Consider the following 55,717-nt stretch of genomic DNA (forward strand, 5'->3'; position numbering starts at 1 on the left):
CTTATGTTCAGCCCAAAATACATTGAAAGGCTGGTAAGCCTTAAACCCCTTGTAACAGTAAAGAGCTTCAGCCTTAAGCGTTTCAATTAAAGTGGCATCCATATCCAAAGTGGCTATTTTTTTCTCGCACTGCTTTTGAATAAAGGCAATGATATCTTTGTTTATCAGGATCAGGTCTCTCAAATTAGAGCTTGTTTCCGGTATTTTCGATTCCCCCATACGAGACTTATAAGTATTTGCAAATTCAGATAAATATCTGTGTATACTTGCTGGAGATGGCGTTACTCTTTTCCGTTCTTTACGCCAGCGAGTCTTTAAACGTCGGCGTTCTGAGCGGGGCACCCCGTGATTCTGCATTTTTTCTAAAATACACCGAAATCCCTCATCCTCTTCCAGGATTCTCATATCTTCGACGCTTTCACCACCAGCAAGATTCAGCATCATAAGTGAAATAATCACTTCGCTGTCTGTAAAACCCTGCTTTTTATTGGCTCCGATCTTCATATGTTTTTCAATAGAATCCCGCAGACCCATGGCATGTATCAGATCCAGATAAAGCGGAAGACCTCCCAGTGCTGTTAATCCTACGCCTCTTTTTTCTTCTTCGTACTTGAATGGAAGGATGCCTTGTGTCATAATTTTTAAAATCCCCGTTGGTGATAGTTTTTGTTCGCAACAAATACTCTATCATACTGTTTTTACAGTAACAACGGGGATTTTTATTTTTTTGATGAAAGATCGGGGTTTACAGGTCTGAACAAATGTTTTTTTAATGAACTTGTATTTTTTTAGCAGGGAAAAAAATGGTGATAAAATCATCTGACCAGTCAGGGAATGGAAGGAGGGCAGACCGGAGAAAGGGAGATCCTTTCTCCGGTGTGAAGATTTTTTGTTTTGTCAGCTTTTAAATATCTCAGGACTTAAGGATCTTCTGCTTATGTGCTCTTCTATGGTTTCAAGAAAAAGGCTGCGTTCCATACCCATGATAACTTTGCCATCCAGAGTCCTTACAGCAAAGGTTTTAGTTTCGATTTCCTTTGCACCTATGGTTACCATGATGGGAATCTGAAGCAGCTGGGCATCCCGGACTTTTTTCTTGAGGCTTTCGGATCTTGTATCCACCTCCACCCGGAGACCTGCGGCAGTCAGCTCTTTTTTAAGCTCTTCTGTCGCAGGGATCAGGTCATCGTTCATGGGCAGCAGCATGATCTGTACCGGAGCCAGCCAGAGGGGGAATTTACCGGCAAAGTGTTCGGTGAGTATACCGAAAAATCGTTCAATGGAACCGTAGATTACCCTGTGGATCATTATGGGACGGTGTTTTTCATTGTCTTTGCCAATATAATTCAGGTCAAAACGTTCCGGCAGGGCCATGTCCAGCTGGATGGTTCCGCACTGCCAGGTGCGGCCGATGGCGTCTTTAATATGGATGTCGATTTTAGGACCGTAAAAGGCACCGTCCCCTTCATTGACCTGATAGCCCTTGCCATAGGCATCCAGGGCGGATCGCAGTCCTTCGGTAGCCTGTTCCCACTGGGCGTCAGAGCCGATGGATTTTTCAGGACGTGTGGAAAGCTCCAGATGAAAATCCAGACCAAAGGTGGCATAGATGCGGTCCACCAGCTGGAGAACCCCTAGAATTTCCTGCTGGATCTGATCCGGGGTCATGAAAATGTGGGCATCGTCCTGGTGGAAGGCCCTGACCCGGAAAAGACCTGAGAGGGCACCGGACATTTCATGGCGGTGAACAAGGCCGATTTCTCCGGCACGGTGGGGCAGATCTTTGTAGGAATGCGGCCTCATGCCAAAAAGCAGCATCCCACCGGGGCAGTTCATGGGTTTGATGGCATATTCCATTTCGTCCACCCGGGAAGTATACATGTTTTCCCTGTAGTTTTCCCAGTGACCGCTTTTTTCCCAGAGAACCCGGTTGAGCATGATGGGGGTTTTTGTTTCTACATAGCCCGCATCCCTGTGGGCTTCCCGCCAGTATTGCAGAAGGGCGTTCCATACGTCCATACCCTTTGCATGGAAAAAGGGCATGCCCGGAGCCTCATCGTGGAAACTGAAGAGATCCAATTGTACGCCAAGCTTCCTGTGATCCCGTTTCTTTGCTTCTTCCAGCAGGGTTAGGTAAGCTTTCAGGTCTTTTTTATCGAAAAAGGCTGTTCCGTAAATCCGCTGAAGCTGCTGGCGGCTCTGGTCTGCCCGCCAGTAGGCACCGGAAACCCGCATTAGCTTGATGGCTTTGATGTGGCCGGTGTGGGGCAGGTGTGGTCCCCGGCAGAGGTCAATAAAATCACCCTGTTCATAAAGACTGAATACTTCCCCTTCAAGGGAGTCGATGATTTCCAGCTTGTAGGGTTCATCCTTAAAAAAATCCGTTGCCTCACTCCGGGTCATTTCTTTTCGGACAAAGCTTTTCTTTTCTTTGATGATGGCTTCAATTTCCGCTTCAATCTTTGGGAAATCTTCTTCTGAGATGCTCTGCATGTCAATGTCATAGTAAAAGCCGTTTTCCACCACAGGGCCTATGGTCAGGCGGGCTTCGGGGTATAGTTTGAGAACGGCTTCGGCCATGACATGGGCTGCGGAGTGCCTTAATATTTCCATAGATTCAGCATCTTTGGGGGTCAGCAGGCGTACGCTGGCATCTTTTTCAACGGGTGCGGTCAGGTCTTTTAAAATGCCATCAATTTCCATGGCAATACAGTTGCGGGCAAAGCCTTCGGAGATGGAAAGAGCAATATCCATGCCTGAAGGAGGACTTTCAAATTCCCGGATGCTGTTATCCGGGAGAGTTATACATATCATGGCAACCATTCCTGAATGGGGTTTTGTCGGTTTTTAATGTCCATTGTCATAAGGCGGGCATATATAAAATTTATCATGGAAAAAAGCAGCTTATTCTGTTATATGCCGCATTTCCATGGGGTATTTTCCGGCACACCTGAAGTAACTAAGGGAAATGGTCTTGCGGGTCAAGGAAAATTATGGAACCATGGCAGGCTGCAAAAGAGGCAGGGATATCCCCATTGTCCAGAGGGAATCCTGTTTTCAAGGACGCTGAAATAACGGATAAGGATGGATTCTACGTATACGCTCATTGAAACCCAGGATGATCTGCAGGGTATTCTTCCCCTGCTTGAAAATGCAGACCGCATAGGCGTGGATCTGGAAGCGGACTCCATGTTTCATTTTAAAGAAAAGGTCTGTCTCATTCAGCTGACTGCTGCAAAACGTAATTTTGTGCTGGATCCTTTGTGCATACCGGATCTTTCTCCTTTGGGTCCGGTGTTTGCCGATCCCTCTGTACGCAAGATTTTTCATGGTGCAGATTATGATGTTCGGTCTCTTTTCAGGGATTTTGGTTTTGAGGTGCAGAATCTCTGGGATACGGAACTGGCCACACGCTTTCTGGGCTACCGTACATCCGGGCTGGATGCGGTGCTGAAGGCACGCTTTGGCGCAAGCCTTGATAAAAAATATCAGAAAAAGGACTGGTCACAAAGACCACTTTCTCCGGAAATGATTGCTTATGCATCGGAGGATACCCGCTATCTTATTCCCCTTTCGGAGCAGCTGGAAGCAGAGCTTGTGGCAAAGGGAAGGCTGGACTGGGTTGCGGAAGAATGCTGCATTCTACAGGAAGTGCGAGCAACGGAAGGAGAAGAAAGGCCTCTTTTTCTTCGTTTCAAGGGTGCTGGTCGTCTGGACGGTAGAAGCCTTGCTGTTCTGGAGGCTCTTCTGGAATTTCGCCTGGATATGGCAGAAAAAAAGGACAAGCCCCTTTTTAAGGTGCTGGGTGGAGAAGCACTTTTGCGTCTGGCTCAGCTTCGGCCCCGTACCATGGAGGCTGTGAAATCTTCTAAGGTTTTAAGTCCCCGTCAGTTGTCCATGCATGGCCCTGTGCTTCTGCAATGTATTCAGGGCGCGCTGGCTTTACCTGAGACAGAGCTTCCCGTATATCCCAAAACAAGGGCTGCAAGGATCAAACCACTGGTTTCCATGCGTATCAAGGCCATGAAGGACTGGCGGGATGCACTGGCGGAGAAGCTGGATATGGATCCGGCGCTTTTATGCAACAAAGCCCTCCTCACCAGGCTTGCCCAGCTCAATCCAGCATCCATGGATGTTCTGGAAACCATACCGGAGATGCGGAAGTGGCAGAGGGACGTTCTGGGCGAGGGGCTTTTACAGGTTCTTGCATCATTGTAGAATATGAAGGATTTATTCCGGTTTCTTTGAAACCGGTTTACCGTGGTTTATTGCCAGGTAACAATGATCTCCAGCTCCTGCTGAGTCAGCTTGCTGAATCTGGGCATTCTTTCTGTCTCCACGGCATCAATGATCAGGTCCTTTCTTTCACAGATATCCTGTATTGTTGCAAAATCACCCTTGTGGCAGAGCATGCATCTGTTCTCTATTGTGGCAAGGGTCTGCTGCCCCGGCAGGGTTTCGCAGTCCTGTTTTTCGTAGGACTTGAGACGGACACCGCCGCAGGAGGATAATAGCATGGAGCCGATGATTAAAGCCGTAAAAATAGCATGTTTCATTATGTTCTCTCCGTGGTTTGTCAGGTGTCCGGCCATTGGGCGTGAATCCGGGCCAGAGAATCTGTATCTTGAATAAAGCAGGAAACCAGCCGGGGGTCAAAAATACTTCCGGCTTTCTTTTTGAGAAATTCTAAAGCTTTGGGTAAGGGCCATGCTTTTTTATAGCTTCGGTCATGGGTCAGGGCATCAAAAACATCACCAATGGCTGTAATTCTTCCTAAAATGTTAATTTTTTCACCCGCAATACCCAAAGGATAACCAGCACCGTCCCATCTTTCGTGATGCTCCCTTGCAACAATGGCAGCGGTTTGCAGATCCGGGCGACTCTCATCGTGGAGAAGTTCAAAGCCGATATCAGGGTGTGTGCGGATGATGGCCTGCTCTTCTGCATTGAGGGGGCCTCTTTTGTTAAGGATGGCCTGGGGTATGGCCAGCTTTCCGATGTCGTGGAGGGGGGCTGCCCGTTTCAGTTCTTCGGCGGTTTTTTGTTCCAGCCCTGCTTTAAGGGCAAGATAGTGGCAGAAAGCCCCAACTCTGTGGAGGTGGCCCGCACTTTCTTTTCTGGGGCTGTTGGAAAGGGCATGGGTCAGCAGACGGGAAAAACGGGTTTCCATGAGAATGTCTGGCTGATGATCCAGCATCTTATCCAGAACATCGGCAATGTGCCCGATGAATATATCCAGCATGGTCTTTTCTTCCATGCTCAGTTCCGGCAGGGCGCAAACGGACAGCTCCAGACTTCTTTTTCCCATGGATTCTGTCCACAGGAGCAGGTTCGGAGAAAAAGAGGATGCTGATGGGGTCGTAAGTTTGTCTTTTGTACGGTGAGTTGTACATAGTAGCTGACCTGCCTTATCCTTTACGGAGAAGCTGACAGTCAGTTTTCTGGATTGAAAGGGCTGTGCCAGTAACAGTCTTTGAACCTGATCCCTCACTGTGCAGGCAAAGAAGGAAGGGTTGTATGGATCTGTTATTACAGGTGATGTGGTGCTGAGGATATGGCGAAGTGCATCTTTTTCCCTATGTGCGGACTGAAGTTCTCTGAAGTTTCTTAAACTTGTTGTGATGGCGCTTCGCAGCTTCTGGGCACTGAGTTCGGCTTTTTCCCTGTAGTCATTGATATCGTATTGATCAACCACAAGGCTTTCTGGCGCTTTGCCCGCCTGACCTGTACGGAAAATGATTCGTATATTCTGATTTTTCAGCTCTTTTCTTATGCGATTGGCTGCGATAAGACCAGCCTCATCATTTTCCATTACAGCGTCCAGAAGAAGAACGGCAATATCCGGATGGTGGCGCAGGAAGCGGATGGTTTCACTGCCTGAATATACGCTGTGAAGCAGCAGGGACCTGTTATCAAAATGAAAATCCCTGAGCACAAGGCGGGTGACCCGGTGGACTTCCGGGTCATCATCTGCAATCAGCACTTCCCATGGAGGTAAGGGATGGGGGTAAGAGACGGAAGCTGTTTTTTCCGGTTCAAAGGAAAGTGATATGTCCGCTGCTGTTTCAGGAAAATTCTGGCGCATCTTGCCTCTGGTATTTTGAGAAGGTCATTATCCGGTCATGCCGGATGTAATTCTGTAGTCAGAATAAAGGGTTTTGTGTATAAAAAAACAAAGCCTTGTGCCTTGATTTGAAAGCAGGTAATTTCTACGACTGCCGGGATCATAAGATAACCCGTTGACCTTAGTTTTTTTGAAGCGTATTGTCAATTTTGATTTTGCTTATATCCTTATGTTGACGGATCTTCGGATCTCTGGTGGAAAGAGAGGAGTTTTACATGCGTATTCTTCTGTTTACGGGTAAAGGCGGCGCAGGAAAAACTACCACAGCAGCAGCAACGGGCCTGCAGGCGGCAAGGGCCGGGAAAAAAACCCTTGTCATGTCCACGGACCCAGCCCACTCCCTGGCTGATGTCCTGAATCTTCCCCTGGGACCTGAGCCTGTGGAGGTAGAGGCCAATTTCTGGGCTCAGGAACTGGATATCTATTATTCCATGCGTAAACACTGGGGATCGCTTCGTAAGCTGATGCTGGAGGTTTTTCGCTGGCAGGGGGTGGATCGTAAGATAGCCGAAGAACTGGCAGCCATTCCGGGTATGGAGGAAGGTTCAGCATTTTTGTGGATAGAAGAATATGCCAGGGAAAAACGTTTTGATCTTATTATAATAGATTCCGCACCTACGGGAGAAACTCTGACCCTTCTTTCCCTTCCCCAGGTGACCCAGTGGTGGACAAACAAGCTGTTTCCCTTTCCCCGTATGGCTATGAAGGGGATGGGAAAACTTATGGGTGGGATGATGCCCCTGGCGGCAGGTCTGGAGGAGCTGGATTCTCTTCTGGAAAAGGTGGAGGGTGTGCAGAAACTTCTTTCTGATCCGGAAGTGACCAGTACCCGTATTCTTGTGAATCCTGAACGCATGGTTATAGCAGAGGCCCGCAGGGCCTATACCTATCTGCAGCTTTACGGATATCATGTGGATGCTGTGATCATGAACCGTATTTTACCGGATGTTGAAGCAACTGGCTTTTTTGCGGACTATGTGGCTTCTCAGGCTGGTTATATTGCTGAAATTGAAGAAAGCTTTTCTCCTCTGCCTGTTCTTCGTGTTCCCCATCTGGGCAAAGAGGTTTTCGGGTTGTCCCTTTTGGAAAAGGTGGGAGAGGTGCTCTACGGAGGAAGGGCTGTGGATGATTTCTGGTTTAAGGATAAGCCGCTGGACATTGCAGAAACGGATGATGGTTATGTCATGAACCTGCGCCTGCCTTTTCTGGAGGAAGGGGATGTGAAGGTTCATGGTTCCGGGGATACGGTGACTCTGCAGGTGGGTTCCCGGCGGCGGCATCTTTTTCTGCCACGGTTTCTGGCTTTTTATACCATAAAAGAAATTCTTCATGAGCCGCCTGATTTAAAACTATTTTTTGAAAAACGAGCTGGGTAGGATTGTTAATGGGGCCAGATTTTAATGATGCCGGAAAAATCCATGTCAGAGCCGCTGAAGGTGAGACTGCCAAAGCTTTTACCCTTTTCGGGGGCATCGCCAATGCTGGTTTTTTTCAGAATCATTCGGACGTGTTTAGCCTCAATCCGGATTTTTGAAACACTGGGCCCTTGGGGTTTCAGGAGGGTGGGACCTTAAAGGGCGCTGGTTTTCAGGATACCGTTATCCGGAAAAAAGTAATAATTGCTGTTGTTTTTATGGAAAGTCATCCTTATGAATCACGGGCAAACAGTCTGAATGCCTGTGTATCTGTCTGACAGATATGGTCCTTAGCCAGCGAGGAGGGCATTGAACAGTTATATTTGATTTGATAAACGATGTTTCTGGGCAAAAATCAATATGGTCTTTGGGAAAATATTTTTATTCCTTGTGTGTTTGGAAATGGGATGCTAGGGGAAAATTGGTTGAACCAATGTGGTGGCCGAGACTTCACATTATGTCAATAGGCATGGAAAGGAAGAAGTGATGGGCGTGTACGCCTATGAGCGGGTATTGATGCATATCCGTGAAATGATGGCAAAGGGTGAGATCCGGCAGGGGGAGCGTCTGCCCCCTGAGCGGGAGCTGGCAGAGCGTTTCGGAGTTTCACGCCACTCCCTCAGGCAGGCCCTGCAGTCTCTGGGGGAGCGGGGGCTTGTCATCCGGCGTCAGGGCTCAGGCACCCATCTGATGGCCGACTCCGAAGATATTCTTGCCAGGGAGTTGGCCTGTCTGCTCACCGGATCAGGCTCACGCATGGATGCGCTTCTGGAGTTTCGGCTGATGCTGGAGCCGGGGATAGCCGCTTTTGCTGCCCGGAGGATTAGCGGAGATCGCTTGGCACAGTTGGAGCAGCTTGTGGATATGCAGGCCACAGGGGAGAGGGGCTTCGGAGATCTGGATGCCCGCTTCCATGGTCTCCTGGCTGAAGCCACGGAGAATGTTATCGTCCGGGAGGTCATGGTTTCCCTTGCAGTCATTCTGGATGAAAGCCGGAGTCCTGTGTGGGAACATCCGGAAAGGGCTGCCTGTTCCCTTGAGGGTCACCGGGCCATACTTGATGCCCTGAAATCCAGAGATGAATACGCAGCCCAGAAGGCCATGCAGGATCACCTTGAAAGTATACGCAGAACGATGTTCTGTAATGCAAGACAGGAAGGTCAGGGACAGGTTTTGATTCAGGACGGCTTTAAATACTTGAATGGAGTGCAGAAGAAATGATTGAGACTTTTTTATTGTATATGGCTTTAGGAGCCGTAGCCGGGGTTCTGGCAGGGCTTCTTGGGATAGGGGGAGGGCTTGTGGTGGTGCCCATGCTGGTGTTTGCGCTTCCGGCACAGGGGGTGGAAGCCTCAGTTCTTATGCAGATTGCCCTGGGTACTTCCATGGCTGCAATTATTTTTACGGCCATGTCCAGTCTGAAGGCCCACCACCAGAGGGGGGCTGTACGATGGGATGTGGTTATCAGAATCTCTCCCGGTATTGTGGTGGGAACTTTTTTCGGTGCCATTGTGGCTTCGCGGATGCCGACCCATACCCTGAAGGTCATTTTTATAGTGTTTCTGTATTATGTTGCAGCCCAGATGTTTTTGAATAAAAAGCCAAAGCCCAGCCGGACTCTGCCGGGATCTGCCGGTATGTTCGGTGCAGGTTGTACCATTGGCGGCATGTCCAGTTTTGTGGGGATTGGCGGTGGAACTCTTTCTGTGCCTTTTATGACCTGGTGTAATATCCCCTTCCATACGGTTATTGGCACATCCGCTGCCATAGGGTTTCCCATTGCCTTGGCTGGTACAGCAGGATATGTGCTGGGAGGGCTTGGCAATGAAATGCTTCCACCCCTTTCCCTGGGCTTTGTCTATGGGCCAGCCCTTTTCGGTATTGTGGCTGCAAGTGTACTGACAGCTCCTCTGGGCGTAAAGCTGGCCCACAGCCTGCCTGTGGATCGTTTGAAAAGGTTTTTTGCTTTTCTGCTTATTTTTGTTGCTACCCGTATGTTATTGGGACTTTTTTAAGGCTTGTCCGCAAACCGCATTTGCTTGTGCCTTAAAGGTCAGAAGCTTTCTCCCGAAGTGGCCTTGTTACTGTTAAAGGTCAGAGTTGTCTTCGTCGGAGAACCGTTTTGCAATGTTGCGGAAGGTTTCAGCTTCCTTAACAAAGGCATTCATCACATCCGGATCAAAATGGCAGGGCAGGGTACGGCCATCTCCTTCGGTGATGATTTTTACGGCTGTTTCATGGGAAAAGGCTTCCTTGTAGCTGCGCTTTGATATGAGGGCGTCATAAACATCGGCAATGGCCATCAGTCTACCGGAAACTGGTATCTCATCCCCCTTTAAGCCTCTGGGATAGCCGGTTCCGTCCCATCTCTCATGGTGGGTATAGGCTATTTCAGCTGCTATGCTGAGGAAGGAGGGTTGTCCGGACATTCCTTTTTCAGCACGCTGCAGGGCTTCATATCCATAAATGGTGTGGCGCTTCATTTCCTCAAATTCTTCCTTTGTCAGGGGGCCTTCCTTGAGAAGAATCCGATCCGGTACACCTACCTTGCCGATGTCGTGGAGGGGGGCGGATTTAAACAGCTGATCGATATAGAGACTGTTGTCCAGCTGATGGCGGAACCTTGGGTGGCTTCTTAGATGGCGGGCCAGGGTGCGGACATAGTGCTGGGATCTGCGGATATGCTCACCGGTTTCCATGTCTCTGGTTTCCGCAAGGGATGCCATGCACTGAATGGTGACATCCTGGGTCTGTTCCAGTTCCTTTGTTCTTTCCCGGACCCGCTCTTCAAGGCTTGCATTCTGGTCTGCAAGGGCTTCCTTGGCAAGCTTCAGGGAAAGATGATTGTGGACCCGTACCCGTACAATGGCTGGATTAAAGGGCTTTGTTATGTAGTCCACAGCGCCTAATGCAAGCCCCTTGTGTTCATCCAGCACCTCGTTCATGGCCGTAATAAATACTATGGGAATATCTTTGGTTCTGGCATCCTGTTTCAGACGGCGGCAGACTTCAAAACCATCCATGCCTGGCATCATTATATCCAGAAGAATCAGGTCCGGAGGGCTGGCCTTGGCATGTTCCAGTGCCGTGGGACCGTCTATGGCAACCATGACCTCGTATTCCGGCCCCAGTGTATCCAGCAGAAGGTCGATGTTGGTTTCCGTGTCGTCCACCACCATCAGGGTGCAGTCTTCTGGTTTACGCATCATGACTCCCCTCAAGTTCCTGAATCAGCGTTTGAATCTTTATCAGCGCATCTTTCAGCTGGTAGGATCGGATGTTTTTCAGAATGTGATGAAGCTCAGGCTCCAGAGATTCCGGCCATTTTTTGTTTTCCAGCTCTGCCATGATGGGTGCGCAGCGTTTGGGTTTCAGGTTTGCCACTTCAGGTTGCAGTCTGTGCAGAAGGCTGAGGAGTTCATTTTCCTTTCCATCGGGAAGATACCTGTCTGTGTCTTCAGCCGCAGAGAGGGCCTGAAGGCCTTGCAGGGTTTCTTCCATGATATCACGGAAATCTTCCCATACCCTGTATATTTCGTCTTTTTCTGAAGGATGGCGGAGTAGCTGGTCCAGTCTCCCAGCGCTTTGAAAAATGGCATCCATGCTTAAGTTACCGGAAACGCCCTTGATGGTATGGGTTTCCATCTGGGCGGCTTCATAATTGCCGGAATCCAGATGAGCTTTGATGATTTCCGATGTGCGTGCATAATCTTCTTTGAATTTAAGGAGCAGCTCCATATACAGATCCATGTTTTCCCCGGCACGGGTGAGCCCCGATGCGGTGTTGATGCCCGGTATATCGGGAAGTATGCTTTGCATGTGTAAGGTTTTTTCTTCTGTCATGGGCTGAGTTCGTAAGCTTTCAGGCAACCATCGGATAATGGTCTCAAAAAGCTGGGGCGGGTTGACGGGTTTGGGGACATGGTCATTCATTCCGGCCATCATGGCTGTCTCACGGTCGCCCACCATGGCGTTGGCTGTCATGGCAATAATAGGCAGCCTGTCCTTGCCCACGGTACTCCGGATCTGCCGGGTTGCCTCGTAGCCGTCCATTTCAGGCATCTGTACGTCCATGAGAACCAGATCAAAATTGTATTCCATGGCTTTATGCATGGCTTCGCGGCCGTTCACCGCCGTGGTGACCCTGGCACCGGCACCCGTTAGCAGCTCCCTGGCTAGCTGGCGGTTGAGTTCATTGTCTTCGGCAAGGAGGATGTGGACCCCGTGAAGTGTCGGAGAATCATTTGTTTCCTCCTTCAATTGTTTGTTTTTCAATTGCTTTTCATTGGGAATACAAAGGGCCTCCAGGGTGCTGTCCATGAGGTCGGATATGGTGAAGGGTTTGAAAAGTACACCGTCCAGAATGGCTCTGTCATTTTCTTTTAAGTCTTTACCAAAGGCTGTGACCAGCAGTATTTTGGGTCTGTCCGTTGCATGATCCTCGATGATCCTGCGGGCCAGATCAATGCCGTCCATGCCGGGCAGTTTCCAGTCCAGAAAAATAAGATCATAACGGGTCGTGCCGGTTGTAATGTGTGCCAGAGCCTGTTCTGCGGTTTCAAAGGCCTTTGCATGCATGGAAAGGGCCTCCGTATATTCCGTAAGCACCTGGCGGCTGGCGGAATTGTCCTCCACCAGCAGCACGTTCAGGTTTTTCAGAAGCGATGGGTTTTTGTCCTGATCTCCCGGAATTCCTGTAGAAGGTTTCAGCCATACAGCAAAGGAGAAAGTACTGCCTTTGCCGGGCTGACTTTTAACGGATATGTGTCCCCCCATCATTTCCACAAGGCGCTGGGATATGCTTAGGCCAAGGCCCGAGCCCTCATACCTGCGGGTCATGGAAGCATCCACCTGATTAAAGGGCCGGAAAAGTTCTCCCTGCTGCTCCGGTGTCATGCCAATGCCAGTATCCTCAACGGAAAAGAGCAGTTGAATGGCATCCTTTTTCTGATGCCCAGGTGCTATGGTAAGGGTAATCTGACCCGTTTCCGTAAATTTGACTGCATTGCTGACAAGATTGAGCAGCACCTGCCCCAGGCGCAGGGGATCGCCTACGCATTGGGCCGGTGTGCCGGGGTCAGTAACAAAGATCAGTTCCAGATTTTTTTCGTGGGCCCTGAGGGCTGTCTGGTTGGCAAGGCGGCTTAAGATGTCATCCAGTCTGAAATCCACGACCTCCATTTCCATACGGCCTGCTTCTATTTTTGAGAAGTCAAGGATATCGTTGATAATTCTCAAAAGAGAGTTCGTGGCGGTATGGATTTTTTCCAGATAATCCCTTTGTTTCGGGGAAAGTTCGGTCTTAAGGGCCAGATAGGTCATTCCCATGATGGCATTCATGGGGGTGCGTATCTCGTGGCTCATGTTGGCAAGGAACTGGCTTTTGGCCTGGGTGGCTGCGTCTGCAATATCCTTGGCTTCGGCCAGCTCCCGGTTTTTGGCTTCCAGCTCCCGGGTGAAAAGATTTAAGGCTTCTGCGGTTTTTTCTGCCTTTTCTTTGGCAGCTTTCAGTTTGTCGTTGGCTTCCTGAAGGGCAGCGGTACGTTCCGTTACCCGGGTTTCCAGAAGACGGTTGGCGCTTTTCAGGGCAGCTTCCGCTTCTTTGCGCTCGGATATATCCTCCAGCATACCTTCCACAAAGGGGAGGCCTGTCTCTGGATTTCTTTCAAGTCTGGCCTGTATGGAGCCCCATATGAGCCTGCCATCTTTTCGCTTCAGCCGGGTTTCAAAGTTCTGAACAATTTTTTCCCTTTCAAGGATCTGGCGGATGGTTACGGGTACATCTGGATCCGTAAAAAGCTCCGTCTCAAAATTATCCACAAGCCCCATCATTTCCTGGATATCCTGATAACCGAAAATACGGGCCATGGAGGGGTTAATGCTGATTATTCTTCCGGAAAGGGTAATCTGAAAAATACCTTCCAGGGCATTTTCAAAGATTCCCCTGTATTTTTTTTCTGAGATGAGCAGCGCCTTTTCCGCCTGCCTGCGTTCTCCGATTTCATTTTTCAGCTGGTTGGTGTGGGCGGCAATGCGGGTGGCCATGACATTGATTTCGCTAATAATGGCATTGATATCTTCCTGGGGAACCGGCTCGATGGCACTGTCATAATTGCCTGCGGCAATGGACTGGATATTTTCAAGGAGCTTGCCCATGGGGCTCTCCAGCAGAGAAGCCATGAGAAGGCGTATGACCAGTACCACAAGGGCTGTGGACATGAGTACCATAATGCAGACCATGCGGATCAGGGTTTTTTGCATATCCCGTATACTTTCCTGTGAAAACCATATTTCTACGGAACCAATGGGAAGAGGGCTGCCGTCTTCACGTATGTGTTCCATGGTTCGGGTTTCACGGAATATGTGGGTATTTGCCGAATCCGGTAGCTGCTCAAAAATGATGGTGTCCGGACTGAAGACAACCCTGAGGCCTGCCATGTGCTCCGTATGGAGATAGGCCATGGCAATACGTTCTGTCAGGTCATGGTCCAGCTGCCATGCGGGTCCTGAAAGCACATGGGTGATTTCCTGACTGATGCTGTGGGCCTGTTCTTTCAGTTCCGTATTGGCCTGATAAGTAAGATATGTATAGTAAATACCACCCAGAATGGCGAACAGCAGGCATAGTGACAGGGAAAGGCCTGAGATCAGGTCTCTGGAAAGACTTCGTCTGGAGAATCGGGGAAGGGGCATAGGATCGGCTCTTGGAAGGAAGTAAATGCAAATTAATCTCGGACATTCTTTATCAATTAGATACCAATATAGACCATGAATGGCCTGTGGGTAAACAGCTATCTTTATTTTTTCATTAAGGTATCTTTCAGGCACTTTATTTGGGCTTTGTTTCTGTCTGGATCTGTTGGGAGAATTATATTTCTGATGAGACATGGGCGAAAGCGCCACATCTGCTGTTCAAGATGTGGCGCTGTTGTTTTGGTTTTTTATATCAAGCACTTGCATTCTTTTTGTGAGAAGGGTGCTTGTGGCGGTTTGGCCCCTTTTTATTGGGTGAAAAAAAGTCAGCAGGGTATATCAGAATGATTTTCATGGGAGAAGAAGCTTTTTTGGGGTTTTATTTCTTTTAATGTCAAATATTTATGTATTACTGTGGGTTCGTGCCCCATGTCTGGCATCCCCATTGCAATAACAGGGTTTCAGATAAGCAAGCATTGTTTTGGTGTCTCCTTTGGTGGTGCACACCGGTATCTTAACTCCTGAGGTGCCGGTGTGCATAAAAGGTAAACCATCAGATTATGAAACAGAACTAGGCGCAGTGTCTAGGGCTGAGGATGTTTTTAGAATAGGGTCGGTATTTTTGCCGGCAAAAACCATAATGCAGGCCGTCTCCTTGCCATAAGAGGGACGACCATTAAGGAAAAACGGGGAGTATAGCCATGAGAGAAGCGGTTATTGTGAGTGCATGTAGGACACCGCTGGGGGCGTTTAACGGATCCCTTGCCTCCCTGGGCGCTGTGGATCTGGGAGCTATTGCCATCCGTGAAGCTGTAAAAAGAGCCGGTATAGAAGATAAAGAAGTCAATGAAGTAATCATGGGTCAGGTTCTTCCCTGCGGTTGCGGTCAGAACCCGGCAAAGCAGGCGGCTGTCCGCGCCAATATGCCCTGGGAAGTTGAAGCCCTTACCATTAACAAGGTTTGCGGTTCTGCCCTGAAGGCTGTGATGCTGGCGGCTCAGGCTGTGGTGGCAGGAGATGCGGATGTGGTCATTGCAGGCGGTATGGAAAGCATGAGCAATGCCCCCTATTTTCTGGAAAAAGCCCGTTTTGGCCTGCGTATGGGCCATGGAGAAATCAAAGATGGCATGATCCATGACGGTCTCTGGGATCATGTGAACAATTTCCACATGGGCATGAGCAATGAGATTTGTTCTGAAAAATGGGGCGTTACCAAGGAAGATCAGGATCGTTATGCTGCGGAATCCTACCGCAGGGCCAATGAAGCCAAGGCTTCCGGCCGCTTTAAAGATGAAATTGTTCCAGTTGAAATCAAATCCCGTAAAGGTGTCACTGTCTTTGCTGATGATGAATCCGTTAAGGAAACACCGTATGAGATGCTGGCTGCCATGTCCGGTGCCTTTAAAAAAGGTGGAGTGGGAACGGCAGGCAATGCATCCATCATAGCCGATGGGGCTGCTGCCGTATGTGTTATGAGCCGGGAAAAGGCCGAAGCCTTAGGTTGTGAAATACTTGCAACCATCGGTGCCCAGGCTTCCTATGGTATTGAAATGCAGTATGTGCTCATGGCTCCCGTATGGTCCATTCCCAAGTGCTGTGCCAAAGAAGGCATTCAGATGGATGCCATTGATCTTTTTGAAATAAATGAGGCTTTCAGCGGCACATCCTTTGCCATAAACCGGGAGCTGAAGCTTGACCCTGCAAAGGTCAATGTGAACGGTGGAAGTGTTGCTATTGGCCATCCCATTGGTGCTTCCGGTGCCAGGGTGCTCACCACCCTGATTTATGAAATGAAGCGCAGGGATGCCAGAACCGGCCTTGCTTCCCTTTGCCTTGGTGGCGGTGAGGCTGTATCCCTGATAATAAAGAGATAAAATATATAAGTTTATGTTTTTATGGATGTTTCATTAAGAAATGTATCCTTAAGCCGGATTTAAAAAAAGGAGAAGAGAATATGGAAGTCAAAACCTTTGGTGTGATCGGTGCAGGACAGATGGGTGGTGGAATTGCACAGGTGGCAGCAGCCAGCGGGCTGAATGTCATTATAATGGATGTCAGTGACGCTGCGTTGGAAAAGGGTATTGGCCTCATTAACAAAAATCTTTCCCGGAATGTGGAAAAGGGAAAACTGGATGCCGGTGAAAAGGATGCTATTCTCGGTCGTCTTAAAACCGTAACAACCCTTGAGGGTCTGGCACCATGTGAGTATGTGGTGGAAGCGGCAACGGAAAATGAGGCTTTGAAATTTAAGATCTTTGAAGATCTGGACCGTATCTGTAAACCCGGCGTGATTCTCGGAACCAATACATCTTCCATTCCCATCGGTCGCATTGCCGCACGGACAAAACGTCCTGAAAAGGTCATTGGCATGCACTTCATGAACCCTGTGCCTGTCATGAAGCTTGTTGAAATCATCCGGGGCATCGCCACGGATACGGAAACCTTCAAGCTTACCTGGGATCTCTGCGTAAAGTTCGGCAAAACCCCGGCAGAAGCCAATGATTTCCCCGGCTTCATTGCCAACCGTATTCTCATGCCCATGATCAATGAGGCGGTTTTTGCTCTGTACCACAGCGTGGGCCGCAAGGAAGATATTGATACGGTCATGAAGCTGGGCATGAATCATCCCATGGGGCCTCTGGAGCTTGCCGACCTTATCGGTCTGGATACCTGTCTGGCCATTATGGAAACCCTCTATGATGGTTTCAGGGATTCCAAGTACAGGCCCTGCCCCCTGCTGCGTAAATATGTTGAGGCAGGATGGCTGGGTCGTAAAACCGGTAAAGGTTTTTACGAGTATAAATAGGAAAAAGATACCTGCGTCTGTCCCGGAGAGACGCAGGTATTCCGGTATTTTTCGGGTGGGAGGGCATCGTATGGGAGGATGCTCAGAAATAAATATTCAGTGAACGGGGGCAGTCATGGCGTTTGAAATCACAAAAGAGCAGAAGATGATTCAGAAGATGGCCCGGGAATTCGGTCGCAAGGAGTTGGCTGAAGCGGCCATGGAGCGTGACCATACCGGCGAGTATCCCAAGGAGATTCTTAAAAAAATGGGTGAACTGGGACTTCTTGGTATGCTGGTGCCCGAAGAATATGACGGTGAGAACATGGGAACCGTGGCCTATTCTTTGGCCCTGACGGAAATTGCATATTACGATGCATCCGTGGCTGTTATCATGAGTGTGCATAACTCCATTGGCTGCGGCAGCCTTGTGCGTTTCGGCAGTGATGCCCAGAAGGAAAAATATTTAAGGCCCATGGCCAAGGGCGAGATAATCGCAAGCTTTGCCCTTTCCGAGCCCGAGGCGGGCAGTGATCCTGCGGGTATGACGGCCACTGCGGAAAAGGACGGGGATTTTTATGTCTTAAACGGTACCAAACGCTGGATCACGGGTGGAGCCACCTCAGGCGTTTTCATTATTCTTGCTAAAACTGATCCTGCGGCAGGTCACAAAGGGATTTCCGCATTCCTCATTGAGCCGGGCATACCGGGCTTTATCGTAGGCCGCAAGGAAGACAAGATGGGTCTGAAGGGCTCCGACACCACGGACCTCATCTTTGAAAACTGCCGGGTTCCGGCAAGTGCTCTGCTGGGTAAGGAAGGGGAAGGTTTCATAGTTGCCATGAGCGGCCTTGATGATGGTCGAATCGGTATCGGTTCCCAGAGCCTTGGTGTGGGTATGAGGGCCCTTGATCTTGCCGTGGATTATTCCAAACAGCGGCATCAGTTCGGAAAACCCATTGCGGCCAATCAGGGTCTTCGCTGGATGATCGCAGATATGGCAACGGAAGTAGAGGCTGCAAGGCTTCTGGTATTGAATGCGGCAGCCATGAAGGACAGGGGAGAAAAATGTTCCAAGGAAGCATCCATGGCCAAGATGTATGCTTCTGAAATGGCCAATAATGTTGCGGGCCAGAGTCTTCAGATTCATGGTGGCTACGGCTATACCAAAGAATTTGAAATTGAGCGTCTGTATCGTGATGCCAGGGTTTTCACAATTTATGAAGGAACCACCCAGGTTCAGAAGATAGTTATAAGTGGTGAAGTGATTGGAGATAAGAAGCGTAAGAAGAAGTAGGGGGCGAAGCGGATGCCTTTGTGCATCCCTTTTTTATACGCACATGCTGAACAGTGTTTTTCTGTGCAGTCTGCGTAACTGTGACGGGATGATGGTTTTTTTCCTGTGGCAGGATGGCAAGCCAGCTTTCTTTAGAAGGAGGAGAAAATGGCAAAACCCGTAAGAATGAATCTTAAGGAGGCCGTTGCACAGATTCCCGACGGCGCAATGCTGACCTTCAGCGGCTTTACCATATGGCGGCGTCCCATGGCCGCTGTGTATGAAATGATACGGCAGGGCAAGAAGGATCTGCACCTTGTGGAAGTGAATGGCGGCACCCATTCCGATCTGCTCATCGGCGCAGGTTGTGTGAAGATCTGGGAGAGCTGCTGGATAGGCCATGAGCTTTTTGGAAAGATCGGTGCCAACCTGGCCCGTAAGGCAGAAGCCGGCGAGGTTATTATTGAGGATTACAGCCATGTGCAGATACTTTACCGCATGGCCGCAGGTTCCATGGGGCTTCCCTATCTGCCCACCTACGCCAGTATGGGTACGGACATGCTCAACCCTGCCTATGATAATCTTAAAACAGCCGGGTTGAGGGACGGCAGCAATCCTAAGATTCCTAAAAAGAAATATGAAATTGTATCCGATCCATTCTATGGCGGAGAACTGCTGCACATGCCTGCTGCAAACCCGGACTGGTGTATTGCCCATGTTCAGATGGTTGGGGAGGAAGGTACGGTAAGGGTTGAAGGACAGCTTTACTCCGACTCCGAAGCCATCAAGGCATCGGACAATGTCATCATCGTTGCAGAACAGGTGGTGAGCGAGGACTATATCCGTCGAGAACCCACCCGTAACCTGATTTCAGGACATCAGGTTTCCTGCATTGTGGAACAGCCCTGGGGTGCTCACCCCACGGGATGTTTCGGCTGTTACGAAACCGATGGCAGTTTTATCCAGAACTTCTTCAAAAGCACCCGTTCCCAGGAAGGTCTCGATGCCTGGGTGAAGGAATGGATCCACGATATACCGGATTATGAGACCTATCTTGAAAGAATCGGCATCACCCGACTGGAGCAGCTGCGGGCAAACCCGGCCTTTGGATATTCCACCACAATCAAGAGGGGGACACGCTGATGAGTCGAGATACTACCCTTGCAAAAATTGGAGAGTTCAAGCCCATAGATCTTCTGGCAGTGGCTGCGGCCCGTGAAGTTACCGACGGTGATGTGGTGTTTGCAGGCACAGGACTTCCCATGCTGGCTATCGGTCTGGCCCAGCTTACGACGGCACCTACGGCGGTCTGTATTTATGAGGCTGGCAGCGTGGATGGCAGGCCCATATCTCTTCCCACCTCCGTGGGTGATGCCCGGTGTATCTATCAGGCATCCGTGGCTTCAGGACTTTTTGATGTCTTTAACCAGCTCCAGAGGGGAGTTGTGGATCTGGCTTTCCTTGGTGGTGCGGAAGTGGACAAGTATGGAAATGTAAACACCACCGGTATGGGTAAATACGGCATTATTCCGGAGAAAAGACTCACCGGCTCCGGTGGTAACTCTGATATCAACGGTCTTGCCAGAAAAACCGTTTTCATCATGGTGCAGGAAAAAAGACGCTTCAGGGAGAAGGTTGATTTTGTGACTTCTCCGGGATGGCGGATTCCCAAATGGCCTTCCGGTGAAATGGTGCCCAAGAAAGAAGTTTACAACCGGGCTTTCCGGGGTGGCCCTGAGGCTGTGATTTCCAACATGGGTGTTTTCCGCTTCGATGAAAACGGAGAGATGTATCTGGATACCTATCATCCCGGATGCACACCCCAGCAGATACTTGAAAACTGCAGCTTTGATTTAAACATCAGTCGGGTGAGTGGTGAAACAAAGGCACCGACTTTGGGTGAGCTGGATCTGCTTTACAAAACGATCGACCCGGAAGGAATTTTCCTTCCGTAATCGGTATGCCGGTACGCCCCGTACCGGCACTCTCCCCCCTTGCCGGGGATGCCCTTTGATGGTCCCCGGCTTTCTTTCCACCCTTACTGGGGAAACAGGAGGTCACAATGCAGGATGCGATGTTTTCTACGCCCCGTTGCTGGCAGAGCTTCTGGGTCCGGGATACGGCCCTTCTCTTCAGGCTGGCCTCCCCCCTGGGACGATTTTGCCGCATGGGCGTGGTGGTGGTCTGGACTTTTGGAAAAAATCCACCCCGTCTTCCTGAATCCTTTGGTCTGGTAAGGGATGCGGAAGCCGTGGCCTCCATCCTTTCTCTGCCTCAGGATGCCAGGGTTCTTGGTTTCATTCCCCTTGCTGGTGCAGGCGAAAAGACCTGTTTTGATGAAAGGGTTTTTACATGAAAAGGGATATACACCTTTCATATATTCCTCTGGCTGGCGGCAAAAGGCTTCTTTGTATCCGCATTGAAGCAGAGGAGCGTCTCAATACCCTGCGTATGGAGACCACCTTAGCTATTGGGGATGCTGTACGCAGGGCAGATCAGGATGAAAGCGTGGTCTTTGTCTGGCTGGAAGGCAAGGGCGGAAAAGCCTTTTGTGCGGGTGGGGATGTCCGGCTGCTGTCCGGAAAGTATCTGGGGGGGGACAAGAAAAGCGCTCTTGATTTTTTTACCACGGAATACAGTACGGATTATTCCATCCACATGGCAAAAACACCGATTCTCTGTTTTGCCCACGGCATTGTCATGGGTGGAGGGATAGGTATTCTGGCCGCTTGCCGTCATAAGGTGCTGACACCGGACGTCGTTCTGGCCATGCCAGAGGTTAGCATCGGGCTTTTCCCCGATGTGGGTGCCACCTGGTTTCTCAACCGTATGCCCAGAGGCTGCGGAAGGCTTCTTGGTCTGTGTGGATATCGCATGGATGCTGCGGATGCCTGTTTTCTGGGTTTTGGAGACCGGGTGGTACAGGAAGATGACAGGGAAGCTCTTTTTGAAAGCCTTGTGGCACTGGACTGGACAGGCAATCCCGAAAGGGACGCTCAGGCTGTGGATGCTGTACTGGCCCATTTTGAACTGCCTCTGGAGTCGGGTTTTCTTGCGGAAAAACCCGAATGCCTGCGAAAGCTGGCTCTGGCACCGGATCCGGTGACTTTCGGAGAAATACTTGTGGAATCGGGAAAACGGGAGCCTAGGCTTATACAGGCTTCAAAAACCTTTGGTTCGGCAAGTCCTTTCAGTATCTGTCTTACTTGGAGACAGCTTGGTACAGGCAGACACCTTTCCCTGAAGCAGGCATTCTGTCTTGAGCTTATCCTTGCGGCCCGCTGCATGGAACATCCGGATTTCCATGAAGGGGTCCGGGCGCTTCTGGTCGATAAGGACCAGTCCCCTGCCTGGAAGGACGGCAGGCTTGAAAATGTTGATCCCGGAGAAATCCGTAACTGTTTTACTCCGCCCTGGTCTTCCCTGCATCCGCTGAAGGATCTGCCGGATCCGGCTCTGATTTCCGGCTGGTCGTAAATACTATGGAAAAAGGATGAAACATGGAATTCAAGAATCTTATTTATGAAAAAGAAGATGGGATTGTCCGCATTACCCTGAACCGCCCCAAAGCTCTGAATGCTCTGAATGGGGAACTCATTGCGGAGCTGAATACGCTGTTTGATGCTCTGGCGATGGATGATGGCGTGCGGGTTGTTCTGCTGACGGGAGCCGGAGACAAGGCCTTTGTGGCGGGTGCTGATATTTCCGAGCTCGCCCACATGGACAGTTTTTCCGCAAGGATCTTTGCCGATGCTGGGCAATCCATGATGGCAAAAATTGCCCTCCTTCCTATGCCTGTCATAGCCGTTGTTAACGGTTTTGCCCTGGGCGGCGGATGTGAATTGGCCCTGGCCTGTGATTTTATCTATGCCTCGGAAAAAGCCATGTTTGGTCTGCCCGAAGAAACGCTGGGGCTGATTCCCGGTTTCGGGGGAACCCAGCGCCTTGCAAGGCGGGTGGGTGCTGCCATGGCCATGGAGCTGATTTTTACGGCAAAGCGCATTAAAGCTGAAGAAGCAAAAGAGCTTGGTCTGGTTAACCGTGTGCTGCCCGCAGAGCAGCTGATGGAAGAAGCTCAGAAAACAGCAGCATCCATAGCAGCAATGGGGCCAGCAGCCATAGCCCTGGCCAAGGTTGCTGTTCATAAGGGGATCGAGGTGGATCTCATTTCCGGATCTTATATGGAAAGGGAGGCCTTTGGTCTTTGTTTTGCCAGTTCGGATGCAAAGGAAGGTACCTCAGCCTTCCTTGAAAAACGCAAAGCTGTGTTCAGCAAGACCCGTTGAAAAATGTTTTTCAGCGGTTTGGATCCTGTGATGTCTTATGCAGGCCTTCTTTCTGATCAATAAAGTTGCAAACCAAGGGGGAAACCATGCAGGAAAAGGTTTTGTTCAATCGTTGGCTGGTCGTTGCGGGTGCCTGTCTTATGCAGGCCATTCTCGGTGCAGTGTATACTTGGAGCCTTTTTAACTCAGCCCTTGTTGAAAAATTCGGGTGGGACAGGGGAGATGTGGTTTTCACCTTCTCGGTGACCATGGTTTCTTTTACCATTGCCGTACTGGTGGCAGGAAGGGTGCAGGATAAGCTCAAGCCCAGAAATGTTGCCATTGTGGGTGGTATTGTTGCGGGTATGGGGGTTTTCCTTGCGGGACAATCCACTTCCATCATGGGTATGTATCTGACCTACGGTTTCATCACAGGTTTTGCCATGGGTGCCGTGTATGTGGTTCCCGTAGCTACCTGCGCCAAGTGGTTCCCGGACAGACGCGGTTTTGTAACCGGTCTTAATCTGGCCTTTGTGGGTGTTGGTGGGATGGCATTGAAACCTGTGATCGTATCGCTCATTAATAATGTGGGTGTGTCGGAATCCTTTGCCTATCTTGGTATAGCCTATGCTATTCTTATCGTGATTGGTGCATTTTTCATGGTGCAGCCGCCTGCTGGCTATGTTCCTCCGGGATATACTCCTCCCAAGGAGGGTGTTGCCCAGACCGGTAAGGTGACTCAGTCTGCCAAACAATATACTCCTTCTGAAATGATGCGTACACCCCAGTTCTATTCCCTGACCCTGATATATTTCTTCGGTGCAGCTGCTGGCCTTATGGTTATTGCCATTGCCGCCAACATCGGCATGGACCTTGTTGGTCTTACTCTTGCCCAGGCGGGTAATGCTGTTGTCACCATTTCCCTTTTCAATGCACTGGGGCGTTTCAGTTGGGGCGCTATTTCCGACCGTATCGGTCGCATGCAGTCCCTGGCTCTCATGTCCGCAGGTTTTGTGGTGGTCATGATCTTCATGTCCCTTGTTCCCATGAATTATGGAACCTATCTGATTGCAACCTGTGTTGTTGGTTTTTGTTTCGGTGGGTATCTTTCCACAACACCTTCCGTTGTAACGGACTGGTTTGGAACCAAGAACGTGGGTAATAACTACGGCATAGTTTTCCTTTCCTATGGTGTGGCAGCCATGTTTGCTCCCCGTTTTTCCGTTCAGATGGGATACACAACGGCATTTATGGTGGCAGCGGTTCTTTGTGCCGTGGGTGCTGTTCTGGCCTTTACCACCAAGCCTCCCCGTCAGGAAGTTACTGCTGCGGAAAGGGTCCATGTATCCTCATAGGATATTTCCGGGTTCATACGGATGAAATGCATTTGATGCTGAAGCAGGCGTTATAAAAAGGGTTGCAGGCGGGAGTAATCCTCCTGCACCTCTTTTTGCCTCACTGGTGTGTTTGAATCTCAGGAAGAATGGCCTGAACAGCATGTTTAGCTAAAGATAAATTCCGTTGCTGCATTGTGTAACATGCCTTTAATTTTAAAAAGTGAGGCTGCCATGACTCTTCCCGATAAAAAAGACTCCCTGGAAAAGCGTTTTCGATATGATGCAGACAAAAATCGTTTTTATGTGAATTTTGAAAACTACAGCATTGAAAGCTTAAGGGATATTCAACGTATTGAGTTTATTGTTGCTGAACATCTTTCACACCTTGAAAAACGTGTGGATGCCATTGTGAATTATGAGAATTTTACCATTCAACAGGAACTGATGGATGAATATGCCAGTATGGTAAACCGTTTAATGGAACATTTTTATGCGGGTGTTACCCGTTATACTACTGATGAGTTTCTGCGTGAGGAATTGGGAAATACCCTTAAGAAAAAAAAGGTAAAACCAAATTTCTATGAAAGCATAGAAGATGCAGAGCATGCCTTGACCGTATATACATGGAGCTGGGGATGAAGGAAGATTTTGTACATCAGGTGTAGATGAACCTTGGTATTGTGTCTTTTCAGACAGGGCAGCAAACTAAAAAAACGCAAAAATTTCAGTCACAATCTAAAACTTTACCATTGCCATGGGCCGGGCATGGGGAAGTCTGGCAGATATGAATCCCTTCGGATCATTTATGATTCTGTCGGGATTCTTTTTTTTAGGGGCTTGCATTTTTGTTTGTCCTGAGGTTGGATGAATTAAAACCATGTTCTTTAATGTGGTGTGTGATCTGTTAAGGGTTTCAGATCAATTTTAGGTTTCCATGTATGGAAGGTGAAGTTCCAGCAGAGCCTGAATCAGATTTGTAGCCTGACAGAGCTGCACCTGCCTTATATCGAATACTGTAACCCTGAATCTGCGAAATGGATGTGAACCAAATGAACTGGGAAGAGTATACTGATATGATACCTGCGTCCGGAGAAGAAAAGCCTTTGGCTCTGAAGGACCTGGAGACCCTCGTTATTTTTTTGAGGCGTTGCAACCATGCCCTTCTGAAGGCCAGCGATGAGTCCTATCTTCTGCGGGAAATATGCATGGCTCTGGTGGCCATGGGAGGCTATGCCCTCTGCTGGGTTGGGTACAGGGAAGACAGCGAAGGTAAGCCTGTACGGAAGGTGGCCTGCTGGGGAGAGGGGAAGGCATATCTTGAGGAGATGAAGGTATCATGGGCAGAGTCGGGTCCAGGTTCCGATACGCCTACGGGAATTGCTATACGTACAAAAGAGGTTTTTCTGAGCCGGGATATGGAGATTTCTTCCAGTGATTATCCATCGGAGTGGGTCTCCGATGCTCTGGCCCATGGTTTCCGTTCTGTTTTGAGTCTTCCCCTGATGGTGGAGGGCCGCAGAAGACCCATTGGTGCCCTTACCCTGTATTCTTTTACCAAAGGGGGCTTTGGGGAAAAGGAATGCGTTCTTCTGTCCAGCCTTGCCGATGATGTGGCAAGCGGCATTGACCATCTCCATCAGAAGCTGGAGCGGGCAAGGGTGGAAGAGGCTCTGCTTATGGCAGAGGCCCGCTATGCCGGTGTTTTGGAAAACACAGGTACAGGAACCATACTTATTGAAAATAATGAATATATCCGTTTCTGCAATGCCACCTTTGCAAAGATGACAGGCTATACCCGAGAGGAAATCCTTGGCAAGAAAAAGTGGAAGGATTTTGTGGTACCGGAAGATGTCAAACGCATGGAAAATTATCATGTGTGGAGGCGTACGGAGCCGGGGCGGGCACCTTCGGTTTATGAATGTCAGTTTTTGAATCGGGCAGGAGAGGTTAAAGACGTTCTCATGAAGGTGGGCATGGTGGAGGGTACACAGGTAAGTGTGGCCTCTTTCATGGACATTACGGAAGCCAAGAGGGCAAGGCACCTTCTGCATGAGCGCGAAGCACAGCTGGCTGCCATCGTCAATCACCTTCCGGGTCCTGTTTTTGTCCGGGATATTAAGGGCAGGGTTATTTTTGCCAACCGTCGTCTTATTTCACAATCCGGATATAATCCTGAAGGTGAATATTGCTATTCAATTTTTTATAAACGTAAGAAACCCTGCAAAGATTGTCCCGTGGAAAGGGTTTTTGCCGGTGAGACCGTGCGCAAGGAAGTCTTTTTTTCCGAAGAAGGCCGCTGGTACGAGGTTATCTATGCCCCCCTTGCATCCTTTGACGGTACTGTGGGCCGGGTGCAGGCAGTTTTTATTGATATTACTGAACGAAAAGCTTCAGAATCCGCCCTGATGGTAAGGGAAGAAAGCCTGAGGGAAGAAAACAGGYGGCTTCGTTCAGCCATGCAGGAACGCTGGCATTTTGGTGGACTGGTGGGAAAAAGTCAGGTGATGCAGGATGTTTATGAGAGGATTCTTAAAGCAGCATCGGGTATCAGCAGTGTTATTATTTACGGGGAATCGGGTACGGGAAAGGAACTCACGGCCAGAGCCATCCATGATATGAGTGAAAGGGTGCGTGGGCCCTTTGTTGCCGTTAATTGCGGAGCCATTAGTGAGAATCTTGCGGAGAGTGCCTTTTTTGGTCATAAGAAGGGTGCTTTTACCGGGGCAGACCGGGATAAGCAGGGCTACCTTGCCGCTGCGGACGGAGGAACGCTTTTTCTTGATGAAATCGGAGAAATCCCCCTGGCCATGCAGATAAAGCTGCTCAGGGCGCTGGATGGTGCCGGATTTACGCCTGTGGGCGGCACTGAAACCCTGAAGCCGGATATCCGTGTCATTGCGGCAACCAATAGAAATCTTTACGATCTTCTGCGGGAAAACCGTATGCGGGAAGATTTTTTTTACAGAATTCATATTGTGCCCATACGTCTTCCTGCCCTCAGGGACCGCAAGGAAGATCTGCCACTTCTCATGGATCATTTTTTTAATAAATATGGTGCTGGCAGGGTGCTGCCGCCGGTGACGGGTAAGCTGCTGGAAGCCTTTTCCAGCCATGACTGGCCGGGTAATGTCCGGGAGCTGCAGAATGCCATTCAGCGTTATCTTTCATTGGGGAATCTTGATTTTCTGGGTGAAAGGGATGGACTTAAGGAAGATGAGGTTGAGTTTGAAAAAAGTACGACCCTTGTTCCGAGGGTGGATGCCTATGAGAAAAAGCTCATTGTGGAAGCACTTCACCGCCATCAGTGGCACAGGGAAAATGCTGCTGAAAGCCTTGGTATCCATAGGAAAACTCTCTTTACCAAAATGAAGAAATTCGGACTTTTGAATGAAAACTGAGGGGGATATCTGTAGTTTTCATTTCACAGGTCTTGCAGGCGCAAGGTCTGTCACTGCCAAATGATTTCACCACCCTGGGCTGCAGGGCACCCTTCACGGGGTGCCCGCTGGCAGACCCGGAGACCTGCCTTATCATTTTCCTGATTTCAGTTCGTATGGCTGAAGTACAGTGGTACTCAGTTTATTTATTGGGAAATACCGGACAAGGCTCTTTCAATAAGGGCAAGCTGCTCCGCGTCTGTGTAGATTTCGCAGGTTTTTTCTGATTTGAGGCCGGTTTCTTTTGTTTCCATGTCTTTTGCCTGTTCCGGACTGCCTGTTTCGGATCTGTACATGCGCTTCTTTCCTCTCATGAAGTTGTCTTTGTTTTAATGAATAACAATTCAGGCCCTGCGTATAATACGGCCCGAAAAGCCCTTTTCATCCGAAGCTTTAACGTCCCCTTCCTGTTTTTGCAAGATCCTTTCTTTACCCAACTTTACTTGACGCTTCTGGTATTTTTGATCAGATCGGGTAAAAGAAGGATGTATGTTTTTGGGACTGCTTTAAAAAAAATATGGAAAGTGGAGAAGGCTGTGCAGGAAAAATTCAATTCCCATGAAGGCATTTTAAGAAAATTAAAGAGTATGGGCCAAAATATGGGGGATGGTTTTGTTCTCCCACCCTGCTTTGAGACCCTGAACGGGATTTTTACGGAATATCTACCGGGTGCTTACCTTTCCTGCAGATTCATGCACGAAAAGGGATTGGCCAATCCCGCAGGGTCTCTGCAGGGAGGCTTTCTCATGGCTGCCTTTGATAATGTCTTCGGCCCTTTTTCCATTCTTGAGTCGGGCAGGGCTGCGGTGAGTCTTGAGTTGAACGGAACTTTTTTACGGCCGCTGATGGTGGAAGATCTGTCCTATGATATACGGGTTTCGCTTGTGGAAAAGTCTGCCCGTTTTCTTGTGATGGAAGCCGAAGCCAGAGACAGTCAGATGCGGCTTGCGGCAAAGGCACATTCGCGTATGTTTTTTCTTTAGGGGGCAGATGTGGCTAGACTGTTCTGTATTTTGCTGACAGTCCTGTTTCTTTGGGGCTGCGGGGTCAGGCAGCCGGATTTTCCGGAGATCCTGCCCCAGGGCCTGCCGGATGCCTACGGCGCAGAAGGGGGCCTCAGTGCTTTGCCCGCAGAAAAATGGTGGGAGGGTTTTGGGAGCCTTGAACTTAATATCCTTGTGGAAGAGGCTCTGGGTTCCAATCTGGATATCCGTGAAGCCCTGGCAAGACTGGATGCGGCAGCAGCTGGTTTTGAGGCAGGAAAATCGGGTTTCTGGCCGGAGCTGAATTTTAATGCGGAAGCCGGCCAGCAGAGGTCAAGGAACAGTGAAAGCGGTCAGGTCCGGACAACGGAACGCTATAATACTTTCTTTGCAGCCAGTTATGAAGTGGATATCTGGGGCCGTGTGGCAGCAGCATCCGCCGCAGAGGGTGAGCGTTTCCGGGCCAGCCGGGGGGATCTGGAAAGTGCCGCCATGACTGTGGCCGCAAGTGTGGCTGATACATGGAGTCTTTATGTGCATACCCTCTATCTGCTGGATCTTGCCCAAGGGCAGCTTGCAGAGGAAAAGACCCTTCTGGAGATAGAAAAGGCCCGTTTCAGCCGGGGCATGGCAGGTATTCTGGATATTCTGCGCCAGAAGGAAGTGGTGCTGGGTGTGGGTTCCCGCATTCCGGATCTTAAGGGAGAGCTGCGTCTGCAGGAGCATCGTATGGCTCTTCTTACGGGCAGGGCTGCATCGGAATTTTCCATGGGAGGGGCAGAAAAAAGGAGGGATATTTTTTTCCCTGCCCTGCCTGATCCGGGTCTGCCCCTTGAACTGATTGAAAAAAGACCTGATATACGTGCCGCCCAGGCCCGGCTTACGGCTGCGGGCTGGGATATGGAAGCCACCCGTGCCCTGCGTCTTCCGGGCCTCACCCTTTCGGGTCGGGGCGGGCTGACCGCAGCGGGCCTGGCCCTTTTGGGTGAGGGCTGGCTTCTGGATGCGGCTGCGGGTCTGGCCATTCCGGTTTTTGACGGAGGCAGGCGCAGGGCCAATGTGGCACGCAGTGAGGCTGTGGTCCGGGAAAGGGTGGCTGCCTATGAACGTAGTGTGCTGACCGCTGTCAGGGAGGTCGAGGATGCCCTTGTCCGGGAAGCACGTCAGGAAGCCCTTTTAGGGGAGACCCGTCTGCGTCTGGATGCGGCCCGGATGACACTGGAGGAAGCCCTGCGGCGTTACAGGCTGGGTGGAGACAATTTTGATCTGGTGCTCACGGCCCGCAGCCGGATACGGGATCTGGAAGAGCGCCTTGTGAATCAGCAGGTTGTCCGTATGCAGGCGCGTATAGCCCTGCACCGTGCTCTGGGGGGGCAGTGGTGGGAAGAAGGGGCGAGGGCAGGCCGGCCGGATGGCTCTGCAGGCACCTTACCGTAAAAATCTTTCGCAGGACGGACCTTTAAGCCTGCCTTTGACAAATTGAATACCTTCAATCAGGTGTATAGACAACCGAGCCATTTGTTCGTGACGCAATCTTATTCGGGAGCTTCTTGCCCTGTGCGGAAGCGGCAAAAACTCCCCGCCACAGGCAGGATAAGCTTTTTGATTACCATGGCAGGCCTTGGTACGCTGCCTTTGTGGCGGGTCAGACAGTTTGCCGCTTCTTTCGCACAGGTCTGCGACGCTCTGATCCGAAACGATTGCAATGTCACTCACAAACAGCCCGATTGTCTTTGTCTGGAGCCAAAATTCTGAAATTAATGAACAGTTTTTCAAGATAAAATGTTCTGAATAATTACTAAAAATGTTTTGCAGGAGCAGGTCTTCTTCTGATCAGAACAACCGTTTTCCGGGAGTATATTCTCATGACGCCATCCCTTTATGATCAACCACCAGTTTCCCGCAGATCCCTGTGGATCAGAATTCTTTTACCCCTTGTGATTATTGCCATGGGTGCGGGCCTTGGCCGGTATTTTCTTGAAACCAGGCCTTCGGCCCAGAGGAGACCGGCTGTGCAGGCTACCCCCCTTGTTACGGTTCTGTCATTGCAGAAAGAGCCGGCTGTGGAGCAGCTTTTCCTGATGGGTACCGTTGTGGCTGAAAAGGAGGTGGATATACGGAGTCCGCTGGCAGGCACACTGATTTTTATGTCAGAGGATTTTTTTCCGGGGGGGCATGTGGATGGGGGCGATCTTATGCTTAAGGTTGATCCTTCTGATTTCCGTATAGCTGTAGACAGGGCAGCGGCTGCCGTGAACAGGGCGGTTGCGGATCTGGACCTTGAAAAGGGCAGGGCAGCCATGGCAAAAGCCGAGGTGAAAACCCTGGAAGGCCTCACAGGGCAAAGCCTTGCCGCAACGGAGTTGACCCTGAGAAAACCGCAGATGCGTCAGATGGAGGCTGCCCTGGCTTCCGCCAGAGCGGATCTGGAAATGGCGGAGATTCAGCTGGAAAGAACCCGCATCAGAGCACCCTTTGACGGGGTGCTGACCCGCCGCAGTGTGGTGGCAGGCAGCCGGGTGTCTGCTGGCGAGGTTCTGGCAAGCCTTGCGGGAAGGGATGTTTTCTGGATAGAAGCAAGGATTCCGTTGGACCGGACCTCTGTTTTGCGTACCAGAAATTACGAAAAAGGACCTTCCCATGTTCGTATTCGTACCGCAGGTGGTGAGCGGCAGGGGAGGGTCTTTCAGATTCTTCCGGATATTACGGAAAATACCCGTATGGCCCGTATGCTTGTAAGTGTGGAAGATCCTTTAAGTTTGAAAACTCCACTGCCTTCGCTTTTTCTTGGGGATTTTCTTTCCATGGAGGTGGAGGGACGCCGCTTTGAAGAGGGCTTTTTCCTGCCCCATGGCAGCCTGAGGGAGGGGCGTCAGGTCTGGGTGGTGGACGGGGAAAATCGTCTGCGTTTTGTTGTTGTGAATCCTTTGTTTACCGATAAGAGAGGCGTATACATTGCCCCTGACCTTGAGGAAGGCAGTCTGCTGGTGATTTCCGATCTGGGCCTGGCTGTGGAAGGGATGACCGTGGAAACAGAGATACAGGGAAGTCCATCTTTCCCGGGTGAAGCCATGGAAAAAGGATCGGGAAAAGCTCCCCGAAGGTCTGAAAAGCCGGAAAAGGAATAGGATATGGAAAAGCAGACAGGGGGCCCCATTGCCTGGATGACCCGCAACAATGTTGCAGCCAATCTTCTCATGGTGGCCTGCCTTGTGGGTGGCCTCATCATGTTCTCGGGCATCAAACAGGAGGTTTTTCCTGATTTTGATCTTGGAGTGGTAACGGTTTCCGTGGCCTATCCCGGTGCAGGTCCTGAAGAAGTGGAACAGGGGATTGTGCTGGCCCTGGAAGAGGCAGTTCAGGGGCTGGAAGGGGTGGATAAGTTTGTATCTTTTGCTTTTGAAGGCATGGGAAGGGTGCAGATTGAAGTGCTTGAAGGCACGGATATTAACAGGTTTTCCCAGGATGTGCAGAGGGAGGTGGACAGGATCACCACCTTTCCCGAAGGGGCGGAAAGCCCCCGTGTTGTTGTGAATGCGAGAATGCGGGAGGTGCTTTCCATTGCTGTTTACGGGTCGGCGGAGGAAGCCGTACTGCGGGAAGCTGCGGAACTTTTGCGGGACCGGCTTCTGGAAGAGGAGGGCATCACCCAGACGGCTCTGGAAGGGGTGAGGGACCATGAGATTTCCGTCTGGATTTCTGAAGAAAAACTGAGACGCCATGGTATCACCCTGGATACCGTTGCCAGAAAGCTAGCGGAAATTTCTGTTGAGATGGGGGGAGGCCGTCTGGATACGGAAGGTGGTGAGATTCTTCTCCGTATGAAGGGCAGAATATACACCGCAGCCGGTTACAGGGATCTTGCCATTATGACCCACACAGACGGCTCCAGACTGCTTCTGGGGGACATTGCCCGTGTGGAGGAAGGTTTTGAAGACACCGATGTGAGGGCTTATTTCAATGGCTACCCTTCGGTCATGGTGAATGTCTACCGGGTTGGGGATGAAACACCCATTTCCGTTTCCAGGGCAAGTCAGTTTGCTCTCAAAGATTTTTCAGCAGGTCTGCCAGAAGGTATTGACGTTGATATAGTGAGGGATTTTTCAGAAGTCTTTGAACAGCGGGCAGATCTTCTTCTGCGTAATGCGGGCATAGGGCTTCTCATTGTTTTTATCCTTCTGGCCCTCTTTCTGGAGATCCGGCTGGCTTTCTGGGTGAGTCTTGGCATTCCCATCAGTTTTCTTGGAGCCTTTCTTTTTCTTCCCATGACAGATTTCACCATCAATATGATTACCCTCTTTGCCTTTATTGTAACACTTGGGATAGTGGTGGATGATGCCATTGTAGTGGGGGAACATGTGTATTCCCTTCGCCAGCGGGGTCTTTCCTTTATGGATGCTTCCATACAGGGTGCCCGTGAAATGGCCGTACCTGTCACCTTCAGTGTGCTGACTAACATAGTCGCTTTTTTACCCATGGCCTTTATTCCAGGAATGCTTGGTAAAATATTCGGTACACTGCCTGTGGTGGTGGTGGCTGTTTTTTTCATGTCTCTCATTGAAAGCCTTTTTATTCTGCCTGCCCATCTGGCCCATCAGCGGAAAATCAAACGGGGTGTTTTTGCAAAATTTTCGGATTTTCAGCATGCCTTCAGTCAGGGCTTCATCCGCTTTATAAACGGGTTTTACGGTCCCCTGCTGAGCCGCTGTCTGGCCCACCGTTATCTGGTGATTGCCGTGGGTATGGCTGTGCTGCTGGCCACCTTCGGGTATGTGAAAAGCGGTCGCATGGGAATGGAGCTTTTTCCCCGCATTGAGTCGGATTTTGCTTTTTGTGAGGCGGTTATTCCCTATGGATCTTCCAGTCAGCGGGCCACGGAGGTCCATGACCGGATTATTGCTTCGGCCAGAAAACTTGTGGCGGAAAACGGAGGAGAAGATCTTGCATTAGGGATTTTTTCCAGAATCCGGGAAAACACCATACAGGTACGGATTTACCTGACACCACCCGATGTCAGACCCGTGGGTACTACGGCACTGGTTCAGCAATGGCGGAAGGATGTGGGCAGGCTTTCGGGTATTGAAACCATCAGTTTTCAGGCGGATCGGGGCGGCCCCGGTTCAGGCAAGGCCCTGACCGTGGAGCTTTCCCACAGGGATATTGATACCCTGGAAGCAGCTGGCAGGTACCTGGCGGCACAGCTTATGGATTTTCCTCTGGTAAGTGACGTGGATGACGGCACTGCAAGGGGGAAAAAACAGCTTGATTTTGTCATGCTGCCTGAGGGAGAGCGCCTGGGACTGACGGCAAGGGAGGTGGCCCGGCAGGTGCGGGCTGCCTTCCAGGGTGTTGAGGCCCTGCGTTTTCAGAGGGGCAGAAATGAGATTACTGTCCGGGTACGTCTTCCTGCTGAGGAGCGTCTGCGCATGGAGCATCTTAAGGATCTGATTATCCGTACACCTGCGGGCGGGGAAGTTTTGCTGCGGGAGGTGGTGCGTCTGGAAGAGGGGCGGGCCTATACGGAGATAAGGAGGCGGGCTGGCCGCCGCATTCTCACCGTAACGGGGGATGTGACCCCGGCTTCACGGGCAGGTGAGGTGGTGGAAACCCTGCGGGCGGAGGTATTGCCGGATCTTAAAAACAGGTATCCGGGGCTGAATGCGGGTTTTGAAGGCAGGCAGGCAGACATGAAGGAGAGCACCCAGCGTCTTTTCATGGGGCTTTTGATGGCGCTGGTGGCCATATATGCCCTGCTGGCCGTGCCCTTTAAGAGCTACTTCCAGCCCCTTATCATCATGTGCTGCATTCCCTTCGGGCTGGTGGGGGCCGTTGCTGGTCACCTCATCATGGGTTATTCCCTTTCCATGATGAGTCTTTTTGGGGTTGTGGCCCTTTGTGGTGTGGTGGTGAATGCTTCCCTTGTGATGATTGACCGGGCCAACCGCAGCCGGAGGCAGGGGGTGGAGACCCTGCCGGCCATCTGGGAGGCAGGGGTTTCCCGCTTCCGTCCCATCATGCTGACCACCCTGACCACCTTCGGCGGGCTGGCGCCCATGATTTTTGAAACCTCAAGGCAGGCCCGTTTTCTCATTCCCATGGCCATCAGCCTTGGTTATGGTATTCTCTTCGCTTCTTTTATTACCCTGATTCTGGTGCCCTCTTTTTATATGGTGCTGGAAGACATAGCAGATCTTTTTAAAAAGAACAGGGAGCTTTAATGCCTGCGGGACTCATTCCTCCGTTTCCGTTACAACCTGATCCCTTCCCTTTTTTTTGGCCTGATAAAGCAGGGAATCCACACGGCAGAGAATAAATTCTGCCGTGTCTTCATTATTCATGGTGCAGACTCCTATGCTGGCGGAAACCTTCCATGGTACAGGTTTGGGCAGCTTCAGATTATCCTTGAAGCCAAGGCGCAGGGATTCCGCAAGATTTTCAGCTCCGGCAAGGTCAGTATCGGGAAGGATGACAAGAAACTCTTCGCCGCCTATGCGTGCGGCAAGATCCGAGGAACGCAGCCTTTTTTCTATGTTTTTTGCGGCAAGCTGGAGGATGGCATCTCCTTTTGGGTGGCCGAAGGTGTCATTGACGGCCTTGAAATGGTCCAGATCCAGCATGATGATGGAAAGGGGTTGTCCCGTGCGACGGGATCTTGCCATGGCCCGCTCCAGGCTTAAAAGGGCCTGTCTCCGGTTGGCAAGACCTGTGAGGGCATCGGTGCCTGCCAGGGTGATCAAGGCATGTTTTTCCTGCTCCTGCCGTTTGAGGGCTCTGGCCAGGGAATGGGTGAGAAAGATGAAAAAAAACAGAACCAGCAGGCTGATGGCGGCCGTTGTTCTGCCCTGCCGCCACCAGTTTTCGATCATCTGCTTTCTGGACAGGGAAACCCATGCTGCCATGGGATAAGGATCTATGGTCTGAAAGGCGATTATTCTCGGAGTCTTGTCAAGGCCCATGCCATGTATGACTCTGTTTTTGCCCAGATCCATATGATGGGGAATGATATGGGAGTATTTTCCAACAAAGTCTTCATGGTCGGGTATGCGGATGATGATCTGTCCGTTATTCATGAGCAGACCTGCTGTTCCATCCTCAGGTAGCAGAATTCCTTCGTAACTCTGAAGGAGAACTTCCAGATCAATTAGGGCGGCAAAGATATATTTCAGGTGACCGTCACTGGAGTAGTAGGCCTGTGATATGGCAAAAAACCATTTTTTGTCCTCCCGCATGGACTGTATGGGCGGGCTGATGACCAGTCCTTCGTGACGGCCGGTGTGGTGTATGCGTACATAGGGACGGTTTCTGATGTCCGGAACGGGAGGGTCGGCACTCCAGTGGAGGATGCCTCCTTCGGCATCAATGATGAGAAGATCCATGATATGGGGTTCATACAGGCTCAGTTCCTTTAGCTGGAGGCTTATATCCCTGCAGGTTGGTGCCTGGTTGTCACTCTGCAGACATCCGTCCATGGTCATGGACATACCCTTGAAAAGAATTCTTATTCCGGCCAGTTTCTGGGTGGAACTGAGGGCCAGCATGCGGGATAATTCCAGGGCTTTTTTTTCCCCTGCCCGAAAGGTATCCTGATAGTGGAAAAAGGCATTGCCCGCCATTAGCAGAACAATGACCAGCATGGCGGAAAGTCCCAGTCCGTAGGCCATGATTTTCGGATTGCTGCTTTTTTCGAAAATTGACATCATCGTTCTCTTTTTTTTGATAAGGATGGGCTTTGGGAGTTTATGGTGCAGATGAAATCCCTTTGCCGTGGGATCTTTTATTGTGGCAGAGCAGACCACTTTATGGAATAATACATATTTACGGTGGCAGCTTGCTAAAAAATATCCTATTATCATTTTATCTTAAAAAATCCCAATGTTTTTTGTATTGATGGCCCTGCTCTTTGTGTGGTCTGTATTTTGTTAAGATTCAAGCTGCCTGATGGGGATATGCTCTGGGCCGCAATGGGAGACTGTATGGGATTCTGGAAAAATAAAAAACTGGAAGAGATGAGTATGGAGGAATGGGAATCCCTCTGCGATGGCTGCGGCAGATGCTGCCTTGTTAAAATGGAGGAAGAGGAGACAAGCCTTATTTATTATACCCGGCTGGCCTGTGAGTTTCTGGACCTTGAATCTGGGGAATGCCGGATTTATAATGAACGATTCAGCAACAAAACAGAATGTCTTGCCATCCGGGATTGTCTGAAAAATAATCCGGACTGGCTGCCGGTTAGCTGTGCCTATCGCTGTCTTAATGAAGGTCGGGATCTGCCTTCATGGCATCCTCTTATGCAGGCCCCGGGAGTCAGGCTGCCCCGGGGCATAGGCGTTGGAGACTGGGCCTTTTCCGTCAGGGATATGGATTTATATTCCCTGGATCTGGAAGCCCATCTTATTTCTTTTGAGGGTGTGGATGGTTCGGAGGTCAGGCTTCTTGAGGAGGATGATGATGAGATCTGAAAGAAAAAATGGGTTCCGGACAGTTTTTTTTCTTCTCTCTGCTGTTCTGCTTACCCTGCCTTACCAGGGTAGGACCGATGAATTTTCTCCGCGGATTCATATTGTCACGCCGGAGTGGGAAGGTCAGACCCATAATGATGGTACTGGTTTTTTCTTTGAGATTTTAAAAAAAATTTATGAACCGGAAGGGGTTAGGGTGTCATGGGAGTTTGCCAACTGGAACCGTTCCCTGAATCTTTTGAGAAATGGCCATGCCGATGCCATGCCCAGTGTATGGAAAGAAGATGCCGATGCCGCAGGTCTCAAGGTTCCGGCTTTACCCCTTTACATTGAATATACTGTCGCTGTCTTTAAAAAGGAGCTTTTTCCGGACTGGGCGGGACAGAACTCCCTTAAGGGGCGTTCCGTTGTCTGGTACAGGGGTTATGATTATCATTTAAGAAATCCCCTCAAAGGTATTATCATGCACAGGATGGAGATTCCCGAAGAGGGCAATCTCTGGCGTCTGCTGGACGCAGACCGGGTGGATGCATTCATTGATTCCCGAATTGATGTGGATCGTTATGTTGATACGCATATGGTGGATACGGTGGTTTACCGGGTTGCTCCCCTCTGGGGTCAGAAGGCTTATCTGGCTTTTTCGGACAGGCCTTCTTCTATGAAGCTGATGCACATTTTTGATAAGGGCATGGCCCGTCTTCTGGCATCCGGGGAGCTGGAAAAACTGCACGAAAAGTGGCAGGTGGCTGGTTTCAATGCCTCAGCCTGGGAGCAGCCCGGAGAAATTGTGCTGGAAAGCCCGTAGTGCTTAACCTTTGTTAGGGGTGCAGTCTGTGGTTTTATGAAATATAAAGGGAAGAAGCATCTGTCCCTTTGTCTGTTCTGTTTCTGTTTCCGGGAACTGGGATATGGAAAGGCCAAGGAGGCGGACGGCTTTTTTCCCGGCTTCGGTACGGGCCAGAAGCTCAGGTATGTTTTCCATTATGTCTTCTGCACGCCACAGGGGGCGGACAAAGGTTGCTGATCTGGTTATGCTGCAGAAATTATCATATTTAACCTTCAGTGTAAGGGTATGACCGGCGTATTTTTTCCGGAGAAGACAGGCCTCAACATCTCTTGCCAGAGTTTTGAGAATGGCAAGCATGGTATCTGTATCCCGGATATCACTTTCCAGAGTGACTTCTCTTCCCATGGACTTTCTGATTCTCTGTGCCATGACAGGTCGCTCATCCCGGCCCATGGCAAAGGTGTAAAAATCCTTTCCTGCTTTACCAAAAAGGGCCTTCAGTTTTTCTTCTCCCATGGCTTTTATATCCGCCCCCGTAAAAAGGCCGTGCTTGTGCATTTTTTTTTCCGTTGTTTTTCCAACGCCAAAAAATTTGCGTACCGGCAGGCTTTCCAGAAAGGCCGGGGCTTCTTCTGGGCGGATGACGGTTATTCCTGCGGGTTTATGGATCTCCGAGGCCACCTTGGCCAGAAATTTGTTAAAGGAAACTCCGGCTGAAGCTGTAAGCCCCGTATGCTTATGGATTTCTTCCAGAAGTCTTTCTGCTGTGCGGGTGGCGGAACCAAGGTTCAGGATATCTTCACTGACATCAAGGAAGGCTTCGTCCAGGGAAAGGGGTTCAATGCAGCTGGAAAATTTCTGGCATATGGAAAAAATCTGTATGGAAACAGCGGCATACACTTCTTTTCTGGGATGGATAAAAATGGCATGGGGGCATTTCCGTAGGGCCTGAGCTGATGACATGGCGGAATGAATGCCGAATTTTCTGGCTTCATAGCTGCACGTTGCCACAACACCGCGGCCTTTGGGGTTGCCGCCTACAATGACGGGTCGGCCTTTCAGCTCCGGGTTGTCCCGCTGTTCTATGGCTGCATAAAAGGCGTCCATATCTACATGGATGATTTTGCTCAGGGCTGAACCGTTTCTGGCTGATGGGGTTTCATTATCGTTTTTGTGATCCATGGGATTATGGTGCTTGGGTTATTTTATCTGATATTTTTTCGGATGCTCATTATGGATGAGTCCTTTGTGGCTGTCAAAGGGCATTCTAGGTTTTTCTTGACCTTTTTAGGCAGGGCTATATATTTTAATTGGTTTAAAAAAGGAGGTTCTCCAATGATATTTATTGAAACCCTTGTTGTCGGACTTATTGTTTTCGGGTTGGCAGCCCTTTGCCTGCGGAGGATCAGGCCGAAGCACGGAAATAAAGGCTGCGGCCATGGCTGTAGCTGCAGTTCTTCCGGGTGTGAAAAAGCAGGGATAAAACCAGCCCCTGAATCTCTCTCCGCCAATTGCTGTTCCAGGGATATGAAGAAATGAATCTGTCGGTTAAGAAAATGATTTTTTACGTATGATATAAGTTATATTTTAAATTAATATTTTGTTTCATTCAGCCTGAAAGGATGCTTATGAAGGACTGGCTGTTGGGTCTGTGGAGAAAAATCTGGAGCAGAGAAGAAAAAAAACAGGATGATTCTGTTTCAGCTGCTGGAAAAAAAAGAAAAATCAGGGCCAAGAAGGGAAAAGATACCCGTGCCCGGAAAAAAAAGTCCCCCAGCTTGCCTTCAGCAAAGGCTTCTGAAAAGGTAGCTGAAAATGAAACGACAAAAAAACAAGAGACTGAGGTTTTACCGAAAAAAAATGCTTCCAGAGCCCACCAGTCATCAGTGGACAGTACACCATCGCTTCCAAAACCTCCAAAGAAACGCCTCCGTTTTCGGAAAAAATCAAACCTTCCTGTCCCCGAAATCAAGGAGAAAATCCCTGTTCTGGATACAGAGGCAGATCTTTTTGTGCTCATGGGCGGAGATCCGGAAAAGGAGGGGCCTGTGCAGGAACCGGATCTGCCAGAGCCTGAGATTATTGGAGAAAAAATAGAGAAGCCCAAGCCTTTTATCTGGACTTCTCCGGAAAAAACCCTTGATCTCCATGGCCTTAACAGTGCACAGGCAGATGTACGTATGCGTTCTGCAATCCTCACGGCGCGTGTTGAGGGGGTATCCATTATGCGTATTATTACAGGCAAGGGTCTGCACTCAGAAGGTGGCAATGGGGTACTTCGGGATTATGCTGAAGAGTTTTTGACCCATATGCAAAAGACCGGTGAAATCAGGATGTTCAGGTGGGAGGGTAAAACCAAGCGGAAAAGCGGTGCCGTTCTGGTGAAGCTCCCCGAAATCTGAGATTTCTGTTCTTTGTAAAACAATTATCACAAACTCTTTTTTATGTTTTCTTCCCTGTCAGAGAGACTATGCTCAGCCCTAAAAAGAAGTTTTTATGCATGATGAGCGTTTTTGGGGGATGCTCACTTTTCCGGGAAACTGGCGAGTGCAGATTCCCCTTCAGGATCAGGGGAAGTTTTCGGATAAAGAGGAGGAAAACATGGTAACCAGGAGACAGGAACTATTTAACTGCTATTCCCATCTGGCTGGAGGAATTGCTGCCCTTGTAGGCACTTTTTTTCTTCTCCCTGTGGCTGCTTCATCAAGGGAAGGTTTGATAACTGCCCTGATCTATGGCCTGTCCGTAACCTTTCTTTTTTTTGCCAGCGCCCTTTATCATGCGTTTAAACAGGAAGAAAACGAGATTTCCTTCTGGAGAAAAATGGACCGAATGGCCATTTTTTTTATGATTGCAGGAACCTATACGCCAATATCTTATTTCTGCCTGGAGGGCGGCTGGCGATGGGGGATGATCGGACTGCAATGGGGGTTTGTGGCCTTTGGTTTTTTGACTCAGGTTTTTTTCCCAAGGGCTCCACGTACATTTTATGCCGGAATTTATCTGGCCATGGGGTGGACCGCTGTTTTTCCGATGAATCAGGTTCTTGGTAACATGACGGCTCTGCAGGTGACTCTTCTCTTTGCAGGGGGTGTAGCTTTTACTCTGGGAGGCCTGATTTACGCCATAAAAAAACCCCGGATGGTTCCGGGGGTCTTCAGCTTTCATGAGCTTTTTCATGTGATGGTGCTCATTGGCGGTGCATTTCATTATGGTATGATTTACCATATCTATTTTCAGGCAGGTGCTTTGTAGCTCTTTCACTACAGTTTTTCCACTTCCTGAATCCACCTCAGCATATCCTGAGCCACTTCTTCCCATTCCGGTTCCCATAGCATGCCATGGGAAAGATCCGGGTAGTAGAAAAGTCTGGCTTTGGGATAGTAGCGGTGGATTTTTTTTACCACAGAGGGAGGGGTTACAAGGTCTTTACCTCCACAGAATACGGCCACGGGGCAATGGATTTTTGTCGCTGGCACCGATGTGATTGCAGAGGGAGTAAAAAAGGGAAAAGCCATTTCAAAAAAGGCCTTTCCGGATTCCGGGACAAGGCAGCTGAAAAGCTGCTTTTCTGTTTCCGGAGCCAGTCTGCCGCCGGTGATGCGGTGAAAGCTTCTTGAATTGGGCAGTATGGCCTTTTTTCTGAAATCACCAAGAAAGGCAACGGGAAGAAAGGTGATGAAGGAAGCAGGGTCAAAACCCGGAACTTCTGCAGGCGGGGCCGGTGTGATGAGAAGTATGGCTTTGAAGGGATGGCGAAGGGCAAGGATCTGGGCCAGCAGACCTCCCATGGAATGACCTATGAGTATGGTGTTTTCAGCGTCCTGGCTCAGCTTTTCTTCAAGGTCCTTAACATAATCTGCAATGCCACAGCCTGCAACTTTTTCAGGGTTTCCCGGAGGCTGATGGTGGAGAAGGGCAGGTATGCTCAGGGTATAACCCTTTTCCGAGAAAAAGTTTTTCTGCTTGCTCCAGAGTTCCGGAGATCCCCACATTCCGTGTATGAAAGAGAGCTTTGTGGCCATGTTTTTTCCTCTGGTATGCAATTCCATATGAATGCTTACATGGATTTTTTTTCTGCCTTGCTGTTTTTCTTTTCAGTTTTTTCAAGTTCTGCATACTGTATGCCGAGCTGTGGCTGCAGGCTGGCCACCAGAGCGGCAAATTCCTTCCTGCGTTCTTCGGGTAGTTCTCCGGCTCTGGGTGAATCAATTTTCGTGGGGTCTACTGGGACACCGTCTTTGGTCATACGGAAGCAGACATGGGGACCTGTGGCAAGGCCGGACTGGCCCACATAGCCGATTACATCCCCCTGGTTCACCTTTCTTCCGGGGCGCATACCTCTTTCGAAGCGTGACATGTGCAGATAGGCGGTTTCATAGCCGTTGCCGTGGCGGATGCGGACATAGCGCCCGGCCCCTGCATTCTGGCCTACCTGGAGAATGGTTCCGCTGCCCGCCGCGTAAATGGGAGTACCAGTGGGGGCGGCATAATCTACGCCATAGTGGGGCCTGTAATCTTTTAAAATCGGGTGCCAGCGGCGATGGGTGAAGCCTGAGGTGATACGGCTGAAGGGGACGGGATTTTTCAGGAAAAAGCGCTGGATATTCTGGCCCTGGGAGTTGTAGAAATCAGCGGAACCGTCTTCATTCTCAAAGCGGAAGGCATCGTAACGATGGCCCCTGTTGATAATTTCTGCGGCGAGGATATTGCCATAACCCTGAAATGTATCGTTGTGATAGCGACGCTCCACGAGCACGGAAAAGCTGTCTCCTTTACGAAGATCCCTTGCAAAATCAATTTCCCATCCAAAAAGATTGTTCAGGCGGACGGCAAGGGTAATATCTTCTGCGGTTTGCATGGCTTCGGACAGGCTTGTTTCAATGATACCATTTATTGTTGCAGTTTCAAGGTCAAAGCTGAGGGTATTCACCTCTGCATGGAAGCCTTCTTTGTCCAGCTCCACACTGAGAAACTGACTCCTGTTTATGCTGTATTCAAAGCCTGCAAATTCACCGTCCAGGGTGATGACTTTATAGTCCCTGCCTGTCCGGAGGCGTCTTAAATCAAATACAGGACTACTGCTTTTTCCCAGCTCATGGATGAGGGAAGGAGAAAGCCATGGAGAAAGGATGCGGCTGACTGTATCTCCGGCTTTTACGGTTCCCGTATGGATTTCTTCTATGGGTTCTGGTTTTTCGTTAAATGAGGCAGTGTTGAATTCCGGATCTTCCATGGAGATTTCGCTGCATATAGCCTCTGTAAGTGACTCGTTTTCCAGTGTTTCAGGTGTATGGCTTAAGAAGATGTCTGAAGTGGAACCGTATTGGAAAAAAAGAAAACTGCCTAAAAGAACGGCGCATGATGCAAGGATATATTTCATAAAAGGTCTTTGTTTTTTTAGGGTTGCTGGTTTTTGTTTTTTGGAATCAACCGGGTTCATGTAAGAGCGTAGTGAACCGGAATCCTTTCATGAACTTCAGATTTTAATTCATTTTTATCTCCATTGCCTCTATCACAATCAAGTAAGGCTTGTCAAAGATCTTGTGACCCTTAAAGGGGTATTGACGGCTCCTGCTGTATTTATGTATAAAGGTCTGACCATTGGAGGTTTGCATTTTTTCTGTTCTGTAAAAGAAATGGACAAGGGACTTGTATGTTTGAAAAAGCAAAGCAGAACCGGATGTTTCAGGATGTGGTGGAACAGATTCAGGATGCCATTCTTGAAGGTCGTGTGGTGCAGGGGGACAAGCTTCCCCCCGAAAGGGAATTGAAGGAAATTTTTGATGTGAGCCGGGGAACCCTGCGGGAAGCCCTCCGTGTACTGGAGCAGAAAGGCCTGATTGAAATCCGTCTGGGTGTGGGTGGAGGTGCCTTTGTACGGGAGGTGGCAACGGCACCTGTAACCGAGGGTTTGGCTTTGCTTCTGCGCAGAAACAAGGTTTCTCCAGCAGAGCTTGCGGAGTTCAGAAAAGATCTTGAAGCCAGTATTGCTGGTCTGGCCGCCCGCAGAGCAGGGTTTGATGACATTATTATATTAAGGGATTTTTTAAAGGATATGGCCCAGGCTCTGGAAGAGCCCTTTGACTGGGAGGCTGTGATTGCCGCAGACAACCGTCTCCACCTGACCCTGGGAGAAATTGCCGGCAATCAGGTGTACAGAACCATTCAGGCGACCATCCACGGAAATATCCATCCCTACTTTGATCGCTATGTGCCCAGAGACAAAAGTACCCTTGAGGGGAATTACAGGGATCTCTGTCTGCTGGTGGATGCGGTGGAGACAGGAGATGAAGCAGGTGCTGCACGGTGCATGCAGGCCCATCTTGCCCGTTATGACGGGTTCATAGTTGATGGTGGAAAGTGAGTCTGTCTGCGTGCCGGGCTGGATTATGTTAATGAATTGTCACCATGACATTTGATGCTAAAGGAGAAAAATATGACAGAGACAATGCAGGATCCGGTCATTGTAAAAGCCGCAGAGCTGGCCCGTGAGTGGCAGAGCCGGGCCAACAGCCTTCTTACTGACGAAGAAAAGCGGATTCAGTCCCAGATGTCAAAGCTTTTGAACCGCCCCGAAGACAAGGTCACCCTGACAAAGCTCATTGACAGGAGTTTCCGTTCTTCGGACTTTTCAAAGGTGGCAGAGCAGGTGGTGCATATTCTGGAGAGTGATGGTATTCCCCGGTTTTTCTCCTTTCAGGAGAAGATACTGGCACAGATTTTCAGCCGGGCAGGCCGTCATCTTCCAAAGGTATCCGTTCCTAAACTTATTGATGCCATCCGCAAACAGAGCAGCCGGTCCATTGTGCCGGGTGAGGCGGAAGCCCTCCATGCCCATCTGGCGACCCGCAGGGCCGAGGGTGTCCGCATGAACATCAACCATCTGGGTGAGGCGGTTCTTGGGGAAGGGGAGTGCACCGAGCGTCTTAAAACCTATGTGGAAGATTTGAAAAACCCGGATATTGAGTATATATCCGTTAAAATATCAACTATCTATTCCCAGATTAATTCCTTTGCCTTTGAGGAAACCATACAGGTTCTGGTGGAAAGACTCTCCCTTCTCTACCGCACTGCAGCCGCCTACCATTATTCTCATCCCGACGGCAGCCTGACACCAAAATTTGTCAATCTGGATATGGAAGAATACAGAGATCTTGCCATTACAGCGGAAGCCTTCTGCCGTACTCTGGATCAGCCGGAGTTTCTGGGGCATTCCGCAGGTCTGGTGCTGCAGGCCTATCTTCCCGATGCCTGGCCCATTCAGCAGCAGTTGACGGACTGGGCCAGAAAGCGGGTGGCTTCCGGCGGGGCACCCATTAAAATCCGTCTGGTCAAAGGCGCCAACATGGAGATGGAGCAGGTGGATGCGGCCCTGCATAACTGGCCCCTTGCTCCCTATGACAACAAGCTGGATGTGGATGCCAATTATCGCCGCATGGTGGATTATGGTATGGAGCAGGAAAATATCAGAGCCGTGCATTTGGGTATCGGCTCCCACAATCTCTTTGAGCTGGCCTATGCCTGGGAAAGGGCTAAGGCCATGGGTGCCACGGCCTTTGTGGGTTTTGAAATGCTTGAAGGCATGGCCGACCATGTGCGAAGGGCCATTCAGGAAACCACAGGGGCTGTGCTTTATTATGCGCCGGTGGCCAGCCGTGAGCAGTTTATCAATGCCATTGCCTACCTTATCCGCAGGCTGGATGAAAATACAGGCCCTGAAAATTTCCTGCGCTATTCATGTAAGCTTAATGTGGGATCTGAAGAGTGGAAGTTCCTTGAGAATCAGTATCATGATGCATGCAGACACAGAAATACTGTAGGCTCTGAAGGTCACAGGAACCAGAACCGCAGAAGTGAAGACCTTTCTGTGAAAAAGGGAACCTTCCATGAAAAGTGCTTTGTCAATGAGGCGGATACGGATTTTACCCTTGAAGAAAACCGTATCTGGGCGGCAGAAGTAAGGGAAAAGTGGGAGGTGAAGGAAGAAAAAGAACCCCTGCATATTCCCATTGTCATTGCCGGAGAAGAGGTTTTTGAGGAAAGAAAAACAGCTGCCCAGTTTGATCCTTCCACAGCCAGTGGAGAGAAGAGGCGGACAGCAGCCCTCTTTGCCATGGGTACGGATGCTGATGTGCAGAAGGCTGTGGCCACGGCCAAGGCGGATCCCGATGGCTGGCGTTCCCTTTCATGGGAAGATCGTCACGAATTTCTTTCCAGAGCGGCGGCTGAGCTTCGTATCTTAAGGGGTGATCTCATGGGGGCAGCTGCTGCCAACACTGGCAAGCTCTTTTCCGAAGCCGATCCTGAGATCAGTGAGGCCATTGATTTTGCGGAATTTTATCCATGGTCCACAAAAAATTTTACAAGGCTTTCCGGTATGGAGATGAAGGGCAAGGGTGTTGGCCTTGTGGTTTCTCCCTGGAACTTTCCCGTGGCCATCCCCTGCGGTGGGGTTGTGGCTGCCCTTGCCGCAGGCAATACCGTGATTTTCAAACCTGCCAGTGATGCGGTTCTGGCTGCGTGGATACTCTGTCAGGCTTTCTGGAGGGCTGGTATATCCCGGAACACTCTCCAGTTTCTTCCCGGTTCCGGTTCTTCTGTGGGTGCAGGTCTTGTGAATCACAGGGATGTGGATTTTGTGATTCTCACCGGCGGTACGGAAACGGGGCTTCGCATATTAAAGGACAGGCCGGATCTTTTCCTCTGTGCGGAAACGGGCGGTAAAAATGCCACCATAGTATCTTCCATGAGTGACAGGGACGCAGCCATTGCCAATGTCATCCATTCAGCCTTCAGCAATACTGGCCAGAAGTGTTCTGCCACATCCCTGCTGATTCTGGAAAAGGATGTCTACGATGATGAAAAATTTAAGCAGCAGCTGGTGGATGCGGCAAAAAGCTGGCATGTGGGATCGCCCTGGGATTTCCGGTCTAAAATGGGTCCTCTGGCACAGCCGCCTTCGGGGGATCTTCTCCGGGCCCTCACCACCCTGGAGCCGGGGGAAGAATGGGTACTTAAGCCTGAACAGGTGGGCGATAATCCCTATCTCTGGACACCGGGCATTAAATATGGAACGAAAGAGGGCGGTTATTCCCACATGACGGAATTTTTCGGGCCTGTTCTCTGTGTCATGCGGGCGAAAAACCTGAAACATGCCATTTCCATTGTCAATGCCACGGGCTATGGCCTGACTTCTGCCCTGGAAAGTCTGGACCCAAGGGAGCAGGCCCTGTGGAAGGACAGCATCAAAGCAGGCAACCTCTACATCAACCGGGGCAGCACCGGAGCCATTGTGCTGCGCCAGCCCTTCGGAGGCATGGGCAAATCGGCCATGGGCAGCGGGATCAAGGCCGGAGGACCCAATTATGTGAGCCAGTTCATGCATTTTGAGGAAAAAGACTGGCCCTGTGCAGGTCCCATTGACTCTGATCATGGAGTGCTCCGTCTGGCTCAGGACATGGCCCTTAAGGCAAAGTGGGGCGGGTTTGGCGAAGACAAAGAAGATATCCTTAAATTTTCCAGAGCCGTTGAAAGCTACCTTTTCTGGTGGCAGGAGGAGTTTTCCAGGGAAAAGGATTATTTCCGGCTGCGGGGCCAGGACAACCTTGTGCGTTACCGTCCCGTGGGCAGGACAGTGATCCGTATCCATGAAAAGGACAGTATTTTTGATGTTCTGGCCAGAATAGCGGCCTGCCGGATAACGTCTTGTCCCTTTGAGCTCAGTATTGCACCGGATATGGCAGGAAAGACGGTGGATTTTCTGAGTACCCACTGGGCGGAAAAACTGCTGCAGGGTGCTGCTGTACTGCGTGAAACGGATCAGGCCCTTGGAGAGCGTATTCCTTTACGGGATCGTATCCGTTATGCTTCAGAAGACAGGGTGCCCGAAGAGCTTCTGAAGAAAGCCGCAGAAACTGGTTTTTATGTGGCAAGGGTGCCGGTCTTTATGGAAGGCCGCATTGAGTTGCTGCAGTACCTCAGGGAGCAGAGCATCTGCCACACCTACCACCGTTACGGCAACCTCGGTGAGAGGGGGCTTGTGTAAGATAATTTTTTGATGATTCCGGGATGCAGGAGTTTTTTTCCTGCTCCCGGGGATTCTGAATCATGTCGTAGATTCAGGGGTTGGGAATTTTTAAACGATATATTCTGGTAAAGTTTCTCTGTTCTGATACATTGAGAGACAAGTTGTATGCCGTCTCATAAGCCCATCTGGCGGAGGGCATAGGTGATAATGATCCAGCCAATAACCAGAATGGGGAGGAAGCGGCCCACAAGATAAATCCGCCATTCCCACCAGCGGTTGCCTGTTCCCAGAACGGTGCGGATGCGGCTGGGGGGAACGAACCAGCAGAAAAGAGTTGCCCCCATAACACCAGAGAAGATAATCACATTGCCACCAGCAATACGGTCTATTACATCCAGAACCGGTTCACCACCAATGTTCAATCCCATAGGGGTAAAACTGAGGGCGGATGCAGCACCCAAAATGAGCATTAAACTGGAGACGAGGATAACCCCCTGCCAGTTTTTCAACTTAAACTCTTCGGTAACGGCGGCAATAATTATTTTTAATCCTGCAAGACAGGAGCTGAAAGCAGCCGCAAAGAAAAGAGAGAAAAAGAGAATGGACAGGATGTAGCCCGCAGCCATATTTTCGAAGACCCTTGGCAGGGTGGCAAAGGCCAGCTGAGTACCTTCATTGGGTTCAAGGCCGAAACTGAAAACAAAGGGGAAAATCATCCAGCCTGCGAGAAGTGCAATGCCTGTTTCTATGAGAGCAACAGTGATGCATGCGCGGGGGACATGGGTTTTTCTGGGGATATAACTACCATAGGTTACCAGATAACCTTGCCCTATTGCCAGTGTATAAAAGGCTTGACCAAAGGCAAATACCCAGAGAGAACCATCTCCCATGCGGGATCAGTCCACAGTGAAGAAAAAGCTTTTGGTCTGATCCCAGCCCGGCGTTCGGCTGGCAAAAATAACCAGGCCGATGATTACCATTATGAGAACGGGCATAAGTTTTTTGGATATGGCTTCAATGGCCTCAACCCCCCCGGATCAGTACCGTGGCTGCCAGCAGGGTGACAAGAATGAAGAACCAGAGAGAATTGTATCCATCGGTAAAATCATTGAAGTCCTGAAGATTGTTGCCTGTTGCATGGGTTGCGTAACCCAGGGTCCAGCCAGTAATGACAAGATAATAACTGGTAATGGCCATGGTAATCAGCACAACCATCCACCCGTAGAAAGCACCAAAGCGGTTGATTTTGCGGTAAGTGGCGATGGTATTGCCTTGTGCCATGCGACCAGCGGCGACTTCCAACACCATAATTGGAAAAACAACAATAATGAGTGCCAGAAGATAGGCAACGACAAAGGCACCTCCACCGTTTTCTCCCATAATATAGGGAAAACGCCAAAGGTTACCCAGCCCCACCGCCGCTGCTGCCATGGAAGCAATGAATGCAGATTCTGAGCTCCAGGATTTCCGTACATTATTGTTTTTTTGTACCTCGGTGACCAAAAAGACCTCCTACAATAATTATTGGGTGTCAGATCAGTAAAAATACATGGTGAGGTGTAAAAAAAATAACAAGGTGTTTGATTTTATAAGGTTTGTTGGGCCTTGTCTTTGTCTTGCATGCAGATTTTACTCTTTAAACGGTTATCATATAGAGTATTGTAGTCAAGTATTCTTGTTACTCAAAGCCTTCATTAAATTCAGCCATATCTCTCCTGTGATTTCAAGTCCGAAACTTGAGTTAAGAAATTTCGTAGGTCTAAAAATGAACCGAATTTTAGGATGAAGGCGCGGAAACAGCAACATAAGAAGTATCAATTTCTCCCACATGAGTTGGAATATGGATAACTTATCCACAACCTTTGAGCCTGCATATGAATAGGCATGTCTGGATTTTCAGCTGGTTAATCGATAATTGTTGCTTATTATGGGGTGAAGTAGATGAAAAATTTTTGCTTGATGATGACCATTTTTCTGACTGGCGCATATTTTGTTATGGCAGATTCATTTCACCTTCCAGAAGAAGCTGCTTTGCTAGAAAAGGTTGATAAACAGCCATCGGACCTGCTTTACGCCGAACTTGCCCGTCTCCGGGCCGTATATGCGGCGGAATATTATCGGAAATGGCTATCCTCCGAGAAAACCGCTGATTTGCAAAAAACAATTTATTATGCCGCTTCCGCATCTGAACTCAGCCCTGGCTGGGATCGGCCCAAAGTTCTTCTGGCCATAGTTTATGCGGAATTTACAAATGATCTGGAAGCACTTGAGTTGGCAACCGATCTTTTGATTGATGCCCTGGAAATCAATCCGGCCAACGGCGCCGCACAAGTTCTTCTGGCCCAGGTTCTGATGAAACAGGGTCGCTTTTGGTCGGCCATTGAACAGTATAAAAGCTTGTTTCAAAAAAACTCCGCAATGATCACCCCGATGAACACCGCCCCTTTGGCTTTGTGTTATATCCTGGACGGTCGTCTTCAGGCGGGCATTATTTATTTTAAAGAGCTGCAGGATCTTCGCCCGGAGAGCTCAGCAGTTGCCACAGGCAAGGCGGTATTGTTGCGCCATGCCGGTGAAGGTGAACGGGCACGGGATGTCCTTGGCCGGCTGCTGGTTTTGGATGGCGCGGAGTCAGGAATACGGGAGTACGCCGCCGAGCTTCTGGCAAGATGGGATAAGGAGGATAACCTATGATCAATCAGCTCCTCTTCCTTTCCCGGCTCGTTGTATTCTCATTGCTGTTTATTTCGCTTGGCCTTTTGCCGGCGGCTGCTGACACCGATGTGGACCAGGTGCTGCGGACATTTTCTGACTCCCGATACACGCGGGATATCAAAGTGCATGGATCGGCGGCGGCACAAGAAAGGTTCATGACCATATTGGACTCTCAGGTATACCGTCCAACGGATCAACAGGTGATCAGGCATGTGAAATCCTTGCCGGAGTACCGGGGAAAACCGGTGATCACCCATGATTTCCGGACTCCGGGGGAACAGGGAACTTCGGTTAACACGGACCGGGATGTCCGGGTTCTGGTGGAAGTGGAGTCCAATCGTTGGGTCGAAGTTCCTACGCAAAAATGGGAAGAGGTGTACTACCGGGAATTTGCCAAACAAACCCGTTTTCAAGGCAATGCCAACGACCCGGCAGCATTGCGCGCACACGCGGCCCGCTATCGTCAGATGCCTACCGACCGCTTCCATGTGGAGGCGAGTCATGATTACAGCGATCAAGCCCGCTCTTTGACCTATGAGCGGGATAGTCAGGGTCGCTACAAGCCAAGAGTTAAAGCCGATTCCACCATCCGGGTGCGCGATGGCGGTCCGGGACGGTCAAAGGTTGAATCCACCCCTAATGTGGTGCGAGTCAAGGCCGGTGAAGGTTTACTTCATAATCCCGAAAGCATGTCGCAGATGTATTTTCAGAAAAGTTGGGGTGAATTGGGCGCGGCCCAGGCCATTGAAACGCAACTCAAAAACCCCTCTTTGCCTGCCGCGGAGCGCCATCGGCTCACTGAGTTGCAACGGATGCATACCACCGAAGGGCTGGTCCAGGCAAAAAAAGCAGTGGAGACGCTGGAGGCGATACGTACTTCATATCAAAAGCAGGGGTATGATGTAGGCAGTACCCCGGAAAATTTCCGCCAGGCATCCAGGATTGTTAAAGCTGTCAAGGGCACCAGTGACACCGATGTGGATGTAATCATCCGTAACCTGCAGGAACATGGTTTTCGAGACCCATTGGACTTTGCAGAACATATGCGTGGCCAAACCGAGTCATTAAAGTTTGCTCGTAAGCAAACGCCGCCGCCTCGTCCTTCCACCCGCCTTCAAAACGCCGGCCTACTGGCCGGTTGGGTCGGCAACATTCAGTCAATTGATCATCGCCTGGAGCAGGCCAGGGAAGGCCGTCACCCTATTGAGTTTCTTAATATTGCCCCCGATGACCAGGTCATGACCGAGTATGCCAGGAAGGCAGGCATCGCGGCCATAGAACTGATTCCGGTGTCGGTGCTGGACGCGGTAGAGCGAGGTTGGCGGGTTGATGAACGAGCCAGAGAATACATTGAAGATATGGTCAAGCGCGGTGAAGCAGGTTGGGAAACCCATCCGGCCTTTGTGATGTTCGCTGCAACCTCCACCATTACTGCTGAAACCATAGCATCAATGACATTAGACCCTGTTCTGCAAGGGGGCGAGGCATTGATGGAAGGCGGCCGGATGGTTTGGGATGTTGGCAACAATTTTATGGCCGACTTCAGCCATGCTGAGCAGCGGCGCCTGCTGAGGGAGATGAGGCAGGCAGCCCATGACAGGGCGCAGGAGTTCGGTCTGGGCGGTCTGTCCAGCCGCCGGGGCGGTGTGGACGGCGGCCCGGCGGCGGGGGAAGTCGATGTCGGTGAAACACTGGGCTTTATAGCCCGTAAAAATGAGCAGTGGACCGCGGACTATATGGTTCGCTGGGAATTGACCATGGCCGACGGGCACACCGTGGTTCTGGCTCCCGGCGTTGATGCCCGGGCACCGCTGAGGGCCAATAATCCCGAAGCCAATCAGATGCAGTTCACGATCCCCGAAGGCTTTTCACCGGGGCAGTACACCGCGACTTTGCGGATCTTCGAGGGCGCAAGCGGCCTACAGGTTGATTTCGCCCAGGCGGAATTTACCATCTCCGATCGTACCGGGGTTGGAAGTATTGTAGCGGCCAAGGGCCACTACCTCCACCGGGGCGGGAAACCGCTGATCGATCCGGACACGGGTCGGCAGGTTGAAAACGTTCTCCCGGGCGATATCCTCGCGTTTCATGTTCACCGCATCGGCCAGTGGCGGGAGGATTTCCAGGTGAATTGGGCGGTGGGCGGTGAGACTTACAAGCGTGCCAACGGAGCCGATCCGGAGGCGGGGCTTCTCCGTTTCGATTCGACCGGCATGACACCGGGTGATTATAAGGTGAGCATTGTTGTTGACACCGAACCGGGATACAAGCGAATCGGCTATCAGGAGCTGCGGTTCAGGCTGGGTCTCCCGAGGCTATCTCCGGATCCATTCACGATTGAGGCGGCACTTGGGGATCACGGCGGACAACCCTTGAACCGGTCGGTTCAGAACGGGGAAATTCTGGCTTTTCAATCCGACATCACCTTCCCGGATGGCAAGCCCGAAACCGCGTCAATCGCCTGGCAGGTTTATGACGCCGCGGGAGAACCTGTTTCAGGGCTGGCAAAGCAGGATCAGGTTTCCGAAGCCGGTGCAACCCGCAATTTTCGCTTTCGGTTCCAACTGGAAGATTTTCCGGACGGCGAATATGTGGTCGGACTTTTTCACGCCTATCTGGCCGATCCCGAGCAGCAGACCCGGGCCACATATCCCTTCACGGTGGCGCAGAAGGTGCGTATCGACCGGGTGCTGATAACCGATGACCCGGGCAGGCAGGAACATACCCCGCTTATCTCCCCGGACGACGAACCTCTGTTCTATGCGCATTACAGCCTGGGCCGGCATGAGGAGAAAGCCCGCATCACCCTGACAGCCAGGGATAAGGCCAGCGGCGAAATTATCGAGACCGTTTCGGTGGAAAGGCCCCGGCCGGGGGAGACGCCACCATTCAGGGTGGGTCTTGGAATCCCCCCGGAAAAGGTGCCGGTTAACAGGGAAATCGCTGTCGAGGCCGAGATTGAAAGCGACAGTGGTCAGCGGCATACAGCCGGCACAACATTCAAAAAAGAGCCTTACCGGTTGGTCCTCGATCTTCCTGATAGCTTGAAGTCCGGTGAAAACAAGTCGTTTTCTGTGCGGGTGCCTATCAGCTTTACTAAACCGTTGCATGTGGAAATGAGTGCCTCCGGTGAGGGTTTTAGCCTCGGACACCGAGCGGGTGAGTTAGGAGGAACTGTGGGGGGGATAGCCACTAAAGAAACAGGGGTCGGTTTCCTTGATATAATAGTTACCGACGCAGAAGGACGAATTGCAACGAGCAGAGAAAGAATACTGGTAACCCCTTCTGAAAGCAAAGTAGTGGGCGCCACCTCCACCGTTGCCATGCCGCAGAAAACACCAGCGATAAGGGAAGGCCCCAAGAAGCTACCAGTGCCGGCAACAAGCGCAAGGCAAACCTCTCCTGCCCCGAGCAGTACTGAAAAGAGCCAGACTTGGGAAGAGAAGGGCAAGGCGTGTGTAGAAAAGTTTGTTGATCAGTTTCTTGAGCAGGCATTCTCGCGTCACTCCAAGTCTACACAAATGCGCTCCATGGTAAAGGCGGAAATTGTAAAACAGATGCGGGAAAGCTCTGAAAAAGCCAAGGCCGGGGGCAACCACTGGATAGAAGATTATATGATCTTCGAGCGCTGGGGGCAGCTTGCCCATTCCGAACAACAGCTTGTTCGCTTGGAAGCCAGGATGGTGGGGGCTATTGTTACCATGTTTGTCGAGACGATAGCCGACGGGATAGGTCTGTTACCTGAAAATATCCGCTGGGCAGAAGATGTGGGCCGAGCCGTGGGGGGACTGGAGAACGAATCCACTTTCCGGATGGGGCCTTTCAGCCCGCGTTTAAACGAGATGATCAGCCGCCAATCGGCAAAGAGTCGAAGTCAGCGTACCATCCTTGGTGCCCTGCAGCTTAACGACCCGCGAACGCGATACTATACTTCGATGCGGTCATGGAGTAGCAGGGTAGAACAGGGCAGGGCTGTTGTTCATAGTGGGCGAGAGAGGTGGAGTAACCCGCTCGAGCTAAAAGGCGCTCCTGTCTCCGCTGGTTATGACCCAAACCTTGTTCCGGTAATTGTTGAAGGTGAAACCTATTATATGTCTTCTCAGGAACGAAACCGTCTGGATATTATGCGAAGAACAGCCGGCTTGCTGAAGCTGACTAGGTCTGCTAACTACCGGGGAGATAGCTACGAATTTATCGACACAGAGATTCTTCCGGCAAGGTTGCGGGTTAACTTTAACCCCAACGAAAGAGAGGTAACGGCTGGTTATGTAAGAAGGTAACTAGCTAACAAATAAGGATAGATCGTGTGAGGGACGAACCACGATCTTATCCGACGTTGAACCAGCCCGTAGCGGCATCCCCGACAGGTTTCTAATATAAGAAAATATCATTTTTTGGAAGCGGTGTATCCGGAGGTAGTCTGGAAGGAAGAATTTTTTGAGGACGCAGAGGGGCAAAGCCTTTTACAAGGCTTCAAAAAAGCACTGTATTTTCATAGCTTTGCCACCTCCACGATTCAGTTAATGCCTGGTTATTGCCAATTAATCCTTTTCATCCGGGTCTCAGAAGGAAAAACAGAACCTCCATGGGAGCCTTACAGCGGGGACAGCTGAAAGAAGCTCTTGGGACAGGAGTTATACTCTCAAGCTGGACACGCAGGACATATTGAACGAGTGAAAGTAGCTTTTTGGCTTTGCTATGAAGAAATCCATAGTCCCTGATCCTTCGAAAGCCCTTGGGCAGCACATGCTTAAGGATAAGACGAAGAAAATCCTCACCCTTCAGTGTCCTGTATTGGATTTTACCCGTGTTTTCGGTGTACCGGAAGGTTACCATCCCATCTTTGCTGGAAATGATATTTTTTTCCGATATCACACCCCGGTAGAGATAACGTGAGAGATATTTGATGGCGGGAAGTCCCTTTCCAACTCCTTTGCATTGCACCACCCATTTCGACCGGATTCCTGTCGGTACCGTCAAACCTTCTTTGTTCAGAGCATCAAGGAAGCGGGCACGAAAAACCTTTGCAAGGGCTTTATCATTGAAAAGATACTTCCCTTTTATTTTCTTCCATTGCTTCCTTAGTTTGTCTATTCCCCCACCCGGTATCACCACATGCAGGTGGGGATGATAATCAAGTCTTCTGGAATGGGTATGAAGCACCATGGTCATGCCAATTTCTGCTCCAAGGTTTTTGGGCTTTAGACCAAAATCCTTCAGCGTACTGGATACACATAAAAAGAAGAGACTGAACACTATCTTCTGATGCCAGTATGTCAGCTCTCTTAATTCATAAGGAAGTGTGAAGGTTACCATGAAATATTCAACCGGAAGCAATTTTTCCTGCTGACGTTCGATCCACTGACTGGCTTCATGGTGCTGGCACTGGGGGCAATTGCGATGGCCACAGG

The 55,717-nt window shown here is 50.2% G+C and carries 43 protein-coding genes; 29 read left to right on the forward strand and 14 right to left on the reverse strand.

Translation table 11 applies throughout. From position 1 onward, the window contains the following. Together FIM25_RS13870 and thrS are read right to left on the reverse strand one after the other, a co-directional pair. A partial coding sequence (locus tag FIM25_RS13870; protein WP_484068179.1) for a transposase family protein occupies window positions 1-636 on the reverse strand: 636 nt, incomplete at its 3' end. 261 nt (window positions 637-897) lie between these two features. After that, window positions 898-2,814 carry a threonine--tRNA ligase gene (gene thrS, locus FIM25_RS13875; RefSeq protein WP_139450442.1) on the reverse strand — a complete coding sequence of 639 codons (1,917 nt, stop codon included), beginning with the start codon at window positions 2,812-2,814 and terminating at the stop codon, window positions 898-900. A gap of 270 nt (window positions 2,815-3,084) precedes the next feature. On the opposite strand from thrS, the gene FIM25_RS13880 reads away from it, so the two are divergent. Further along, window positions 3,085-4,218 (forward strand): ribonuclease D, encoded by a 1,134-nt coding sequence (locus FIM25_RS13880; RefSeq protein WP_139450443.1) that lies wholly within the window; start codon window positions 3,085-3,087, stop codon window positions 4,216-4,218. A 47-nt stretch (window positions 4,219-4,265) separates the two neighbouring features. On the opposite strand, the gene FIM25_RS13885 is transcribed toward FIM25_RS13880, so the two are convergent. Both FIM25_RS13885 and FIM25_RS13890 read right to left on the reverse strand, forming a co-directional pair. Further along, window positions 4,266-4,556: a hypothetical protein gene (locus FIM25_RS13885; RefSeq protein WP_139450446.1), complete on the reverse strand. Its 291-nt coding sequence runs from the start codon at window positions 4,554-4,556 to the stop codon at window positions 4,266-4,268. A gap of 20 nt (window positions 4,557-4,576) precedes the next feature. Beyond that, on the reverse strand, window positions 4,577-6,085 hold the full coding sequence (locus FIM25_RS13890) for an HD domain-containing phosphohydrolase (protein WP_139450448.1): 1,509 nt from the start codon (window positions 6,083-6,085) through the stop codon (window positions 4,577-4,579). Window positions 6,086-6,339: 254 nt separating this feature from the next. Here FIM25_RS13890 and FIM25_RS13895 point away from each other — a divergent pair, with 254 nt between their 5' ends. The 4 genes from FIM25_RS13895 to FIM25_RS13905 all read left to right on the forward strand — a co-directional run bounded on the left by FIM25_RS13895 (window position 6,340) and on the right by FIM25_RS13905 (window position 9,554). Continuing rightward, on the forward strand, window positions 6,340-7,500 hold the full coding sequence (locus FIM25_RS13895; RefSeq protein WP_139450450.1) for an ArsA family ATPase: 1,161 nt from the start codon (window positions 6,340-6,342) through the stop codon (window positions 7,498-7,500). A gap of 8 nt (window positions 7,501-7,508) precedes the next feature. After that, window positions 7,509-7,658 carry a hypothetical protein gene (locus tag FIM25_RS17155; RefSeq protein ID WP_179953391.1) on the forward strand — a complete coding sequence of 50 codons (150 nt, stop codon included), beginning with the start codon at window positions 7,509-7,511 and terminating at the stop codon, window positions 7,656-7,658. A gap of 367 nt (window positions 7,659-8,025) precedes the next feature. Then, complete coding sequence (locus tag FIM25_RS13900) at window positions 8,026-8,760, forward strand: FadR/GntR family transcriptional regulator (RefSeq protein WP_139450452.1); 735 nt, start codon at window positions 8,026-8,028, stop codon at window positions 8,758-8,760. Beyond that, a complete protein-coding gene (locus FIM25_RS13905; RefSeq protein WP_139450455.1) occupies window positions 8,757-9,554 on the forward strand; it encodes a sulfite exporter TauE/SafE family protein in 798 nt (265 codons plus the stop codon). The genes FIM25_RS13900 and FIM25_RS13905 overlap by 4 nt, the downstream gene beginning before the upstream one ends. 72 nt (window positions 9,555-9,626) lie before the next feature. Here the strand turns inward: FIM25_RS13905 and FIM25_RS13910 are convergent, their stop codons facing one another. Together FIM25_RS13910 and FIM25_RS13915 are read right to left on the reverse strand one after the other, a co-directional pair. Then, the gene (locus FIM25_RS13910; protein WP_246052216.1) at window positions 9,627-10,748 is read right to left on the reverse strand and encodes a response regulator; all 1,122 of its coding nucleotides are present in this window, start codon (window positions 10,746-10,748) and stop codon (window positions 9,627-9,629) included. Next, window positions 10,738-14,232: a response regulator gene (locus FIM25_RS13915; protein WP_179953392.1), complete on the reverse strand. Its 3,495-nt coding sequence runs from the start codon at window positions 14,230-14,232 to the stop codon at window positions 10,738-10,740. Before FIM25_RS13915 ends, FIM25_RS13910 begins: the two co-directional genes overlap by 11 nt. 701 nt (window positions 14,233-14,933) lie before the next feature. Between FIM25_RS13915 and FIM25_RS13920 the strand changes: the two genes are divergently transcribed. From FIM25_RS13920 to FIM25_RS13970, 11 genes are all read left to right on the forward strand, one after another. Continuing rightward, window positions 14,934-16,106 carry an acetyl-CoA C-acetyltransferase gene (locus tag FIM25_RS13920; RefSeq protein ID WP_139450459.1) on the forward strand — a complete coding sequence of 391 codons (1,173 nt, stop codon included), beginning with the start codon at window positions 14,934-14,936 and terminating at the stop codon, window positions 16,104-16,106. An 80-nt stretch (window positions 16,107-16,186) separates the two neighbouring features. After that, window positions 16,187-17,038, forward strand: coding sequence for a 3-hydroxybutyryl-CoA dehydrogenase (locus tag FIM25_RS13925; RefSeq protein WP_139450461.1), 852 nt, complete (start codon window positions 16,187-16,189; stop codon window positions 17,036-17,038). 115 nt (window positions 17,039-17,153) lie between these two features. Then, window positions 17,154-18,314, forward strand: coding sequence for an acyl-CoA dehydrogenase family protein (locus tag FIM25_RS13930; protein ID WP_139450463.1), 1,161 nt, complete (start codon window positions 17,154-17,156; stop codon window positions 18,312-18,314). Between the two features lie 147 nt (window positions 18,315-18,461). Beyond that, a complete protein-coding gene (locus FIM25_RS13935) occupies window positions 18,462-19,436 on the forward strand; it encodes a CoA transferase subunit A (protein ID WP_139450465.1) in 975 nt (324 codons plus the stop codon). After that, on the forward strand, window positions 19,436-20,248 hold the full coding sequence (locus FIM25_RS13940) for a CoA-transferase subunit beta (protein ID WP_139450468.1): 813 nt from the start codon (window positions 19,436-19,438) through the stop codon (window positions 20,246-20,248). The genes FIM25_RS13935 and FIM25_RS13940 overlap by 1 nt, the downstream gene beginning before the upstream one ends. A gap of 107 nt (window positions 20,249-20,355) precedes the next feature. Further along, complete coding sequence (locus tag FIM25_RS13945) at window positions 20,356-20,649, forward strand: hypothetical protein (protein ID WP_139450470.1); 294 nt, start codon at window positions 20,356-20,358, stop codon at window positions 20,647-20,649. Continuing rightward, window positions 20,646-21,770 (forward strand): enoyl-CoA hydratase/isomerase family protein, encoded by a 1,125-nt coding sequence (locus FIM25_RS13950; RefSeq protein WP_139450472.1) that lies wholly within the window; start codon window positions 20,646-20,648, stop codon window positions 21,768-21,770. Before FIM25_RS13945 ends, FIM25_RS13950 begins: the two co-directional genes overlap by 4 nt. Before the next feature lie 23 nt (window positions 21,771-21,793). Next, on the forward strand, window positions 21,794-22,579 hold the full coding sequence (locus FIM25_RS13955; RefSeq protein ID WP_139450475.1) for an enoyl-CoA hydratase-related protein: 786 nt from the start codon (window positions 21,794-21,796) through the stop codon (window positions 22,577-22,579). An 86-nt stretch (window positions 22,580-22,665) separates the two neighbouring features. Beyond that, window positions 22,666-23,913 (forward strand): L-lactate MFS transporter, encoded by a 1,248-nt coding sequence (locus tag FIM25_RS13960; protein ID WP_139450477.1) that lies wholly within the window; start codon window positions 22,666-22,668, stop codon window positions 23,911-23,913. 213 nt (window positions 23,914-24,126) lie between these two features. Next, a complete protein-coding gene (locus FIM25_RS13965) occupies window positions 24,127-24,534 on the forward strand; it encodes a hypothetical protein (RefSeq protein WP_179953393.1) in 408 nt (135 codons plus the stop codon). Window positions 24,535-24,944: 410 nt separating this feature from the next. Further along, complete coding sequence (locus tag FIM25_RS13970) at window positions 24,945-27,293, forward strand: sigma 54-interacting transcriptional regulator (protein ID WP_179953394.1); 2,349 nt, start codon at window positions 24,945-24,947, stop codon at window positions 27,291-27,293. Between the two features lie 185 nt (window positions 27,294-27,478). Here FIM25_RS13970 and FIM25_RS17160 read toward each other — a convergent pair whose 3' ends face one another. Next, the gene (locus FIM25_RS17160) at window positions 27,479-27,646 is read right to left on the reverse strand and encodes a hypothetical protein (protein ID WP_179953395.1); all 168 of its coding nucleotides are present in this window, start codon (window positions 27,644-27,646) and stop codon (window positions 27,479-27,481) included. Between the two features lie 222 nt (window positions 27,647-27,868). On the opposite strand from FIM25_RS17160, the gene FIM25_RS13975 reads away from it, so the two are divergent. The 4 genes from FIM25_RS13975 to FIM25_RS13990 all read left to right on the forward strand — a co-directional run bounded on the left by FIM25_RS13975 (window position 27,869) and on the right by FIM25_RS13990 (window position 34,533). Next, window positions 27,869-28,315, forward strand: a complete 447-nt coding sequence (locus FIM25_RS13975) for a PaaI family thioesterase (RefSeq protein ID WP_179953396.1) — start codon at window positions 27,869-27,871, stop codon at window positions 28,313-28,315. Window positions 28,316-28,324: 9 nt separating this feature from the next. Further along, a complete protein-coding gene (locus FIM25_RS13980) occupies window positions 28,325-29,752 on the forward strand; it encodes an efflux transporter outer membrane subunit (RefSeq protein WP_139450481.1) in 1,428 nt (475 codons plus the stop codon). 428 nt (window positions 29,753-30,180) lie between these two features. After that, on the forward strand, window positions 30,181-31,443 hold the full coding sequence (locus FIM25_RS13985) for an efflux RND transporter periplasmic adaptor subunit (RefSeq protein WP_139450482.1): 1,263 nt from the start codon (window positions 30,181-30,183) through the stop codon (window positions 31,441-31,443). Window positions 31,444-31,446: 3 nt separating this feature from the next. Beyond that, window positions 31,447-34,533: an efflux RND transporter permease subunit gene (locus tag FIM25_RS13990; RefSeq protein WP_139450483.1), complete on the forward strand. Its 3,087-nt coding sequence runs from the start codon at window positions 31,447-31,449 to the stop codon at window positions 34,531-34,533. Between the two features lie 12 nt (window positions 34,534-34,545). Here the strand turns inward: FIM25_RS13990 and FIM25_RS13995 are convergent, their stop codons facing one another. After that, the gene (locus tag FIM25_RS13995; protein ID WP_179953397.1) at window positions 34,546-36,012 is read right to left on the reverse strand and encodes a sensor domain-containing diguanylate cyclase; all 1,467 of its coding nucleotides are present in this window, start codon (window positions 36,010-36,012) and stop codon (window positions 34,546-34,548) included. Window positions 36,013-36,288: 276 nt separating this feature from the next. Between FIM25_RS13995 and FIM25_RS14000 the strand changes: the two genes are divergently transcribed. Both FIM25_RS14000 and FIM25_RS14005 read left to right on the forward strand, forming a co-directional pair. Next, window positions 36,289-36,774 (forward strand): YkgJ family cysteine cluster protein, encoded by a 486-nt coding sequence (locus FIM25_RS14000; protein WP_179953398.1) that lies wholly within the window; start codon window positions 36,289-36,291, stop codon window positions 36,772-36,774. Then, on the forward strand, window positions 36,764-37,579 hold the full coding sequence (locus tag FIM25_RS14005) for a substrate-binding periplasmic protein (RefSeq protein WP_179953399.1): 816 nt from the start codon (window positions 36,764-36,766) through the stop codon (window positions 37,577-37,579). Before FIM25_RS14000 ends, FIM25_RS14005 begins: the two co-directional genes overlap by 11 nt. Before the next feature lie 3 nt (window positions 37,580-37,582). On the opposite strand, the gene dinB is transcribed toward FIM25_RS14005, so the two are convergent. Then, complete coding sequence (gene dinB / locus FIM25_RS14010) at window positions 37,583-38,743, reverse strand: DNA polymerase IV (protein ID WP_139450487.1); 1,161 nt, start codon at window positions 38,741-38,743, stop codon at window positions 37,583-37,585. A 153-nt stretch (window positions 38,744-38,896) separates the two neighbouring features. Between dinB and FIM25_RS17955 the strand changes: the two genes are divergently transcribed. The 3 genes from FIM25_RS17955 (at window position 38,897) to trhA (ending at window position 40,816) form a co-directional block, all read left to right on the forward strand. Further along, window positions 38,897-39,100 carry a FeoB-associated Cys-rich membrane protein gene (locus FIM25_RS17955; RefSeq protein WP_139450498.1) on the forward strand — a complete coding sequence of 68 codons (204 nt, stop codon included), beginning with the start codon at window positions 38,897-38,899 and terminating at the stop codon, window positions 39,098-39,100. An 89-nt stretch (window positions 39,101-39,189) separates the two neighbouring features. After that, the gene (locus FIM25_RS14020; RefSeq protein ID WP_179953400.1) at window positions 39,190-39,963 is read left to right on the forward strand and encodes a Smr/MutS family protein; all 774 of its coding nucleotides are present in this window, start codon (window positions 39,190-39,192) and stop codon (window positions 39,961-39,963) included. Between the two features lie 199 nt (window positions 39,964-40,162). Next, a complete protein-coding gene (gene trhA, locus FIM25_RS14025; protein ID WP_179953401.1) occupies window positions 40,163-40,816 on the forward strand; it encodes a PAQR family membrane homeostasis protein TrhA in 654 nt (217 codons plus the stop codon). An 8-nt stretch (window positions 40,817-40,824) separates the two neighbouring features. Here the strand turns inward: trhA and FIM25_RS14030 are convergent, their stop codons facing one another. Beyond that, a complete protein-coding gene (locus FIM25_RS14030; RefSeq protein WP_179953402.1) occupies window positions 40,825-41,586 on the reverse strand; it encodes an alpha/beta hydrolase in 762 nt (253 codons plus the stop codon). A gap of 35 nt (window positions 41,587-41,621) precedes the next feature. Then, window positions 41,622-42,944 (reverse strand): M23 family metallopeptidase, encoded by a 1,323-nt coding sequence (locus FIM25_RS14035; protein ID WP_179953403.1) that lies wholly within the window; start codon window positions 42,942-42,944, stop codon window positions 41,622-41,624. A gap of 273 nt (window positions 42,945-43,217) precedes the next feature. Here FIM25_RS14035 and FIM25_RS14040 point away from each other — a divergent pair, with 273 nt between their 5' ends. Beyond that, complete coding sequence (locus FIM25_RS14040; protein WP_139450492.1) at window positions 43,218-43,928, forward strand: FadR/GntR family transcriptional regulator; 711 nt, start codon at window positions 43,218-43,220, stop codon at window positions 43,926-43,928. A gap of 72 nt (window positions 43,929-44,000) precedes the next feature. After that, window positions 44,001-47,609 (forward strand): proline dehydrogenase family protein, encoded by a 3,609-nt coding sequence (locus FIM25_RS14045; protein WP_139450493.1) that lies wholly within the window; start codon window positions 44,001-44,003, stop codon window positions 47,607-47,609. A 155-nt stretch (window positions 47,610-47,764) separates the two neighbouring features. Here the strand turns inward: FIM25_RS14045 and FIM25_RS17340 are convergent, their stop codons facing one another. After that, entirely contained in the window at window positions 47,765-48,481 is a 717-nt protein-coding gene (locus FIM25_RS17340; protein WP_218961437.1) for a sodium-dependent transporter, read from the reverse strand. Between the two features lie 133 nt (window positions 48,482-48,614). Continuing rightward, window positions 48,615-49,094, reverse strand: coding sequence for a sodium-dependent transporter (locus FIM25_RS17345; RefSeq protein WP_218961439.1), 480 nt, complete (start codon window positions 49,092-49,094; stop codon window positions 48,615-48,617). Between the two features lie 438 nt (window positions 49,095-49,532). Here FIM25_RS17345 and FIM25_RS14055 point away from each other — a divergent pair, with 438 nt between their 5' ends. Further along, entirely contained in the window at window positions 49,533-50,285 is a 753-nt protein-coding gene (locus FIM25_RS14055; protein ID WP_179953404.1) for a tetratricopeptide repeat protein, read from the forward strand. Continuing rightward, on the forward strand, window positions 50,282-54,586 hold the full coding sequence (locus tag FIM25_RS14060) for a hypothetical protein (protein WP_139450495.1): 4,305 nt from the start codon (window positions 50,282-50,284) through the stop codon (window positions 54,584-54,586). The genes FIM25_RS14055 and FIM25_RS14060 overlap by 4 nt, the downstream gene beginning before the upstream one ends. Before the next feature lie 271 nt (window positions 54,587-54,857). Here FIM25_RS14060 and FIM25_RS14065 read toward each other — a convergent pair. After that, window positions 54,858-55,717: IS91 family transposase (locus tag FIM25_RS14065; protein WP_139450496.1), on the reverse strand; the 860-nt coding region annotated here is incomplete at its 5' end.

The sequence above is a fragment of the Desulfobotulus mexicanus genome (assembly GCF_006175995.1).
In the GTDB taxonomy this organism is placed as follows: Bacteria; Desulfobacterota; Desulfobacteria; order Desulfobacterales; family ASO4-4; genus Desulfobotulus; species Desulfobotulus mexicanus.

Bases quoted from the DNA above. Each gene is read 5' to 3' on its own strand.
- thrS (WP_139450442.1), bottom strand. From the start codon at position 2,814: ATGATATGTATAACTCTCCCGGATAACAGCATCCGGGAATTTGAAAGT.
- FIM25_RS13880 (WP_139450443.1), top strand. From the start codon at position 3,085: ATGGATTCTACGTATACGCTCATTGAAACCCAGGATGATCTGCAGGGT.
- FIM25_RS13885 (WP_139450446.1), bottom strand. From the start codon at position 4,556: ATGAAACATGCTATTTTTACGGCTTTAATCATCGGCTCCATGCTATTA.
- FIM25_RS13890 (WP_139450448.1), bottom strand. From the start codon at position 6,085: ATGCGCCAGAATTTTCCTGAAACAGCAGCGGACATATCACTTTCCTTT.
- FIM25_RS13895 (WP_139450450.1), top strand. From the start codon at position 6,340: ATGCGTATTCTTCTGTTTACGGGTAAAGGCGGCGCAGGAAAAACTACC.
- FIM25_RS17155 (WP_179953391.1), top strand. From the start codon at position 7,509: ATGGGGCCAGATTTTAATGATGCCGGAAAAATCCATGTCAGAGCCGCT.
- FIM25_RS13900 (WP_139450452.1), top strand. From the start codon at position 8,026: ATGGGCGTGTACGCCTATGAGCGGGTATTGATGCATATCCGTGAAATG.
- FIM25_RS13905 (WP_139450455.1), top strand. From the start codon at position 8,757: ATGATTGAGACTTTTTTATTGTATATGGCTTTAGGAGCCGTAGCCGGG.
- FIM25_RS13910 (WP_246052216.1), bottom strand. From the start codon at position 10,748: ATGATGCGTAAACCAGAAGACTGCACCCTGATGGTGGTGGACGACACG.
- FIM25_RS13915 (WP_179953392.1), bottom strand. From the start codon at position 14,232: ATGCCCCTTCCCCGATTCTCCAGACGAAGTCTTTCCAGAGACCTGATC.
- FIM25_RS13920 (WP_139450459.1), top strand. From the start codon at position 14,934: ATGAGAGAAGCGGTTATTGTGAGTGCATGTAGGACACCGCTGGGGGCG.
- FIM25_RS13925 (WP_139450461.1), top strand. From the start codon at position 16,187: ATGGAAGTCAAAACCTTTGGTGTGATCGGTGCAGGACAGATGGGTGGT.
- FIM25_RS13930 (WP_139450463.1), top strand. From the start codon at position 17,154: ATGGCGTTTGAAATCACAAAAGAGCAGAAGATGATTCAGAAGATGGCC.
- FIM25_RS13935 (WP_139450465.1), top strand. From the start codon at position 18,462: ATGGCAAAACCCGTAAGAATGAATCTTAAGGAGGCCGTTGCACAGATT.
- FIM25_RS13940 (WP_139450468.1), top strand. From the start codon at position 19,436: ATGAGTCGAGATACTACCCTTGCAAAAATTGGAGAGTTCAAGCCCATA.
- FIM25_RS13945 (WP_139450470.1), top strand. From the start codon at position 20,356: ATGCAGGATGCGATGTTTTCTACGCCCCGTTGCTGGCAGAGCTTCTGG.
- FIM25_RS13950 (WP_139450472.1), top strand. From the start codon at position 20,646: ATGAAAAGGGATATACACCTTTCATATATTCCTCTGGCTGGCGGCAAA.
- FIM25_RS13955 (WP_139450475.1), top strand. From the start codon at position 21,794: ATGGAATTCAAGAATCTTATTTATGAAAAAGAAGATGGGATTGTCCGC.
- FIM25_RS13960 (WP_139450477.1), top strand. From the start codon at position 22,666: ATGCAGGAAAAGGTTTTGTTCAATCGTTGGCTGGTCGTTGCGGGTGCC.
- FIM25_RS13965 (WP_179953393.1), top strand. From the start codon at position 24,127: ATGACTCTTCCCGATAAAAAAGACTCCCTGGAAAAGCGTTTTCGATAT.
- FIM25_RS17160 (WP_179953395.1), bottom strand. From the start codon at position 27,646: ATGAGAGGAAAGAAGCGCATGTACAGATCCGAAACAGGCAGTCCGGAA.
- FIM25_RS13985 (WP_139450482.1), top strand. From the start codon at position 30,181: ATGACGCCATCCCTTTATGATCAACCACCAGTTTCCCGCAGATCCCTG.
- FIM25_RS13990 (WP_139450483.1), top strand. From the start codon at position 31,447: ATGGAAAAGCAGACAGGGGGCCCCATTGCCTGGATGACCCGCAACAAT.
- FIM25_RS13995 (WP_179953397.1), bottom strand. From the start codon at position 36,012: ATGTCAATTTTCGAAAAAAGCAGCAATCCGAAAATCATGGCCTACGGA.
- FIM25_RS14000 (WP_179953398.1), top strand. From the start codon at position 36,289: ATGGGATTCTGGAAAAATAAAAAACTGGAAGAGATGAGTATGGAGGAA.
- FIM25_RS14005 (WP_179953399.1), top strand. From the start codon at position 36,764: ATGAGATCTGAAAGAAAAAATGGGTTCCGGACAGTTTTTTTTCTTCTC.
- dinB (WP_139450487.1), bottom strand. From the start codon at position 38,743: ATGGATCACAAAAACGATAATGAAACCCCATCAGCCAGAAACGGTTCA.
- FIM25_RS17955 (WP_139450498.1), top strand. From the start codon at position 38,897: ATGATATTTATTGAAACCCTTGTTGTCGGACTTATTGTTTTCGGGTTG.
- FIM25_RS14020 (WP_179953400.1), top strand. From the start codon at position 39,190: ATGAAGGACTGGCTGTTGGGTCTGTGGAGAAAAATCTGGAGCAGAGAA.
- trhA (WP_179953401.1), top strand. From the start codon at position 40,163: ATGGTAACCAGGAGACAGGAACTATTTAACTGCTATTCCCATCTGGCT.
- FIM25_RS14030 (WP_179953402.1), bottom strand. From the start codon at position 41,586: ATGGCCACAAAGCTCTCTTTCATACACGGAATGTGGGGATCTCCGGAA.
- FIM25_RS14035 (WP_179953403.1), bottom strand. From the start codon at position 42,944: ATGAAATATATCCTTGCATCATGCGCCGTTCTTTTAGGCAGTTTTCTT.
- FIM25_RS14040 (WP_139450492.1), top strand. From the start codon at position 43,218: ATGTTTGAAAAAGCAAAGCAGAACCGGATGTTTCAGGATGTGGTGGAA.
- FIM25_RS14045 (WP_139450493.1), top strand. From the start codon at position 44,001: ATGACAGAGACAATGCAGGATCCGGTCATTGTAAAAGCCGCAGAGCTG.
- FIM25_RS17340 (WP_218961437.1), bottom strand. From the start codon at position 48,481: ATGGGAGATGGTTCTCTCTGGGTATTTGCCTTTGGTCAAGCCTTTTAT.
- FIM25_RS14055 (WP_179953404.1), top strand. From the start codon at position 49,533: ATGAAAAATTTTTGCTTGATGATGACCATTTTTCTGACTGGCGCATAT.
- FIM25_RS14060 (WP_139450495.1), top strand. From the start codon at position 50,282: ATGATCAATCAGCTCCTCTTCCTTTCCCGGCTCGTTGTATTCTCATTG.